Annotated in this window: 44 protein-coding genes, 1 tRNA gene and 1 riboswitch (2 of these 46 running past the window's edge); of the genes, 19 read left to right on the forward strand and 26 right to left on the reverse strand. The window is 73.0% G+C overall.

The features are described 5' to 3' along the window. The 6 genes from NQU55_RS23860 to NQU55_RS23885 form a co-directional block, all read left to right on the forward strand. On the forward strand, positions 1-153 hold the final stretch of the coding sequence (locus NQU55_RS23860; RefSeq protein ID WP_168095627.1) for an FAD/NAD(P)-dependent oxidoreductase. The gene continues 1,314 nt to the left of window position 1, outside the view; only the last 153 of its 1,467 coding nucleotides appear in the window; its start codon lies beyond the left edge, outside the window; its stop codon occupies positions 151-153. A gap of 62 nt (positions 154-215) precedes the next feature. Next, entirely contained in the window at positions 216-1,874 is a 1,659-nt protein-coding gene (gene hutU / locus NQU55_RS23865; RefSeq protein ID WP_168095628.1) for a urocanate hydratase, read from the forward strand. Positions 1,875-2,014: 140 nt separating this feature from the next. Further along, entirely contained in the window at positions 2,015-3,205 is a 1,191-nt protein-coding gene (locus tag NQU55_RS23870) for an allantoate amidohydrolase (protein ID WP_256791097.1), read from the forward strand. Then, positions 3,202-4,542, forward strand: coding sequence for a formimidoylglutamate deiminase (locus tag NQU55_RS23875; RefSeq protein WP_256791099.1), 1,341 nt, complete (start codon positions 3,202-3,204; stop codon positions 4,540-4,542). Before NQU55_RS23870 ends, NQU55_RS23875 begins: the two co-directional genes overlap by 4 nt. 34 nt (positions 4,543-4,576) lie before the next feature. Continuing rightward, positions 4,577-5,746, forward strand: coding sequence for an imidazolonepropionase (gene hutI / locus NQU55_RS23880; RefSeq protein ID WP_168095807.1), 1,170 nt, complete (start codon positions 4,577-4,579; stop codon positions 5,744-5,746). Positions 5,747-5,842: 96 nt separating this feature from the next. Further along, positions 5,843-7,711: an acyl-CoA dehydrogenase family protein gene (locus NQU55_RS23885; protein WP_256791087.1), complete on the forward strand. Its 1,869-nt coding sequence runs from the start codon at positions 5,843-5,845 to the stop codon at positions 7,709-7,711. 23 nt (positions 7,712-7,734) lie between these two features. Here NQU55_RS23885 and NQU55_RS23890 read toward each other — a convergent pair whose 3' ends face one another. Continuing rightward, on the reverse strand, positions 7,735-8,640 hold the full coding sequence (locus tag NQU55_RS23890; protein ID WP_168095809.1) for an aldo/keto reductase: 906 nt from the start codon (positions 8,638-8,640) through the stop codon (positions 7,735-7,737). A 59-nt stretch (positions 8,641-8,699) separates the two neighbouring features. On the opposite strand from NQU55_RS23890, the gene NQU55_RS23895 reads away from it, so the two are divergent. Both NQU55_RS23895 and NQU55_RS23900 read left to right on the forward strand, forming a co-directional pair. Next, positions 8,700-9,071 (forward strand): MerR family transcriptional regulator, encoded by a 372-nt coding sequence (locus NQU55_RS23895; protein ID WP_168095810.1) that lies wholly within the window; start codon positions 8,700-8,702, stop codon positions 9,069-9,071. A 230-nt stretch (positions 9,072-9,301) separates the two neighbouring features. Further along, the gene (locus NQU55_RS23900) at positions 9,302-10,648 is read left to right on the forward strand and encodes a type III PLP-dependent enzyme domain-containing protein (RefSeq protein WP_168091113.1); all 1,347 of its coding nucleotides are present in this window, start codon (positions 9,302-9,304) and stop codon (positions 10,646-10,648) included. Positions 10,649-10,678: 30 nt separating this feature from the next. Here the strand turns inward: NQU55_RS23900 and NQU55_RS23905 are convergent, their stop codons facing one another. Continuing rightward, the gene (locus NQU55_RS23905; RefSeq protein WP_168091114.1) at positions 10,679-11,281 is read right to left on the reverse strand and encodes a hypothetical protein; all 603 of its coding nucleotides are present in this window, start codon (positions 11,279-11,281) and stop codon (positions 10,679-10,681) included. 219 nt (positions 11,282-11,500) lie between these two features. On the opposite strand from NQU55_RS23905, the gene NQU55_RS23910 reads away from it, so the two are divergent. After that, entirely contained in the window at positions 11,501-12,898 is a 1,398-nt protein-coding gene (locus NQU55_RS23910; protein ID WP_168091115.1) for an alpha/beta hydrolase family protein, read from the forward strand. 7 nt (positions 12,899-12,905) lie between these two features. Here the strand turns inward: NQU55_RS23910 and NQU55_RS23915 are convergent, their stop codons facing one another. Both NQU55_RS23915 and NQU55_RS23920 read right to left on the reverse strand, forming a co-directional pair. Beyond that, complete coding sequence (locus NQU55_RS23915) at positions 12,906-13,763, reverse strand: MurR/RpiR family transcriptional regulator (protein WP_168091116.1); 858 nt, start codon at positions 13,761-13,763, stop codon at positions 12,906-12,908. Positions 13,764-13,934: 171 nt separating this feature from the next. Beyond that, positions 13,935-15,314: an acyl-CoA synthetase gene (locus NQU55_RS23920; protein WP_372504792.1), complete on the reverse strand. Its 1,380-nt coding sequence runs from the start codon at positions 15,312-15,314 to the stop codon at positions 13,935-13,937. Positions 15,315-15,423: 109 nt separating this feature from the next. On the opposite strand from NQU55_RS23920, the gene NQU55_RS23925 reads away from it, so the two are divergent. Next, positions 15,424-15,852, forward strand: coding sequence for a hypothetical protein (locus tag NQU55_RS23925; protein WP_168091117.1), 429 nt, complete (start codon positions 15,424-15,426; stop codon positions 15,850-15,852). Between the two features lie 394 nt (positions 15,853-16,246). On the opposite strand, the gene NQU55_RS23930 is transcribed toward NQU55_RS23925, so the two are convergent. Further along, a complete protein-coding gene (locus NQU55_RS23930; RefSeq protein ID WP_168091118.1) occupies positions 16,247-17,650 on the reverse strand; it encodes a cystathionine beta-synthase in 1,404 nt (467 codons plus the stop codon). A 220-nt stretch (positions 17,651-17,870) separates the two neighbouring features. Between NQU55_RS23930 and NQU55_RS23935 the strand changes: the two genes are divergently transcribed. The 3 genes from NQU55_RS23935 (at position 17,871) to NQU55_RS23945 (ending at position 21,454) form a co-directional block, all read left to right on the forward strand. Next, on the forward strand, positions 17,871-18,911 hold the full coding sequence (locus tag NQU55_RS23935; RefSeq protein ID WP_206328902.1) for an SGNH/GDSL hydrolase family protein: 1,041 nt from the start codon (positions 17,871-17,873) through the stop codon (positions 18,909-18,911). Between the two features lie 126 nt (positions 18,912-19,037). Then, positions 19,038-20,258 carry an acetyl-CoA C-acetyltransferase gene (locus NQU55_RS23940; RefSeq protein WP_168091119.1) on the forward strand — a complete coding sequence of 407 codons (1,221 nt, stop codon included), beginning with the start codon at positions 19,038-19,040 and terminating at the stop codon, positions 20,256-20,258. A gap of 335 nt (positions 20,259-20,593) precedes the next feature. Further along, complete coding sequence (locus tag NQU55_RS23945) at positions 20,594-21,454, forward strand: hypothetical protein (RefSeq protein ID WP_206328904.1); 861 nt, start codon at positions 20,594-20,596, stop codon at positions 21,452-21,454. Between the two features lie 16 nt (positions 21,455-21,470). Here NQU55_RS23945 and NQU55_RS23950 read toward each other — a convergent pair whose 3' ends face one another. Beyond that, on the reverse strand, positions 21,471-21,809 hold the full coding sequence (locus NQU55_RS23950) for a hypothetical protein (RefSeq protein ID WP_168091121.1): 339 nt from the start codon (positions 21,807-21,809) through the stop codon (positions 21,471-21,473). Between the two features lie 98 nt (positions 21,810-21,907). On the opposite strand from NQU55_RS23950, the gene NQU55_RS23955 reads away from it, so the two are divergent. Continuing rightward, positions 21,908-22,138, forward strand: coding sequence for a DUF4287 domain-containing protein (locus NQU55_RS23955; protein WP_030365184.1), 231 nt, complete (start codon positions 21,908-21,910; stop codon positions 22,136-22,138). 153 nt (positions 22,139-22,291) lie between these two features. On the opposite strand, the gene NQU55_RS23960 is transcribed toward NQU55_RS23955, so the two are convergent. Beyond that, positions 22,292-23,164, reverse strand: a complete 873-nt coding sequence (locus tag NQU55_RS23960; protein WP_168091122.1) for a Bax inhibitor-1/YccA family protein — start codon at positions 23,162-23,164, stop codon at positions 22,292-22,294. 180 nt (positions 23,165-23,344) lie between these two features. Then, positions 23,345-23,427, reverse strand: a tRNA-Leu gene (locus NQU55_RS23965). A gap of 429 nt (positions 23,428-23,856) precedes the next feature. On the opposite strand from NQU55_RS23965, the gene NQU55_RS23970 reads away from it, so the two are divergent. Together NQU55_RS23970 and NQU55_RS23975 are read left to right on the forward strand one after the other, a co-directional pair. Beyond that, positions 23,857-24,639, forward strand: coding sequence for an ABC transporter ATP-binding protein (locus tag NQU55_RS23970; RefSeq protein ID WP_168091123.1), 783 nt, complete (start codon positions 23,857-23,859; stop codon positions 24,637-24,639). 72 nt (positions 24,640-24,711) lie between these two features. Then, entirely contained in the window at positions 24,712-27,228 is a 2,517-nt protein-coding gene (locus NQU55_RS23975) for an ABC transporter permease (RefSeq protein ID WP_168091124.1), read from the forward strand. A gap of 69 nt (positions 27,229-27,297) precedes the next feature. Here NQU55_RS23975 and NQU55_RS23980 read toward each other — a convergent pair whose 3' ends face one another. The 12 genes from NQU55_RS23980 to NQU55_RS24035 all read right to left on the reverse strand — a co-directional run bounded on the left by NQU55_RS23980 (position 27,298) and on the right by NQU55_RS24035 (position 40,368). Continuing rightward, a complete protein-coding gene (locus NQU55_RS23980) occupies positions 27,298-28,623 on the reverse strand; it encodes an SAM-dependent methyltransferase (RefSeq protein WP_168091125.1) in 1,326 nt (441 codons plus the stop codon). A 194-nt stretch (positions 28,624-28,817) separates the two neighbouring features. Next, entirely contained in the window at positions 28,818-30,209 is a 1,392-nt protein-coding gene (locus NQU55_RS23985) for an NAD(P)/FAD-dependent oxidoreductase (RefSeq protein WP_058046611.1), read from the reverse strand. Positions 30,210-30,589: 380 nt separating this feature from the next. Next, entirely contained in the window at positions 30,590-31,531 is a 942-nt protein-coding gene (locus NQU55_RS23990) for a Ppx/GppA phosphatase family protein (protein WP_168091126.1), read from the reverse strand. Continuing rightward, complete coding sequence (locus tag NQU55_RS23995; protein WP_168091127.1) at positions 31,528-32,058, reverse strand: DUF501 domain-containing protein; 531 nt, start codon at positions 32,056-32,058, stop codon at positions 31,528-31,530. The genes NQU55_RS23990 and NQU55_RS23995 overlap by 4 nt, the downstream gene beginning before the upstream one ends. 92 nt (positions 32,059-32,150) lie before the next feature. After that, positions 32,151-32,615 (reverse strand): FtsB family cell division protein, encoded by a 465-nt coding sequence (locus tag NQU55_RS24000; RefSeq protein ID WP_058046614.1) that lies wholly within the window; start codon positions 32,613-32,615, stop codon positions 32,151-32,153. 157 nt (positions 32,616-32,772) lie between these two features. After that, a complete protein-coding gene (gene eno, locus NQU55_RS24005; RefSeq protein ID WP_058046615.1) occupies positions 32,773-34,053 on the reverse strand; it encodes a phosphopyruvate hydratase in 1,281 nt (426 codons plus the stop codon). A gap of 276 nt (positions 34,054-34,329) precedes the next feature. Continuing rightward, entirely contained in the window at positions 34,330-35,085 is a 756-nt protein-coding gene (locus tag NQU55_RS24010; protein WP_168091128.1) for a LysM peptidoglycan-binding domain-containing protein, read from the reverse strand. Between the two features lie 3 nt (positions 35,086-35,088). Further along, positions 35,089-35,269: riboswitch (cyclic di-AMP (ydaO/yuaA leader) on the reverse strand. Positions 35,270-35,529: 260 nt separating this feature from the next. Continuing rightward, positions 35,530-36,654 carry a transglycosylase family protein gene (locus NQU55_RS24015; protein ID WP_168091129.1) on the reverse strand — a complete coding sequence of 375 codons (1,125 nt, stop codon included), beginning with the start codon at positions 36,652-36,654 and terminating at the stop codon, positions 35,530-35,532. Positions 36,655-36,767: 113 nt separating this feature from the next. Then, the gene (locus tag NQU55_RS24020; RefSeq protein ID WP_168091130.1) at positions 36,768-38,060 is read right to left on the reverse strand and encodes a cytochrome P450 family protein; all 1,293 of its coding nucleotides are present in this window, start codon (positions 38,058-38,060) and stop codon (positions 36,768-36,770) included. 126 nt (positions 38,061-38,186) lie between these two features. After that, the gene (locus tag NQU55_RS24025) at positions 38,187-38,630 is read right to left on the reverse strand and encodes a DUF6479 family protein (RefSeq protein ID WP_168091131.1); all 444 of its coding nucleotides are present in this window, start codon (positions 38,628-38,630) and stop codon (positions 38,187-38,189) included. 82 nt (positions 38,631-38,712) lie between these two features. Beyond that, positions 38,713-39,675, reverse strand: coding sequence for a nucleoside triphosphate pyrophosphohydrolase (locus NQU55_RS24030; protein ID WP_168091132.1), 963 nt, complete (start codon positions 39,673-39,675; stop codon positions 38,713-38,715). Between the two features lie 72 nt (positions 39,676-39,747). After that, positions 39,748-40,368, reverse strand: coding sequence for a SurA N-terminal domain-containing protein (locus NQU55_RS24035; protein WP_168091133.1), 621 nt, complete (start codon positions 40,366-40,368; stop codon positions 39,748-39,750). 421 nt (positions 40,369-40,789) lie between these two features. On the opposite strand from NQU55_RS24035, the gene NQU55_RS24040 reads away from it, so the two are divergent. Next, positions 40,790-42,268, forward strand: coding sequence for a DUF2079 domain-containing protein (locus NQU55_RS24040; RefSeq protein WP_168091134.1), 1,479 nt, complete (start codon positions 40,790-40,792; stop codon positions 42,266-42,268). Positions 42,269-42,295: 27 nt separating this feature from the next. On the opposite strand, the gene mfd is transcribed toward NQU55_RS24040, so the two are convergent. The 3 genes from mfd to NQU55_RS24055 all read right to left on the reverse strand — a co-directional run bounded on the left by mfd (position 42,296) and on the right by NQU55_RS24055 (position 49,452). Then, on the reverse strand, positions 42,296-45,829 hold the full coding sequence (gene mfd, locus NQU55_RS24045) for a transcription-repair coupling factor (protein WP_168091135.1): 3,534 nt from the start codon (positions 45,827-45,829) through the stop codon (positions 42,296-42,298). A gap of 264 nt (positions 45,830-46,093) precedes the next feature. Further along, positions 46,094-48,667: an ABC transporter permease gene (locus NQU55_RS24050; protein WP_256791088.1), complete on the reverse strand. Its 2,574-nt coding sequence runs from the start codon at positions 48,665-48,667 to the stop codon at positions 46,094-46,096. Then, on the reverse strand, positions 48,664-49,452 hold the full coding sequence (locus NQU55_RS24055; protein ID WP_168096330.1) for an ABC transporter ATP-binding protein: 789 nt from the start codon (positions 49,450-49,452) through the stop codon (positions 48,664-48,666). Before NQU55_RS24055 ends, NQU55_RS24050 begins: the two co-directional genes overlap by 4 nt. A 357-nt stretch (positions 49,453-49,809) precedes the next feature. On the opposite strand from NQU55_RS24055, the gene NQU55_RS24060 reads away from it, so the two are divergent. Next, entirely contained in the window at positions 49,810-51,540 is a 1,731-nt protein-coding gene (locus tag NQU55_RS24060) for an MFS transporter (RefSeq protein WP_372504793.1), read from the forward strand. A gap of 118 nt (positions 51,541-51,658) precedes the next feature. After that, positions 51,659-53,467, forward strand: coding sequence for a lytic transglycosylase domain-containing protein (locus NQU55_RS24065; RefSeq protein ID WP_256791089.1), 1,809 nt, complete (start codon positions 51,659-51,661; stop codon positions 53,465-53,467). A gap of 302 nt (positions 53,468-53,769) precedes the next feature. Here NQU55_RS24065 and NQU55_RS24070 read toward each other — a convergent pair whose 3' ends face one another. From NQU55_RS24070 to NQU55_RS24080, 3 genes are all read right to left on the reverse strand, one after another. Beyond that, positions 53,770-54,663: a coiled-coil domain-containing protein gene (locus NQU55_RS24070; protein WP_308402268.1), complete on the reverse strand. Its 894-nt coding sequence runs from the start codon at positions 54,661-54,663 to the stop codon at positions 53,770-53,772. Positions 54,664-54,870: 207 nt separating this feature from the next. Continuing rightward, positions 54,871-57,576: an SUKH-4 family immunity protein gene (locus NQU55_RS24075; RefSeq protein ID WP_256791090.1), complete on the reverse strand. Its 2,706-nt coding sequence runs from the start codon at positions 57,574-57,576 to the stop codon at positions 54,871-54,873. A 7-nt stretch (positions 57,577-57,583) separates the two neighbouring features. Continuing rightward, positions 57,584-57,671: the end of an HNH endonuclease gene (locus NQU55_RS24080; protein ID WP_168093194.1), read on the reverse strand. The gene runs 890 nt beyond the window's last position; only the last 88 of its 978 coding nucleotides appear in the window; its start codon lies off the right edge, out of view — the gene reads right to left on this strand; it ends in the stop codon at positions 57,584-57,586.

The following is a 57,671-nucleotide window of genomic DNA, read 5'->3' on the forward strand; positions in this document are numbered from 1 at the left end:
GCCTGCCAGGGGCGCTTCTGCGGGCGCAACACGGCCGAGCTCGCCGCGGCGCTCCTGGGCTCCCCCGTCGCCGATCCGCACGCCATGGACAGGCGGCCGCTGGCCCATCCGGTACGGCTTGAGGATCTCGCCGGGCCGCCAGCCATTGACTAGAGCTATTCAGCCACCCAAGATGTGCAGTGTTCTATTCAGAGCCGCCAGGGAGGCAGGGCCCCATGTCCGGACCGCGACCCGTACGATCTGCGCGAGGCAGCCGGCTGAGCACGCTGGGGTGGCAGCAGGAAGCCGCCCTGCGCATGCTGCAGAACAACCTCGACCCCGAGGTCGCCGAGCACCCCGACAAGCTCGTCGTCTACGGCGGCACGGGCAAGGCCGCCCGCGACTGGCGCTCGTTCGACGCCATGGTCCGCACGCTGCAGACCCTCAAGCAGGACGAGACCATGCTCGTCCAGTCCGGCCGCCCGGTCGGCGTCATGCAGACCCACGAGTGGGCGCCCCGCGTCCTCCTCGCCAACTCCAACCTCGTCGGCGACTGGGCCAACTGGGAGGAGTTCCGCCGCCTGGAGCACCTCGGCCTGACCATGTACGGCCAGATGACCGCCGGCTCGTGGATCTACATCGGCACGCAGGGCATCCTGCAGGGCACGTACGAGACCTTCGCCGCCGTCGCCGCGAAGAAGTTCGGCGGCACGCTGGCCGGCACGATCACCCTGACCGCCGGGCTCGGCGGCATGGGCGGCGCCCAGCCGCTCGCCGTCACCATGAACGACGGCGTCGCCCTCTGCATCGACTGCGACCCGCGCGCGATCGAGCGCCGCATCGAGCACCGCTACCTGGACGTGAAGGCCGACTCGCTCGACCACGCCCTGCAGCTGGCCGTCGAGGCGCGCGACGCCCGCCGCCCGCTGTCCATCGGCGTCCTCGGCAACGCCGCGGAGCTCGTCCCGCAGCTGCTCGCGATGAACGCGCCCATCGACATCGTGACGGACCAGACCTCCGCCCACGACCCGCTGTCCTACCTGCCGGTCGGCGTCTCCTTCGACGAGATGGCCACGTACGCGGCCGAGAAGCCCGCCGACTTCACGACGCGGGCCCGCGAGTCCATGGCCCGGCACGTCGAGGCCATGGTCGGCTTCCAGGACGCCGGCGCCGAGGTCTTCGACTACGGCAACTCCATCCGCGGCGAGGCGCAGCTCGCGGGCTACACCCGCGCCTTCGACTTCCCCGGCTTCGTCCCCGCCTACATCCGCCCCCTCTTCTGCGAGGGCAAGGGCCCCTTCCGCTGGGCGGCCCTCTCCGGCGACCCGGCCGACATCCACAAGACCGACAAGGCGATGCTCGAACTCTTCCCCGAGAACGAGTCCCTCGCCCGCTGGATCAAGATGGCCGGCGAACGGGTGCACTTCCAGGGCCTGCCCGCGCGCATCTGCTGGCTCGGCTACGGCGAGCGCGACAAGGCCGGCGAGCGCTTCAACGACATGGTCGCCGACGGCACGCTCGCCGCGCCGCTGGCGATCGGCCGCGACCACCTCGACTGCGGCTCGGTGGCCTCGCCGTACCGCGAGACCGAGGCCATGCTCGACGGCTCCGACGCGATCGCCGACTGGCCGCTGCTCAACGCGATGGTCAACGTCGCCTCGGGCGCCTCGTGGGTCTCCATCCACCACGGCGGCGGCGTCGGCATGGGCCGCTCCATCCACGCGGGCCAGGTCACGGTCGCCGACGGCACGCCGCTGGCCGGCGAGAAGATCCGCCGCGTCCTGACGAACGACCCCGGCATGGGCGTCATCCGTCACGTGGACGCGGGGTACGACATCGCGGAGTCGGTCGCCTCCGAGCGGGGCGTCCGCGTCCCGATGCGGGAAGAGTCATGACCGGGCCCGACCCCGTTGTGGGCAATCGTTCCGCAGGGCGGAACGGGTGGGCACCACGCGACCAGCGGCCTGCAGCCGGAACGGGCACCCCCGGTGGGGGCGAGGCGCCGCCGCCGGGCGCAACCAGCGGCTTCCACGAGATGTGGCGCGACCTCGCGTCCATCGGCCGCGACAAGGACACCCGCGGCTACCACCGCTTCGCCTGGAGCGGCGCCGACGCCGACTGCCGTGCCTGGTTCCGCGCCCAGGCGGAGTCCCGCGGGCTCGCCTACGAGCTCGACCGCAACGGCAACCAGTGGGCCTGGCTCGGCGACCCGGCCGCCGGGGACGCCGTCGTCACCGGCTCCCACCTGGACTCCGTGCCCAACGGGGGCGCCTTCGACGGCCCCCTCGGCGTGGTCTCCTCCTTCGCCGCGCTGGACGAGCTGCGCGCCCGCGGGGCGCGGCCGTCCCGCCCCCTCGCCATCGTCAACTTCGGCGACGAGGAGGGCGCCCGGTTCGGCCTGGCCTGCGTGGGCTCGCGTCTGACCGCAGGTCAGCTGTCCCTCGACAAGGCGCACGCGCTCCGGGACGCCGAGGGCGTCTCCCTGCCCCTGGCCATGGAGCGCGCCGGCTACGACCCGGAGGCCATCGGCCCGGACCCCGAGCGCCTCGCCCGGATCGGCGCCTTCGTGGAGCTCCACGTCGAGCAGGGGCGCGCCCTGGACCTGTCGGACCGCGCCGTCGGCATCGCCTCCGCCATCTGGCCGCACGGCCGCTGGCGGTTCGACTTCCACGGCGAGGCCAACCACGCCGGCACCACCCGCATCGAGGACCGCCGCGACCCGATGCTCACCTACGCCAACACCGTCCTGGCCGCCCGCAAGAAGGCCCGGCTGGCCGGTGCCCTGGCGACCTTCGGGAAGGTCGGCGTCGAGCCGAACGGCGTCAACGCCATCCCCTCGCTCGTGCGCGGCTGGCTGGACTCGCGGGCCGCCGACCAGGAGACCCTCGACCTCGTGGTCGCGGAGATCGAGAAGGCGGCCGTGGAGCGCGGCGAGCGCGACGGCGTCGACGTGCGGGTGACCCGGGAGTCCTTCACACCCGTGGTGGAATTCGAGCACGCCCTGCGCGACGAGCTGGGCCGCATCCTGGGCGGGGACGTCCCCGTCCTCGGTACGGGCGCGGGACACGACGCCGGAATCCTCTCCGGAGCCGTCCCCACCGCCATGCTGTTCGTACGCAACCCCACAGGCGTCTCGCACTCACCCGCCGAAACGGCCTCCGAGGACGACTGCCTGGCCGGGGTGACCGCACTCGCCGACGTACTGGAGGGCCTGGCGTGTCGCTGACGGCACAGACCTACTGGGCGGAGCACGCCCTTCTCGACACCGGCGTCGAGCCGGGCGTGGTCATCGAGACCGGGGCGGACGGCCGCATCAAGACCGTCCGCCGGGGCGCCGCGGCACCGCCCCAGGGCGCGGTGACCCTGCGGGGCCTGACCGTGCCCGGGCTCGCGAACGCGCACAGCCACGCCTTCCACCGGGCCCTGCGCGGCGCGACGCAGGCGGGCGAGGGGACCTTCTGGACCTGGCGCGACGTCATGTACCGCGTCGCCGACAACCTCACGCCCGACAACTACTTCGCGCTCGCCCGTGCGGCGTACGCGGAGATGGCGCTCGCCGGCATCACCTCCGTCGGCGAGTTCCACTACGTGCACCACCTCGCCGGGGGCGCCCGCTACGACAACCCCAACGCCATGGGCGAGGCCCTGATCGCGGCCGCCGCCGAGGCGGGCATCCGCATCACGCTCCTCGACACCTGCTACCTCTCCTCCGGCTTCGGCGCCGAGCCGAACAAGCACCAGCGGCGCTTCAGCGACGGCACCGCCGAGCGCTGGGCCGAGCGCGTCTCCGCCCTCAAGGGCGACGACAACACCCGCATCGGCGCGGCGATCCACTCGGTGCGGGCCGTGCCCGCCGAGCAGCTGGCGACCGTGGCCGCGTGGGCGCAGGAGCGCGACGCCCCGCTGCACCTGCACCTCTCCGAGCAGACCGCCGAGAACGACGCGTGCGTGGAGGCCCACGGCTTCACGCCCACCGCCCTCCTCTCGCACCACGGCGTGCTGGGCCCGCGCACGACCGCCGTCCACGCCACGCACCTCACCCCCGGCGACATCCGCCTCCTCGGCCACTCGGGCACCGGCGTGTGCATGTGCCCGACCACCGAGCGGGACCTGGCCGACGGGATCGGCCCGGCCCGGGCGGTGCAGGAGGCGGGCTCCCCGCTCTCCCTCGGCAGCGACAGCCACGCCGTCATCGACCTGCTCGAAGAGGCCCGCGCCATGGAGCTGGACGAGCGGCTGCACAGCCGCACCCGTGGCCACTGGACCGCGGTCCAGCTGCTGCGCGCGGCCACGGCCGACGGCCACGCGGCCCTCGGCTGGGACGAGGCGGGCCGCATCGAGCCGGGCGCGCTCGCGGACTTCACGGCCGTCGCGCTCGACTCCGTGCGCACCGCGGGCCAGCCGTACTCCCTCGCCGCCGAGACGGTCGTCTTCGCGGCGGGCGCCGCGGACGTCCGGGACACCGTGGTGGGCGGCCGGCACGTCGTGCGCGAGGGGACGCACCAGCTCGTGGCCCACGTGCCGGAGGCGCTGGCGGAGTCCATCGCGGCCGTACGGGGCTGAACCACCGAACCGACCAAAGGAGTGCCGCACGCCCATGGCGACGACGGTCATCACCAACATCAGCAGTCTCGTCACGAACGACCCCTCCCTCGGCGAAGGCCCCCTCGGCACGATCCGGGACGCGGCGGTCGTCATCGACGGCGACCGCGTCGCCTGGGTCGGCACGTCCAGCAAAGCACCGGCCACTGACAACCGGGTCGACGCGGAGGGCCGGGCCGCCCTGCCGGGCTTCGTCGACTCCCACTCCCACCTGGTCTTCGCGGGCGACCGCACCGCCGAGTTCAACGCCCGCATGTCCGGCCGGAGCTACAGCGCCGGCGGCATCCGCACCACCGTCGCCGCCACGCGCGCCGCGACCGACGAGGCGCTGGACGCCAACGTCCGCCGCTACGTGCACGAGGCCCTGCGCCAGGGCACCACGGTCCTGGAGACCAAGTCGGGCTACGGCCTCACCGTCGAGGACGAGGCCCGTGCCCTGCGCATCGCCGCGGCGCACACCGACGAGGTCACCTACCTCGGCGCCCACATCGTCTCCCCCGACTACGCCGACGACCCGGCCGCGTACGTGGACCTCGTGACCGGGCCGATGCTCGACGCCTGCGCGCCGCACGCCCGCTGGGTCGACGTGTTCTGCGAGCAGGGCGCGTTCGACGGCGACCAGGCCCGGACGATCCTCACGGCCGGCGCCGCACGCGGGCTGACCCCGCGCGTCCACGCCAACCAGCTCTCCTACGGGCCGGGCGTCCAGCTGGCCGTCGAGCTCGGCGCCGCCTCGGCCGACCACTGCACCCACCTGACCGACGCGGACGTCGACGCCCTGGCGAACGGCACGACGGTGGCCACCCTCCTGCCCGGCGCGGAGTTCTCGACGCGCGCCCAGTGGCCGGACGCGCGCCGCCTGCTGGACGCGGGGGCGACCGTCGCCCTGTCCACGGACTGCAACCCCGGCTCGTCCTTCACCAGCTCCATGCCGTTCTGCATCGCGCTGGCCGTGCGGGACATGGGGATGACCCCGGACGAGGCCGTCTGGTCCGCGACGGCGGGCGGTGCGGCCGCCCTGCGCCGTACGGACGTGGGCCGCATAACCCCCGGCGCCCGCGCCGACCTCGCCCTCCTCGACGCCCCCTCGCACGTCCACCTCGCCTACCGGCCGGGCGTCCCGCTGGTCTCGGCGGTGTGGCGCGCGGGCGCGCGGGAGGCCTGAGCGGGCATACAGCTGTAACGAGATCAGCACGGAGGGTGACGAGGGTCACAGCCGCCGGAGGTGGAATCACCCTCCGTGGTTGGTATCTCTCCAGCCGTGATCAACACCCCCTCCGTCCCGGCCCCCCGCTCGTCCACCGCCGGGGCCCTCACGCACGCCCTCTTCGGCCCCGATGCCGCACGCGTCCACGAGCCCTGGCGGCGCCTCGTCGCCGGCGACGCGTTCCGCCGGACGCCCGGCCTCTCCCCCGCCCGGAGGGCCGGGCAGGCCTACGAGCGGCTGCACCTCGTCAACGCCGTTGCGGGCGACCCGCTGGCGCTGGCCGCGGATCCGCACCGGCTGGCGAGCCTGCACGAGTGGGCGGCCGTGGTCGACGGTTCGCTGGCCACCGTGGCCGGCATCCACTACAACCTCTTCCTCGGCAGCCTCCTCGACCACGGCGCCGCCGGCCGCTCGGACACAGCCGATTTCACCGCCCTGCGCCGCATCGGAACGTTCCTCTGCACCGAGCTGGAGCACGGCAACGACGCCGCCGCCCTGCGCACGACCGCGACGTACGACCGGGCCACCGGCGGCTTCGTCCTGCACACGCCCGCCGCGGGCGCGCAGAAGTTCATGCCCAACACCAGCCCCCTCGGCGGGCCCAAGAGCGCCGTGGTGGCGGCGCGGCTGGTCGCCGACGGCGAGGACCACGGCGTCTTCCTGTTCCTCACGCCGCTGACCGACGCGAACGGCACCCTGCCGGGCGTCCGCGTCCGCCCGCTGCCCGAGCGCACCGGAGGACCCGTCGACCACTGCCTGACGTCGTTCGACCGGGTCCGCCTGCCCTGGGAGGCGCTGCTCGCCGACGGCACCGGCGGCGCGGCCCCCGAGGACGTCCTCGCCGGGCGCCCGGGCAACAAGCGCAAGCGCTTCCTGCACGCCATCGGCCGCGTCACCGTGGGCAAGCTGTGCATGTCCGCCTGCGGCGTCGGCGGCTCCCGCGCGGCCCTGGCCATCGCCGTCCGCTACGCCCACCACCGGCACATCTCCGGGTCCCGCGAGGGGCAGCGGGTGCCGCTGGCCGCGCACCGCAGTCACCACGCGCGGCTGCTGGACGCCCTCGCCACCACGTACGCGATGACCTTCCTTCACCGTGACGCGGTGCGGCGCTGGGCGGAGCACCAGCCGCACGAGCGGGAGGCCGCGGAGCGGCACGTCGCGATCGTGAAGGGCTGGATCACCTGGCAGACGCGCGAGGTGACCCTGGAGGCGCGTGAACGCTGCGGGGCCCAGGGCCTGTTCCCGGACAACGGGCTGGCGGAGTACCCGCTGAACATCGAGGGCGCGATCACCGCCGAGGGCGACAACCTCGCCGTCTGGGTGAAGGCCGCAGCCGAGATGATCTTCGACGCCCCCGTGCCCGCGCCGCGCGCCGAGGCCGCCGCGGCGCCCTCCCCGGACGACTCCGCCCACCTGCGGGCCCTGCTGGCGGCCGTGGCGACCGGCCGGTTCGCGCGGGCGCGCGCCCGGCTGCGCGAGGGGAAGCACCCCGACCAGCTCAGCCGGTGGAACGCCGCGGTCACCCCCGCCCTGGAGGCGGTCGCCGCGCACGCCGCCCTGCAGGCCGCCGACGCCTTCCTCACGGCCGTCGAGCAGGTGACGGATCCGGCGGCCCGCGCCCTGCTGGGCGACCTGTGCAGGCTGTTCCTGCTCGGCCGGGTCCGGCAGTGCAGCGGGGAGCTCCTGGCCGCGGGCGCGACGAGCGCGGAGCTCGTACGGGCCCTGCCGGACGCCGCCGAAGCGCTCACGGCCTCCCTCGCGCCGCACATGACCACGCTCGTGGACGCGTTCGCCCTCCCCGAGGAGTTCCTGTCGGCCGTGGCCATCGCCAACCCCGGCTACGCGCACGTCTACGACGACCCGGAGGGGCCGTGGCACCGGGCCGCGGACGAGGCCGAGGCGCCCGTGCCGGCCCGGGCCTGAACACCCCACGGCCGCGGCAGGCCTCAGGCCTGCCCGCCGATCGCGTCCAGCCGGTCGTACTGGGCGTCCGTCAGCCGGACGTCCAGTGCTCCGGCGTTCTCCTCCAGGTGCGCGAGCGACCGCGTGCCCGGGAGGGGGATGAGCGTCGGCGAACGGCGCAGCAGCCAGGCGAGCGCCGTCTGCGCGGGCGTCGCGCCCACCTCGCGCGCCACGTCCGCGACGGGCCCGCCCGGGGCGGCGTGCGCGCCCACGGCGACCGGGAAGTAGGCGAAGAAGGCGATGCCGTGCTCGGCGGCGTAGTCGACGACGTCGTCGTGGCCGCGCGCCGAGAGGTTGTACAGGTTCTGGACGGAGGCGATGGGGGCGATCTCCTGCGCCGCGCGCAGTTCGGCGACGCTCACCTCGGACAGGCCGATGTGCCGCACCTTGCCCTCGTCCTGCAGCTGCCGGAGGGCGCCGAGCTGGTCCGCGAGGGGGTACTCCGGGTCGATGCGGTGCAGCTGGAGCAGGTCCAGGCGGTCCACGCGCAGCCGCCGCAGGGCGAGCTCGGCCTGCTGGCGGAGGTAGGCCGGGTGACCGTGCGTCACCCATTCGGCGGGGCTGGGCCGTACGACGCCGACCTTGGTGGCGACGGTCACGCGGCCGGCGTACGGGTGCAGGGCCTCCGCGATGAGCGCCTCGCTCTCGCCGAGGGAGTAGGCGTCCGCGGTGTCGATGAGGTCGATGCCGAGCTCGGCCGCGCGCCGCAGCAGCGCGACCGCGCCGCGGCGGTCCTCCGGCGCGCGCCAGATGGGCGCCTGCATGAGGTCGGCGAGCCCGTCGGGGGTCTCGGCCAGCCGCATGGCGCCGTAGCCGATGCGGGAGACGGGCAGGTCGCCGCCGATGCGGTGGACGGGGGAAGAAGCGGGAGCGGTGGTGGTGTTCGTCATGATCGGAACGCTAAATTCTCACACCCGTGTGAGATTCAACCCCGTGTGAGGCAGCTCATATGAAGATCGGTGACCTGGCGCGCGAGACCGGAGTGAGCGTGCGGCTCCTGCGCTACTACGAGGAGCAGGGCCTCCTCGGCTCCCACCGGCTGCCCAGCGGTCACCGGCGCTACGAGCAGGACGCGCCGGAGACCGTCCGCCGCATCCGCGTGCTGCTGACGGCGGGCCTGCCGACGCGCGTCATCCGGGACGTCCTGCCGTGCGTGCGGGGCGCGGGGGAGGCGGAGTTCGACCCGTGTGTGGCCCTGCACCTGCGCGAACAGCTGCAGGGGCTCGACGCGCGCATCGGGGAGCTGCAGGAGACGCGAGCGGCGCTGGCCGGCCTGCTCACGGCGACGGAGGCCGCGGCACCCGCTGCGACCGCGGCGTGAACCACGGGAGGCGAGCGGCGCGCCCCGCCGCCGGGGCGGCGCCCGTCGACCGGCACCGATGAGCCGGTCGAAGGCGTCCCGCGGCCCCGGGCCGGTCCGGCTCGCACCCCGCCCCGGCCCGCGGCGGCTCCGCGCACGCAAGGGCGTGCCGTCGCACTTGGGGCTCATCGTGTGCGGAAACCGCCTGCAGCGCATGCCATTTTTACGGCCCGGTGTGGTGGAGTGGCTTCATGTCCTCCCGCGACGTCTCCCCAGGCACCGTGGTGCGGGCCGCGCTCCGGCAGGGGCTGCTGCCCGACTGGTCCCCCGTGGCCGGGCTGCTGGACGTACGGGGCATCCGCGCGGCCGCCGCGGAGCTGCGCGGGGCCTTCGAGGAGGCCGGGGCGGCGCCCGGCACGACCCTGCACGCGTTCGCCGTGAAGGCCGCCTCCCTCGTGCCCGTGCTGCGGCTGCTCGCCGAGGAGGGGCTGGGCGCCGAAGTGGCGAGCCCCGGGGAGCTGGCGCTGGCCCGGACGGCGCGGATCGCCCCGGAGCGGATCGTGCTGGACTCCCCCGCCAAGACCACGGCGGAGCTCCGCGAGGCCCTCGCGCTGGGGGTGGCGGTCAACGCCGACAGCCGCGAGGAGCTCGCCCGGCTGGACGGGTTGCTGCGGGAGGCCTCCGGCCCGCCCCGCTCCGCGCTCGGCGTCCGCGTCAACCCCCAGGTGGGCGGCGGCAGCATCGACGCGCTGAGCACGGCGACGGACACGTCGAAGTTCGGGGTGGCGCTGCGCGACGAAGGGGCGCGCGCCTGGCTCGTGCGCGCCTACGCCGAGCGGCCCTGGCTGTCCCGGCTGCACGCCCACGTGGGCTCCCAGGGCTGCCCCCTGGAGCTGATGGCGGCCGGGGTGCGGGCCGCGTACGAGCTGGCGGAGGAGATCAACCGGACGGCGGGGCGCCGGCAGGTCACCACGCTGGACATCGGCGGCGGACTGCCCGTGAACTTCGCGTCGGACGACGTGACCCCGACCTTCCGCGCGTACGCCCGCCTGCTCGCGGACGCCGCCCCGGGCCTGTTCGACGGGCGCTACGGGCTGGTGACGGAGTTCGGGCGCTCCCTGCTGGCCAAGAGCGGCATGGTGCTGGCCCGCGTCGAGTACACCAAGACCGCGGGCGGCCGGCGGATCGCCGTGACGCACGCGGGCGCCCAGGTGGCCACGCGCACGGTGTTCGCGCCCGCGTCCTGGCCGCTGCGGGTCGCGGTCTTCGACGCGCAGGGGCGGCCGAAGACGGGACCGCCGGCCGACCAGGACGTCGCGGGGCCGTGCTGCTTCGCGGGCGACCTGATCGCCGTCGGCAGACCGCTGCCCCTGCTGGAGGCGGGCGACCACGTGGCCCTGCTCGACACCGGCGCGTACTACTTCTCGAACCACTTCGCGTACAACTCTCTGCCCCGTCCCGGTGTTTACGGCTACGCGCCCGCAGAAGAGGAGAGTGACGGCGTGCGGTTCGCGACCGTACGGGCCCCGCAGACCCTCGGCGAGCTCGTCACCGAAAGCGGCGGCGCCTACGCGGCGGAGCTCAGCGCGCTGCGCTGACCCGGCCCCGGCGCGCGCCCCGAACGGGCGTCAGCGCGCTTCGCCGACCGCCGCCCCGGCCTGCACCCGTCCGGCGCGGCGCCGGCCGCCACCGGGCGCGGCGTCGCCCGCGGCGAGCCCGGTGGACAGATAGCCGCGCACGGGCCCGGCGGCCGGGGACGCCTGCGCCCACTCCGTACGGACCCACAGCAGGGAGCCGCTGCGGCGCTCCAGGCCGCCCAGCCACAGGGCCTTCGCCCACAGGCCCGCGCCCGCACCGGCGAGCGCCATGCCCGCGGCGGCCGGGATCAGGAAGCCGGAGCCCACGGCGGCGAGGAAGGCGAGGAGCAGCCACCACCTGCGGGCGCGCCGCCAGTTCCGCAGGGTCACGGCGCGGTCCTGGAGGAAGACCGACCGGCCCGCCCGCGAGGCCCCGCGCGCCAGGGCCGCGTAGCGCGGGCGGCGCACCGCGAAGACCACGCCCGCGACGACGAGGAACAGCGCCGCTCCGGCGAGCACGCCGATCCGCCGCCCGGTGAGCCCGGGCACCAGGACCCCGGTGCCCGCGCTCAGCAGCCCCGGCCACCACAGCCAGCCGGCCGGGGCTCTGACGACCACCGCCACTCTCGCCAGCGCATACGAACCGCGCCCCACGTCGAAACCCGCCTTTCCCTCTGAAATCCCCTCGATCCCGACTCGTCACGCGGCAGGCTAACCAACGAATCTGAGTGCGAGCTGAGAATCCGCCGCATGTACCTCACAGGGGTCATACCCCGGTATCACCCCGGACTTGGCTCCGCCGTATGACGTGTGCGCAGTCGTGTGGTCCCTATGGTCGTCCTGGCGGGGCGGGACGAGCGGGAGGAGACGGGGATGGCTGTCCACGAACGAGGGGGCGAGCGGCGGGACCGTGCGCGGCGGGACAGCGGGCTGCGGCGGCGGGCGGCCCTCGCGGCGGGGGCACTGGCCGCGACGGGTCTGCTGAGCGCGCTCGTACCCGCGCCGGACGCCCACGCGGCCCAGGCCCAGGCCCCGGCCCCGGCTCGGGCCGCGGCGAAGTCCCCGGCCACAGCCACGGCCGCGAAGAGCACCCCGGGCGCGCTGCCCGCGCCCACCGGCCCCCACGCCGTCGGCACGGTCACCCGCCACCTGGCGGACAGCGCCCGCAAGGACCCCTGGAAGCCGGAGCGCGGCGACCGCCAGATCGCGATCAGCCTCTTCTACCCCGCGGACCGGGACCGGCCCGCCGGCGGGAAGGGCCGCGCGCCCGCGCCCCACATGGACCCCTCCTCCGCCGCCCACTTCGGCTCCGCCCGGGGCGCGGGCAGCTTCAACCACCACGTGCGCCCGGACGCCGCCGACTGGGCGTCCACACGGACGCACGCACGCGTGGACGCTCCCGTGGCGCGCGGCAGCAAGGCCCTGCCGGTCGTGCTCTACTCCGCCGGGCTGGGCGATCCGCGCACCTGGAACACCGGCCTGGCCGAGGAGCTGGCCTCCCGCGGCTACGTCGTCGTCACCGTCGACCACACCTACGACTCCTCCGAAGTGCGCCTGGCGAACGGGGAGCTTGCGGAGTCGGCGCTGCCGGCGCTCGCCGGCGCACCCGTGACCGAGGTCGACGCCGCGCTCCGCAGGGCGGTGCGGGCCCGGGTGGACGACACGCGGTTCGTCCTGGACGCCCTCGGCTCGGCTCAGTGGCGGCGGGGCCTGCCGCACGGCCTGGGGGACGCGCTGGACCTGCGGCGCGTGGGCATGGCCGGGCACTCCGCGGGCGGCTTCGCGGCGGCGCAGGCCCTGCACGACGACCGCCGCCTCAAGGCGGGCGTCAACATGGACGGCCAGATGGACTTCCCCCTCCCCGACGGCACGGGCAGCAAGCTGAGCACCGTGGCGCGCGAGGGCGTGGACCGGCCGTTCCTCCTGCTGGGCTCCGACGGGCCGGGCGCGGCCGGCAACCGGGCGTCGTGGGCGTCCTTCCGGCAGCACAACCGCGCCTGGCAGGCCGAGCTGACGATGGCGGGCGCGGCGCACGGCACGTACACCGACGCGGTCTCGCTGCTGCCCGCGCTCGCCCGGCAGGGCGCCCTGCCGGAGGAGGACCTCCGCCAGGGCGTCGGGACCGTCCGCCCGGAGCGGGCGGTGGCGGCCACGCGCGCGTACGTGGTGGCGTTCTTCGACCGCTTCCTCAAGGGGCGGGACGGACGGCTGCTGGACGGCCCGTCGCCGCGCTTCCCGGAGATGCGCTTCCAGGGCTCCCCGGCCTCCTGAGCCCCGGCTACTCCACGAACAGCCCCCGCGCCACCGCCTTGGCGTCGAACTCCTCCAGGCGCGCCTGGGCGTCCGGCAGGGCGTCGCACATCGCCTCCAGCAGCATGCGCCCCAGCAGCATCGGGGCGCATGCGGTGTCGAAGGCGAGCCCGGTGCCGACGGCGGCGGGGAGCAGCAGGTCGCTGTGGCGGGCGACGGGGGCGAAGGTGGAGTCGGCGACGGTGACGACGGTCAGGCCCTGGCCCTGCGCGTACTCCAGGGCCTCCACCACCTCGCGCGGGTGGCGGGGCAGGGCGAAGCACAGCAGCGTGCTCGCCCCGGCCCGTACGGCCGCGTCTATGCGGTCCGTCAGGAGCGTGCCGCCCTCGTCCAGGAGCCGCACGTCCGGGTGGACCTTGCGGGCGAAGTAGGCGAAGCCGGCGGCCTGGGCGCCGGCGGCGCGCAGACCGAGCACGAGCAGCGGCCGCGACTGTGCGAGCAGCCGTCCCGCACGGACGACCGGGGCGGGGTCGGCGAGGACCGAGGCGAGGTGGCGCAGGTTGTCGATCTCGACATGAACGGCCTGCTGGTACTCGTTGTACGCGGTCTCGCCGTCGCCCGTGTCGGCCGCCGCGGGGACGACGTCGCGCAGGTGCCGGCGCAGCGCCGGGTAGCCGTCGAAGCCGAGGGCGACGGCGAAGCGGGTGACCGAGGGCTGGCTGACGCCGGCCAGCTCGGCGAGCTCGACGCTGGAGAGGAAGGGCGCGTCGGCCGCGCGGCGCACCATGCAGTGGGCGATGCGGCGCTGAGTCGGCGTCAGCCGGTGCCCTTCGAAGAGCTTCTGCAGCCGTGCGGTGGCTTCCGGTTCGCCCCCGGTGTCGCTCATCGGGCCCTCCATGGTCGTCGGCGGTCTTCGGCAGCGGTCATTCATCGACCACCACCCCTGCATGAAATTATGCAGGGGTGGGCGGGCCTCCGTGGTCACCTCCGCCGGGACCCCGGCCGGATCCACGGGCCCCCCGGCCGGATCCACAGGCCCCCTGAGGCCCCCTCCGGGTCACAGCGGAGGCAGGAGCTTCTTCTGGGGCTTGCCCATGGCGTTGCGCGGCAGCGCGTCGAGGAAGCGGACGCGGCGGGGCCGCTTGTGTACGGACAGGTGGCCGGCCACGAAATCGATCAGCGCCTTCTCGCTCACGCCGTCCGCCACCACGTAGGCGACGATCTCCTGCCCGAGGTCCTCGTGCTCCACCCCGACCACGGCGGCCTCGCGGACCGCGGGGTGGTCGAGGAGGGCGTTCTCGACCTCGCCCGCCCCGACCCGGTAGCCGCCGGACTTGATCAGGTCGGTGGAGGCGCGGCCCACGATGCGGTGCGTGCCGTCCTCCTCGACGGCGGCGATGTCGCCCGTACGGAACCAGCCGTCGGCCGTGTGCGCGGCCGCCGTGGCCTCCGGGCGGCCCAGGTAGCCGCTGAAGAGCGTCGGCCCGCAGACCTCCAGCTCGCCGATGCCGCCCTCGGTGGCCGCCAGGCGCGTGCGGACGCCCCGCAGCGGGGTGCCCACCGCGCCCGGCCGGCGCTCGCCGTCGGCCCGGGCGGAGACGGTGATCAGGGTCTCGGTCATGCCGTAGCGCTCGACGGGCCGCTGCCCGGTGAGGGCCTCCAGGTCCCGGAAGACGGGCGCGGGCAGGGCCGCGCTGCCCGACACCAGCAAGCGGGCCCCGGCCAGCTCCCGGGCCGCGGACGGCTCGCGCACCACCCGGGACCACACCGTCGGCACCCCGAAGTACAGGCTGCCGCCCGCCGCCGCGTACGCCTCCGGCGTCGGCCGGCCGGTGTGCACGAGCCGGCAGCCGGTCCGCAGCGCCCCCAGGACGCCCAGGACGAGGCCGTGGACGTGGAAGAGCGGCAGCCCGTGCACGAGGGTGTCCTCGGCGGTCCACTGCCACGCCTCGGCGAGCCCGTCCAGGCCCGCGGCCACGGCGCCGCGCGGGATCAGCGCGCCCTTGGGGGCGCCGGTGGTGCCGGAGGTGTAGAGGATCAGCGCGGTGCTGTCGGGGGCGGGCTCGGCGCCGGACCAGTCGCGCTGCTCCCCCAGGTCGACGGGGAGCCCCTCGGCGCCGCCGAGCACCAGGGCGGCGCCGGAGTCGCGCAGGATGTGGCCGCGCTCGGCCGGGCCCGCGTCCGGCGGCAGCGGCACGACCGGCACCCCGGCGAGCAGCCCGCCCACCACGGCCGCCGCGGTCTCCGGCGAGGCGTCGGCGTGCACGGCGACGGCAGGGGCGCCCTCGATGCGGTGCGCCACCGCGGCGGCGGCGCCGAGCAGTTGCTCCCGGGAGAAGGCCCGCCCCGCAACGCTGAGGGCGTCCGGGAGGTCCTCGCCCTTTCCTGCGGCGAGCGCGGCGAGGGAGGTCAGCAGGGGGTCGGTCGGTCCGGGCACGGAACTGCTCCTTCCAGCGGCGGCCCCGGCGGTCACGGAGCTGCCCCTACGGCGGATACGGGTGCTAGCCCCACCGACGCGGGGCACCGCCGACCGTATCGTCGTACACATGACGGCCCGCGACCATGAGCTGAAGAAGGACCTCGCCGCCACTCTGGAGACCCGCAAGGAGCTGGGCCCGGAGTACGAGGAGGAGCTGGTGGAATCCTTCCTGGAGAAGGTCGACCGGAAACTCGACGCCGAGATCGACCGGCGGGTGCGCCGGCAGTCGGCGGAGATGCAGATGGCCCTGGCCCGCGGGGCCCGGCCGCACCTCGACGGGCACGGCCCCGGCGGCTTCGGCGAGCGCTTCGGCTTCGCCGCGGTGTCGCTGGTGCTGGCCATCCCGCTGTCCGCGATAGCCGTGGTCAACGCGGAGCTGCCGGGGCTGCTGGTGTCCTGGGCGGGCATCGTGGGCGTCAACGCCCTGAACGTGGCGGGGTTGTTCCCGTGGCAGCAGCGGTGCAGGAAGCGGGACGGCGCCTCCGACCGGGAGTGACGGCGCGTCCGGCGAGGGATGACGGCGCACCGCACCCGGAGGGCGTGCCCGGGGAAGATGCGCGAGGGACCGCCGCACCCCGGCCGGAGCCGGAGTCGGGACGACGGCGGTCCCCCACGGGGACACGGGCCGGAGTCAGGGCCGGTGACCGCGTCCGGACGGCTGTGGAGTCCGGGAGCCGCTCCGGAGTTTCCTGCCGCCGTTCGGGTGCCGGCCGGGGAATGCCCCGGGCCGACACCCCCAATATGCCGGACGGTTGTTAAGCCGGTGCTGCGGGCGCGTGACGCATACGTACCTTTTACGGGCCGTCCGTCCGCGCCCCGTTCACGCGGCGGCCGGAAAACCGGAGGAAACCGCCGCGACCGCGCCCGCAGCGCGCCCCGGAAGGGCGGTGCTACTTGGCGCCGTTGGCCTTCCCGGCGCTCTCCGCGAGGAACGCCAGCAGGTCCTGACGGCTCACCACACCGGTGGGCTTGCCCTCGACCAGGACGATCGCCGCGTCCGCCTCGCCCAGCACGGCCATCAGGTCGCCGACGGGCTCGCCGGAGCCGACCTGCGGCAGCGGCGCGCACATGTGCTTCTCCAGCGGGTCGGAGAGCGAGGCGCGCTGGGTGAACAGGGCGTCCAGCAGCTCGCGCTCCACGACCGAGCCGATGACCTCGGCGGCCATCACATCGGGGTGCCCCGCGCCCGGCTTGACGATGGGCATCTGCGAGACGCCGTACTCGCGGAGCACCTCGATGGCCTCGCCGACCGTCTCCTCCGGGTGCATGTGCACCAGGGAGGGCAGGCCGCCGTCCTTGCGGCGCAGCACGTCGCCCACGCGGGCGGCGTCGCCGGCCTCCTCCAGGAAGCCGTAGTCCGCCATCCACTCGTCGTTGAAGATCTTGCTCAGGTAGCCGCGGCCGCTGTCCGGCAGGAGGACGACCACGACGTCGTCCGGGCCGAGGTTCTCGGCGGCGCGCAGGGCGGAGACGACCGCCATGCCGCAGGAGCCGCCGACGAGCAGGCCCTCCTCCTTGGCGAGGCGGCGCGTCATCTGGAAGGCGTCCTTGTCGGAGACCGCGATGATCTCGTCGGTCACCGTGCCGTCGTAGGCGCTCGGCCAGAAGTCCTCGCCGACGCCCTCGATCAGGTACGGACGGCCGGAGCCGCCGCTGTAGACCGAGCCCTCGGGGTCCGAGCCGATGACCTTGACGCGGCCGTCGCTGACCTCCTTCAGGTAACGCCCGGTGCCGCTGATGGTGCCGCCGGTGCCCACGCCCGCCACGAAGTGGGTGATCTTCCCCTCCGTCTGCTCCCACAGCTCGGGGCCGGTGGAGTAGTAGTGCGAGAGGGGGTTGTTGGGGTTGCTGTACTGGTCGGGCTTCCAGGCGTTGGGCGTCTCGCGCACGAGCTTGTCGGAGACGTTGTAGTACGAGTCCGGGTGCTCCGGGTCGACCGCCGTCGGGCAGACCACGACCTCCGCGCCGTAGGCCCGCAGCACGTTGATCTTGTCAGTGGAGACCTTGTCCGGGCAGACGAAGATGCACTTGTAACCCTTCTGCTGGGCCACGATCGCCAGACCGACACCCGTGTTGCCGGAGGTCGGCTCGACGATGGTGCCGCCCGGCTTGAGCTCGCCGGACTTCTCCGCGGCCTCGATCATGCGCAGGGCGATCCGGTCCTTCACGGAACCGCCCGGGTTGAAGTACTCGACCTTGGCGAGCACGGTGGCCTGGATGCCTTCGGTCACGCTGTTGAGCTTCACGAGCGGGGTGTTGCCAACGAGCTCAATCATCGAATCGTGATACTGCACGGTGATCTCCGCGGTCGGGGGCACTAGCGGTCTCGCGTGCCCATACGGCCAGCCTAGAACGCATCCGGCCGCTCCAACGGCGCGTTGCAGATGCGGGCGCTCGGGGCAACCTGCTCATAGCGCGCTCTGCCAAGGGTGCGGGGCATTCATGAATGCTTTATGAAGCGTTTGTAAAACCGTGCACGCGGCTCGGAACCCGGCTGCAGAGGAGGTCCGGCCCATGTCACCCATCTCCACGTCGCGGGCGAGGGTCGCCCGGCGCATCGCCGCCGCGGCGGCCTACGGAGGCGGCGGCATCGGCCTGCTCGGAGCCACCGCGGCCGGGGTCCTGCTGACCGAGGCGCGGCTGGCCCGGCGGGTCGTGGGCGGCTCCAACGACGCCCCGCCCCACGCGGACGGCCGCTACGGCTCCGCCTTCGTCCACCGGCTCGGGCGCGAGCCGCTGCTGCTCGGCCTGCTCGGCGACTCCACGGCCGCCGGCCAGGGCGTGCACCGGCCCCGGCAGACGCCGGGCGCCCTGCTCGCCTCCGGGCTCGCCGCGGTCGCCGAGCGCCCCGTGGAGCTGCGCAACGTGGCCCTGTCCGGAGCCCGCTCGCACGACCTGGACCGGCAGGTCACCCTGCTGCTCGACGACGTGGAGCGCGCCCCCGACGTCTGCGTGATCATGATCGGGGCGAACGACGTCACGCACGGGATGCCGGCCGCGCGGTCCGTACGGCTGCTGTCGGACGCGGTGCGGCGGCTGCGGGAGGCGGGCAGCGAGGTCGTCGTGGGCACCTGCCCCGACCTCGGCACGATCGAGCCGGTCTACCAGCCGCTGCGGTGGGTGGCGCGGCGCCAGAGCCGCCAGCTGGCCGCGGCGCAGACCATAGGGGTGATCGAGGCGGGCGGCCGCACGGTGTCGCTGGGCGACCTCCTGGGCCCGGAGTTCGCCGCGAACCCGCGGGAGCTGTTCGGCCCCGACAACTTCCACCCCTCCGCCGAGGGCTACGCCACCGCGGCGATGGCCGTCCTGCCGACCCTGTGCGCGGCGCTGGGGCTGTGGCCGGAGGACGAGGAGCGGCCGGACGCGGCCCGCCGCGAGGGCATCCTGCCGGTCGCCCGCGCGGCCGCGGAGGCGGCGGCCGAGGGCGGCACGGAGGTCACCGGCGCCCGGGGCCGCTGGGCCCTCCTCAAGCACCGCAAGCGCCGCCGTCTCCCGGCCCACACGGAGCCGGTGCCGCACCACGTGTGGTCCCGGGCGGCACGGGGCGGGCAGTGACGCGCGGGGCGCCGCCGGCCCGCGCGACGGCAAGAGTGCGAGGGGTCACAGTGACCAAGCCGTGACCCGGGCCCTACGGGCGGGTAACTTCCACCCAGTCCTGCTTTCACACGCCCTGGAGCCGTGATGCCCGAAGCCGTGATCGTCTCAACCGCCCGCTCGCCCATCGGTCGCGCCTTCAAGGGCTCGCTGAAGGGCATGCGCGCCGACGACCTGACCGCGACGATCATCAAGGCCGCGCTCGACAAGGTCCCGGGTCTCGACCCGCGCGACATCGACGACCTGATGCTCGGCTGCGGCCTGCCCGGCGGCGAGCAGGGCCACAACCTCGGCCGCATCGTGGCCGTGCAGATGGGCATGGACCACCTGCCCGGCTGCACGATCACCCGCTACTGCTCCTCGTCCCTGCAGACGTCCCGCATGGCGCTGCACGCCATCAAGGCCGGCGAGGGCGACGTCTTCATCTCCGCGGGCGTGGAGACGGTCTCGCGGACCGTCAACGGCTCCTCGGACGGCATGCCCGGCAGCCACAACCCGTTCTTCGCCGAGGCCGAGGCCCGCACCGCCGCCCGCGCCGAGCAGGGCGGCGACGAGTGGCACGACCCGCGCGAGGACGGCCTCGTGCCCGACGCGTACATCGCGATGGGCCAGACCGCCGAGAACCTGGCCCGCCTGAAGGGCATCTCGCGCGAGGAGATGGACGAGTTCGGCGTCCGCTCGCAGAACCTCGCCGAGGAAGCCATCAAGAGCGGCTTCTGGGAGCGCGAGATCACCCCGGTCACCACCCCGGACGGCACCGTGGTCTCCAAGGACGACGGCCCGCGCGCGGGCGTGACGATGGAGGGCGTGGCCGGTCTCAAGCCCTCGTTCCGCGCGGACGGCCGCATCACCCCGGGCAACTGCTGCCCGCTCAACGACGGCGCCGCCGCCCTGGTGATCATGTCCGACACCAAGGCGCGCGAGCTGGGCCTGACCCCGCTGGCCCGGATCGTCTCCACCGGCGTCTCCGCCCTCTCCCCCGAGATCATGGGCTACGGCCCGGTCGAGGCCAGCAAGCAGGCGCTGGCGCGGGCCGGCATGAGCATCGGCGACATCGACCTGGTCGAGATCAACGAGGCCTTCGCCGCCCAGGTCATCCCGGCCTACCAGGCGCTCGGCATCGACATCGACCGCCTGAACGTCAACGGCGGCGCCATCGCCGTCGGCCACCCCTTCGGCATGACGGGCGCCCGGATCACCGGCACGCTCATCAACTCGCTGCAGTGGCACGACAAGCAGTTCGGCCTGGAGACCATGTGCGTCGGCGGCGGCCAGGGCATGGCGATGGTCATCGAGCGGCTGAGCTGAGGTGCGGCGGAGGGCAGGTGGCGTCCGAGGAACGAGGACGGCACCTGCCCTCCGCGGCGCCGAAGCTCAGCGCGACCATGAACGCGAGCGGCTGAGCTGAGGACGGACGGCCTCACGGGCCGCTTGCGCAACCGTGACCGAATCGCCCCCAGGATGTGACCAACGTCCCGGGGGCGATTCGTTTCCGCAGGTCAGAGATGTTGAAGGGACAACGTCCGGGACGTAAGTCCCGCCCGCTTCATGACGTTTTGCACTGGGGTCTCCTGGGAGCACGCCTCAAGCTGAGGTAGGAATCTGGGGGATCCATAGCAACCGGGAGTACGTCAGTGAGCGCCATGTCCCTTGCCCTGCTGCTGGCCGCGGCCACCGCCACGGCCGCGGGCGCCGCCGCCCTGCACGCCACTCGCGGCCTGCGCCGCCAGATCACCGCCCTGCGCGCCGACCTCGCCGCCGCCACGGCCGAGCGCCACGCGCAGCAGCCCACCGTGCCCGCCGCCCGCCCCGCCCCCGGTGCGGAGCTCGCGGAAATACGGGCGGCCGTCGCCGACGCCCTCGCCGAGGAGCGCGAGCGGGAGCTCGCCGAGGCCCGTGCGTTCTGGGCCGCCCAGGAGGCCCGCGAGCTCGGCGGAGCCGGCGACGTCCCGTCCCTGCCCGGCCTGACCGGCCTCGGCGACGACCTCGCCGAGGGCCCCTACGGCGGCCTCTACCTGCCCCGCCAGGCCGACCTCGTCGGCCTGGAGCCGCTGGCCGAGCTCGCGGGGCTGGCCGAGCTCGCCGAGTTCGCGGAGTTCTCCGAGGCCGCGGCCGCCGAGGCCGAGGCCGCGGACTCCCCCGAGCTGGCCGCCGCCCGCCGCCGCCACCCCTCCCACCCCGACTTCTCGCCCGTGGCGGCCGGCGGCGACCACGAGAGCACGGTGGAGCGGCTCGGCGAGCTCGCGGAGGCCCGCATCCCGCTGACCGACGTGCGCCCCGGCCCGCTCGGCACGCTCGACGTCTACGTCTTCGCCGACGGCACCACCGTCTGCATGACCCCCGGCCACCGCGAGACCGCCGAGCGCCTCTCGGACGCCCTGGACGCCGGCGACGCCCCCGTCCTGCTGGGCGGCTCCGGGGTCTCCGGCGCGTACGCCCTGACCTTCGGCTGCGGGACGGAGAAGGTCTACGTCCTCGCGGACCGGGTGATCGCGTCGCTGTGACGGGGTGACGGGTCCGCTACAAGCCGCACCGCTTCGCCGCCGCCTCGATCAGCGCCACGGCCTCCGCCGCGCCGACCCCCTCCGGCGCCCGCCCGGCGCCGTCGGCCGCGAGGGCCTCGGCCAAATCGTGACCGGCCACCGCCACTTGGTCGGCGACCGCGAACATCCCCGCTTCGGGCATTTCCCTCGGCACCACGGTCCCGGGTTCCTCGATCCGCTGCGCCCACACCGCCAGCTCCCGGGCGAGGGACAGCGCTTCCGCGGCCGCTCCCCTGCTCAGGCGGGACTGCGGCAGGGCACGCAGCCGGTCGGCGAAAGCGTCCACGGCGGCCAGAAGAGACGTCACATCATCCACAGCGCGAGCCTATGCGCCGTTGCGGGAGTGTTGCCAACGTCTGCACAGTCGGGCACGGTGACATGAAGGACCATCATTCGACGCGTCCGGAGGCGCCGATGTCCCACGTCTTCTCCGACGAGACCCACCGGAACCTGCTCTCCCGAATCCCCCATTGCACCGGCCGCGAAGTGGCCGACTGGCTGCGCACGGTCGAGGAAGGACCTTCTCTCTTCCGCTTCGAGGAGAAGGTCAGCTGGCTGCGCGGAGAGCACGACCTCGCATATGGCCACGCCAAGGCGATCGTCCACGAGTACGACCTCCGGCGGGCCGCCCGGAAGCTTCTGTAGCGCGGCGCCCACCGCACTCCGCACGGGGCGGACGACACCCCCGTTCGTCCGCCCGATGCGGATCCGAAGGCGCATACGGCGAAGGGCCCGGGAAATCTTCCCGGGCCCTTCGCTCACGGAGATCGCTCTCCGACTTCATTCACTGCCGACCGGCTAGTCCTCGTTGAGGACGCCGATCAGCTGCAGCATCTGAATGTAGATCCACACCAGGGAGACCGTGAGGCCGAAGGCCGAGAACCACGACTCCTCGCGGGGCGCACCGTACTGAATGCCGTCCTCGACCTGCTTGAAGTCGAGCGCGAGAACCGCCGCGCCGATCAGCACGCCGACGACGCCGACGAGGATGCCCAGCCAGCCCGTGCGCAGGCCGAGGCCGTCGCCGCCGCCGATCACGGCGAACAGCATGTTCACCATCATCAGCAGGACGAAGCCGATCACGGCCGCCGTCACGAAGCGGGTGAAGCGCCGGTTGACGCGGATCAGGCGGGTCTTGTACGCGATGAGCACGCCGACCGAGACGAGCATCGTGCCGAGCACGGCCTGGACCGGGGCGCCCTGCGCGTAGTGGTTGAAGGCCTTGCTGACCACGCCGAGGAAGAGGCCCTCGAACGCGGCGTACGCGAGGATCACCGCGGGGACCGGCTTGCGCAGGAAGATCGACTGGGCGAAGCCCAGGAGCATCGCGACGAAGCCGGCGCCGTAGCCGAGCGCGACCGGGACGTTCAGCCCCCAGCCGACGGCCGCGGCCAGGATGACCGTGCCGAGCGTCATGCCGGTGCGCATGACGACGTCGTCCATCGTCATGCGGCCCGTGGTGGCGGGGGCCTGCGGATAGCCCTGCTGGAGATCCGGGCCGCCCTGGGCGTAAGGGTTGGTGGCGTACGGGTTGGCGGGCTGCTGCGCGTACGGATTGTTCGCGTACGGGTTGCCCTGGGCCGCGGTCCCGGCCTGCGGCGCCGCGTTGAAGCCCGCGTAGCCGTTGTTGCCGCGGAACCGCCGCGAGAAGACCGGGTTGCTGCTCCTCATCCTCACTCCATCCATGGCCGCCCTGCGCGGCCTTGCGACCAAGAGTAATAGGTAGGCAAAAGAATGCGCTCGTGCTTGGGAAGGATCTTTTCCGGCGCACCCTCCCCCACCACTAGGGGGAGAACGCAAACGGGCGGCACCCGGTTCCCTACGGAGAGTGGGGGACACAGAGCAGGTGAGTGCCCGGAGCCGGACTTGAACCGGCACGGCCCGAAGGGCCAGCGAGGTTTAAGCTCGCCGTGTCTGCATTCCACCATCCGGGCAGCGCTCTCGGGCGTACAGGCAGGGAAAGGCGCGCGAGCCTCCCTGGTAAGAGGAGAGCAGGACGAGCCTAGCCGGGGAGCGCCCCCCAAACAGCGGAACGATGACCCGAGGTTGTCTTATTTTATTGGCAACTGAGGGTGCATCAGTGCAGGAACGACGCCAAAGGCACATGCCACGGGCCGATACCGCCCGTTCACCGGGGGACCCCGGGCGGCCTGCGGAATTGTCGCAATCTCGCCGCCCCGTCCCCCGGGCCCCCGGGCGGCCTCCGGGGCGGTGCCCGGCGTCATACCCAAGGAGGAGAAGCGCCCTCCCGGGTCAGACCGAGGTCTGCCCCGCGAACGGGAACAGGGTCTGATCCCGGGAGGCCGCGCGGCACGGACGATGGAGAAGTACCCGCAGCCGTCGTCCCGACAGGAGCCCGCCCCGTGACCACCTCCCCCTACGGCGTCCAGACCGCCGCCCGCCCCACGGCAGTGGCGGCCCGCGCCACGGGCCTCTCCAAGGTCTACGGACAGGGCGAGACCCAGGTGGTCGCCCTGGACGCGGTCTCCGTCGAATTCCGGCAGGCCGAGTTCACCGCGATCATGGGCCCCTCGGGCTCCGGCAAGTCCACCCTGATGCACTGCATGGCGGGCCTGGACTCGGTCTCCGGCGGCTCGGCCACGATCGGCGACACCGAGCTGACCACGCTCAACGACAAGAAGCTCACGCGACTGCGGCGCGACAAGATCGGCTTCATCTTCCAGGCGTTCAACCTCCTCCCGACGCTGACCGCCCTGGAGAACATCACCCTGCCGATGGACATCGCCGGCCGGAAGCCCGACCGCCAGTGGCTGGACATGGTCGTCGACACCGTCGGCCTCTCCGGGCGCCTCAAGCACCGCCCGAACCAGCTCTCCGGCGGTCAGCAGCAGCGCGTGGCCGTCGCCCGCGCCCTGGCCGGCAAGCCCGAGATCATGTTCGCGGACGAGCCCACCGGAAACCTCGACTCGCGCTCCGGCGCCGAGGTCCTGGGCTTCCTGCGCAACTCGGTGCGCGAGCTCGGCCAGACCGTCGTCATGGTCACCCACGACCCCGTGGCCGCGTCCTACGCCGACCGTGTGGTCTTCCTCGCCGACGGCCGCATCGTCGACGAGATGCGCGAGCCCACGGCGGACGCGGTCCTCGACCGCATGAAGCGCTTCGACGCCAAGGGCCGCACGAGCTGAGAGACGGCTCCGCCGCTCCCAGCCTCCCGACGACGGCCCGGCACGGGCCCACTCCCCCAGGACACACAGACCATGTTCCGTACCGCCTTGCGCAACGTGCTCGCGCACAAGGCCCGGCTGCTGATGACCGTACTCGCCGTGATGCTCGGCGTGGCCTTCGTCTCCGGCACCCTGGTCTTCACCTCGACCATCTCCGACGCCTACCAGAAGAGCTCCCAGAAGGGCTACGACAAGGTCGACGTCGCCGTCCAGCCCCGTCACCAGGACGGCGAGGACGGCAAGCCCGGCGAGACCCCCCGGCTCAGCCAGGGCCTGCTGGACCGGACCGCCAAGGTGCCCGGCGCCGCCTCCGCCACCGGCTCCGTCAACGGCTTCGCGGCCATCGCCGACAAGCACGGCAAGCTGATAGGCGAGGGCTTCTCCTCCTCCGGCGCCAACTACTACCCGGGCCCCGGCGGCAAGGACGCCCGCTACCCCATGAAGAGCGGCCGCGCGCCGCAGGGCTCCGGCGAGATCGCCCTCGACGCCAAGACCGCCGAGCGCGCCGGCTACAAGGTCGGCGACACCGTCCGGATCTCCGTCGACGGCCCCGTGCTCTCGCAGAAGCTCACCGGCATCTTCACCACGGACGACGGCGCCGTCTCCGCCGGTGGCAGCCTGGCCCTCTTCGACACCCCGACCGCGCAGAAGCACTACGGCAAGCCCGGCGAGTTCAGCCAGATCGACGTGAAGGCCGCCGCCGGCACCTCGCAGGCCGCGCTGAAGTCCGCCGTCGACAAGGTCCTGCCGAAGGACGCGAAGTCGATCACGGGCAAGGAGCTCGCCGACGACGAGGCGAAGATCATCGCCCAGAGCATGGACGGCATGCGGACCAGCCTCCTGGTCTTCGCCGGCATCTCGCTCTTCGTCGGCATCTTCATCATCGCCAACACCTTCACCATGCTGGTCGCCCAGCGCACCAAGGAGCTGGCCCTGATGCGCGCGGTCGGCGCGAGCCGCCGCCAGATCACCCGCTCCGTGCTGATCGAGGCGTTCGTCGTCGGCGCGGTCGCCGGCATCGCCGGACTGATCGCGGGCATCGGCATCGGCGCCGGCCTGCGCACGCTCATCAGCAGCACGGGCAACAGCATCCCCGACGGCCCGCTGGTGATCGCCCCGGACACGGTCCTGGTCTCGCTGGTCGTCGGCATCGTCGTCACGATGCTGGCCGCATGGCTGCCCGGCCGCCGCGCCGCCAAGATCCCGCCGGTCGCCGCGATGAACAGCATCCACGCCGTGGCCACCACCAAGTCCCTGGTCGTCCGCAACAGCATCGGCGGCGCCATCACCGCCATCGGCGCGGCCGTCGTGCTGACGGCGAGCAGCTCCACCGTGCTGGGCCTGGGCGCGGCCGTCGTCCTCATCGGCATCTTCGTCCTGACCCCGCTGCTGTCCCGCCCGGTGATCGCCGCCTGGGCCCCGCTGCTGCGCCTGTTCGGCATGCCCGGCAAGCTCGCCCGGCAGAACGCCGTGCGCAACCCGCGCCGCACCGCCGCGACCGCCTCCGCGCTGATGATCGGCCTCACCCTGATCACCGGCCTGACCGTGATCGCGGGCAGCGTCCAGAAGGCCATCGACAAGATGGCCACGGAGTCCCTCAAGGCCGACTACGTCGTCTCCATGGCGACCATGACCCCGCTCTCCCCGGACGTGGAGAAGAAGCTCGCCGCGCACCCCGACGTCACGGCCACCAGCCCGATGCGCCAGTCCCCGGCCCGCATCGACGGCGACCACCAGCTGCTCAGGGGCGTCAACGGCGAGGCCGTCGGGAAGCTGACGAAGCTGGACTTCACCTCGGGCAGGTTCACCGTCGCCGGTGACAAGGTCGTCATCGACGACGCCCTGTCCCGCATCAACCACTGGAAGACCGGCTCGTCCTTCGACGTGACCTTCGAGGACGGCAAGAAGGGCCGTCTGACGGTCGCCGGCGTCTACAAGGGCAACGAGCTGATGCGCGGCATCATGGTCGACAACAGGACGCTGACCCCGCACCTGAGCGAGATCAACGACCACCAGGTGATGGTCAAGACCAAGAACGGCGCCGGCGAGGCCGTCGAGGACTCGCTGCGCAAGGCCCTCGGCGACAACCCCGCCATTCAGATCCAGACCAAGCAGGACATCTCGGACGGCATCTCCAGGATGATCAACCTCCTGCTGAACATGCTCTACGGCCTGCTGGCCATGGCCGTGATCGTCGCCGTCCTCGGCGTCATCAACACCCTGGCCATGTCCGTCTTCGAGCGCCAGCAGGAGATCGGCATGCTGCGCGCCATCGGCCTGGACCGCAAGGGCATCAAGCGGATGGTCCGTCTGGAGTCGCTGGTCATCTCGCTCTTCGGCGGCGTGATGGGCGTGGCCCTGGGCGTCTTCTTCGGCTGGGCCGCGGGCGACCTCATCCGCAAGGGCCTGAGCACCTACGAGCTGGTGCTCCCGTGGGGCCGGATGGGCCTGTTCCTGCTGCTGGCCGCGGTGGTCGGCGTACTGGCCGCGCTGTGGCCGGCCCGCCGGGCGGCGAAGCTGAACATGCTGTCCGCCATCAAGGCGGAGTAGCCGGCACGGACGGACCGGCACGCACGGAAGAGGGGCCCCGCGGCAGTGCACCGCGGGGCCTCCGCGCGTCTAGCGCCAGTTACGCGCCCGCAGCGGCATCCCCGCCGCCCCCGTTTCGGGCGTACGGACGGCCAGCACCTGGTTGACGCCGATCCTGTTGCGCTCGAAGGACAGCGCCGAGGCGGCCATGTACAGCCGCCAGACCCGGGCGCGGCCGGGCGAGGTCAGTCGCACGGCCTCCTGCCAGTTCTGCTGGAGGTTGACCACCCACTGACGCAGCGTCAGGGCGTAGTGCTCGCGCAGCGACTCCACGTCGCGCACCTCGAACCCGGCCTCCTCCAGCTGGGCGACGGTCCGCCCCACGGGGGCGAGCTCGCCGTCGGGGAAGACGTAGCGGTCGATGAACTCGTCGACCTCGTACGCCTCCTCGTCCCGCAGGGGCCGGCGGGCGATCTGGTGGTTGAGCAGCCGGCCGCCGGGCTTCAGCAGCGCGTGCAGGTCGGCGGCGTACTCGGCGTAGAGCGCCGAGCCGACGTGCTCGGCCATGCCGATGGAGGAGACGGCGTCGAAGGGGCCGTCGGAGATCTCGCGGTAGTCCTGGACGCGGATCTCGATGCGCTCGGTCAGACCGGCCTCGGCGACGCGCTTGCGGGCGTACGCGGCCTGCTCCTCGGAGAGGGTGATGCCGACGGCGCTCACCCCGTACTCGCGGGCCGCGTGGAGCACCATCGAGCCCCAGCCGCAGCCGACGTCGAGGAGGCGCTGCCCGGGGCGGAGGTCGAGCTTGCGGCAGACGAGGTCGAGCTTGGCGCTCTGGGCCTCCTCAAGGGTGGAGGCCCCGTCCCCGTCGCTCCCCCAGTAGGCGCAGGAGTAGACCATGGAGGGGCCGAGGACGCGCTCGTAGAAGGTGTTGCCGACGTCGTAGTGGTGGCTGATGGACTGCTTGTCGCGGCGCAGGGTGTGCAGGGGGCCGCCGGTCCTGCGGGCCTCCTCGCGGGGCGGCCGGGGCGGCAGCCCGGGGCCGGCCAGTTTGACGAGCTCACCGCCCGCGGCGCGCAGGCGCGGGTCGCGCACGGCCGACAGCAGGGCGGCGAGGCCGGAGCGGCGCGTTTCCTCGCCGCGCTCCCAGAGCGAGCCGGCCAGGAGCTCGAGCGCCTCGTAGAGATCGCCCTCGACGTCGATGTCGCCCGCGACCCAGGCGCGGGCGAGGCCCAGCTCGCCCGGCTTCCACAGCAGCCGGCGCAGGGCACGGCGGCGGCGGATGACCAGGACGGGGGCACCGGATGTGCCCGGGGGGCCGTACTCGCTGCGGTCCCAGGCGCGGATCCGGACCGGGAGCGGGGCTCCCAGGACCTCTTCCGCGAGCGCGGTGAGCCGTCGAGCGGCGTCGGCCATGTCGCACACACCTCCATGATGCAAGGTCAGGAGAAACGTTCAACTGACACCTAAACACCAAGAGTCGGCACGGTAGTCCCGTTCAGTCAGATTAGATCAACTGTGGGTGGCCGGACATACGACAAAGGCGCCCACCCCACGGATTGGTGGACGCCGTTGCCGACTGGTTGACCGCGGCCGAGCCGCGACCGCCGTTAGGAGGCCTTCGCCTTCTCCGAGGGGACGGAGTCGGCCTTGGGCTGCGGGGCCGGCTTCGCGGCCTCGTAGAACTCCTCGCGGGGGTTCTCCATGGCGCGCAGCGAGACGACCTCGCGCTTGAGGAACATGCCGAGGGTCCAGTCCGCGAAGACGCGGATCTTCCGGTTCCAGGTCGGCATGGCCAGACCGTGGTAGCCACGGTGCATGTACCAGGCGAGACGGCCCTTGAGCTTGATCTTCATCTTGCCCATGACGATCATCGCGACGCCCTTGTGGAGGCCGAGGCCCGCCACCGCACCCTTGTTGGCGTGCTTGTACTCGGTCTGCGCGGCCGAGAAGCCCCGCATGGCCGAGATGACGTTGTCGCCGAGGACCTTGGCCTGGCGCAGCGCGTGCTGGGCGTTCGGCGGGCACCAGGCGTTCTCGTTGCCCGCGGCGCGGCCGACGAGGTCCGGGACCTGGGCGTTGTCGCCCGCGGCCCAGATGTAGTCGGTGCCGTTGACCTGGAGGGTCGGCAGGGTGTCGACGTGACCGCGCGGGCCGAGCGGCAGGCCGAAGCGGGCCAGCGCCGGGTTGGGCTTGACGCCCGCGGTCCACACGATGGTGTTGGAGTCGACCTCGAGGCCGTTCTTCAGCACGACGTGGCCGTCGACGCAGGAGTCCATCGACGTCGAGAGGTGGATCTCGATGCCGCGGCTCTCCAGGTGGGCCTTGCCGTACGCGCCGAGCTTGGGGCCGACCTCGGGGAGGATCTTGTCGGCGGCGTCGACGAGGACGAACCGCATGTCCTCGCGCTTGACGTTGGGGTAGTACTTGGCGGCGTCGCGCGCCATGTCCTCGACCTCGCCGATGGTCTCCGCACCCGCGAAGCCGCCGCCGATGAAGACGAAGGTCAGCGCCTTGCGGCGGATCTCCTCGTCGGTCGTCGAGTCAGCCTTGTCGAGCTGCTCGAGGACGTGGTTGCGCAGGCCGATGGCCTCCTCGACGCCCTTCATGCCGATGCCGTTCTCGGCGAGGCCGGGGATCGGGAAGGTGCGGGAGACGGCGCCGAGCGTGACGATCAGGTAGTCGAAGGGCAGCTCGTACGCCTCGCCGACGAGCGGCGCGACGGTGGCGACCTTGCGGTCCTGGTCGATGGTGGTGACGCGGCCGGTGAGGACCTCCGCCTTGGGGAGCACGCGTCGCAGCGGCACCACGACGTGGCGGGGGGAGATGCTGCCGGCAGCTGCTTCGGGCAGGAAGGGCTGGTAGGTCATGTACGAACGCGGGTCGACGACCGTGACGGTCGCCTCGCCGTACCGCATCTTCTTGAGGATGCGGCGCGCCGCGTACAGGCCGACGTACCCACCGCCTACTACGAGGATCCGTGGACGCTCCGTGGTGCTCATGATTCGAGTATCCAGCACTCTCCACGGGCATGCTCGTGAGCCCCTTCACAAGGGGTCGAGGGGTATCTGCTACACTCCGCCGCCACCGTGACCCATGCCATACGCCCGTAAGGGAACCAGTTGGCCGGCGGGCACGTTGTGAACCCCTGTTGAACTGGCCTTGCGGGTCTCAAGTTGACTAGACCACTGCCACGTCGGCGATCACATAAGCGGCCCTTTAACCCGCCCGAAACCGGACGGCATCCCGCCGCAGAGGGCTCCGGGGGCCCCGGAAGGGCCCAACAGGCCCCTTCGCGCCGCCAACGCTCCCTTTTTTCATGTGAAGGATTTCACGAACTTTTTCCCGGAGGCCCCCGAAGGGGCCTCCTCGGGGCGCCTTCTCAGGCGATGCTCCAGGCGATTCCATCCAGAATGTCGTGTTCGCTGACGACGACCTCGTGGGCGCCCACGCGCTCCATGACGGCCTGCAGGACGAGCGCCCCGGCGCAGATCACGTCGACCCGGCCCGGGTGGATCACGGGGATCGCCGCACGCTGCTCGTGCGTCGAGGCGAGCAGCTTCCCGGTGATCTCCCGGACCTGCTCCAGAGAGATCCGCGCGTGGTGGATGCGCGTCCAGTCGTACTCGGTCAGGCCCAGCGCGATCGCCGCGACCGTGGTCACCGAGCCGGCGAGGCCGACGAGCGTACGGGCCTCCTCCAGCGGGACGGTCTCCTCGGCGAGGTCCAGCGCGGCCTCGATGTCCGCGCGTATCGCCGCGATGCGCTCGGGCGTCGCGGGGTCCACCACGGCGCCCTCCGCGACGAGGTGGCGCTCCGTCATGCGCACGCAGCCCACGTCGACGCTGCGCGCCGCCCGGACGTGCTCCTCGCCCACGACGAACTCCGTGGAGCCGCCGCCGATGTCCACGACGAGGAACGGCCTGGCCAGGTCGTCCCGGCCGGAGAGCTCCTTGGTGGCGCCGGTGAAGGAGAACTCGGCCTCCTGGTCACCGCTGATCACCTCGGGCTCCACGCCCAGGATGCCGACGACGCCGCGCACGAAGTCCTCGCGGTTCTCGGCGTCCCGCGAGGCGGAGGTGGCGACGAACCGCACGCGCTCGGCCTTCAGGTCGCGGATGACCTCCGCGAACTCCCGGCAGGCCGCGAAGGTCCGCTCCAGGGCCTCCTCCGCCAGCCGGCCCGTGCGGTCCACGCCCTGCCCCAGGCGGACGATCGTCATCCGGCGGTCGAGCTCGGTGAACGCGCCGGTCGCCGGGTCGAGATCGGCGACGAGGAGACGGATGGAGTTGGTGCCGCAGTCGACGGCGGCGACGCGGGTCACTTCTCGTCACCCCCGCACGGCGTGACGCACGGGCCCTTGGCCCACCACTCCGGCAGCAGCGCCAGCGCCTCGTCGCCGAAGGGGTTCACGCCCGGGCCCGCCACCAGCGAGTGACCCACCAGGACGTGCAGGCACTTGACGCGGTCGGGCATGCCGCCCGCGCTCGGGAAGCCCTCCAGGACCTCGATCGCGTCGCGGCGGCGGAGGTAGTCCTCGTGCGCGGCGCGGTAGGCGGCGGCCAGCTCCGGGTCGGTCGCCAGCCGGTCCTGCATCTCCTTCATCAGGCCCGAGCCCTCCAGCGTGCCGATCGCGGAGGCGGCGCGCGGGCAGGTCAGGTAGTACGTCGTCGGGAACGGCGTGCCGTCCGGCAGCCGGGGCGCGGTCTCGACCACGTCCGGCTGACCGCAGGGGCAGCGGTGGGCGATGGCGCGCAGTCCGCGCGGCGGACGGCCCAGCTGCTGCTTGAACGCCTCGATGTCGGCGTCGGTGGGCTCGGTGGACTCGGTCTGGGGCGGAGGGGTGTCCATGTGCTCGCTCGTGTCGTCTTCGCTCGGTGGTGTCGGCAGGTCGTGCGGGAGGCGGGTCGTGAAGAAGGGGGGGAGAGGGCCGGCGGGCACGGTCAGCGCGGGGTGTCCGCGGCGTCCACACCGTCCCACAGATTGCTGTACCAGGGGCGGTCGGCGGCGCCCTGGTCGCGCGGGCGCCGGGCGGTGCCGCTGCCGTCGACCACGCTGTAGCCGGTCTCCCCGGGGCGCAGGTAGTGCAGGTGCTCGCGCGCCTGCTGCTCGACGTACGCCGGGTCCTCCAGCCGCGCCTTCTCGTCCTCCAGGCGCTTCACCTGCTCGCGGGCGCGCTCGGACTGGCGGCGCTGGTCGGCGATGTCGGAGCGCTGGGTGACCCACTGGCGCATGGGATAGGCGAGGGCGACCACCAGCGAGCACACGACGAGCGCCAGCAGCGCCGCACGGCCGGTGAGCCGGCTGCGGCGCGGGCCCCGCGCGCGGTAGACGCGGGCCGTGGGGCCCTGGACGAGCACCGAGCCGAGTGCCCTGAGTCTGGTCGCGGTGGAGCGTTCCGCCGCCACTTCGCCTCCCCGAGGTCCTGGTCGCCCGCAGCCTCGCTACGAACGTACGTCCCCGGCCACGGTACGGGACCGTGGCCGGGGACGTGGTGAGGCTGCTCCCCTGAGGCCGTGTCAGCCCCGGGAGCTTCCGCCCCCGGGGATTCCGGCCCCCGGAACGTCAGCCCTTGAAGCGCGGGAAGGCGCTGCGGCCGGCGTAGACCGCGGCGTCGTCCAGGATCTCCTCGATGCGCAGGAGCTGGTTGTACTTGGCGACGCGCTCGGAGCGGGCCGGGGCGCCGGTCTTGATCTGGCCGCAGTTGGTGGCGACGGCCAGGTCGGCGATGGTGACGTCCTCGGTCTCGCCGGAGCGGTGGGACATCATGCACTTGAAGCCGTTGCGCTGGGCCAGCTCGACGGCGTCCAGGGTCTCGGTCAGCGAGCCGATCTGGTTGACCTTGACCAGCAGGGCGTTGGCGGCGCCCTCCTCGATGCCGCGGCCGAGGCGCTCGGGGTTGGTGACGAACAGGTCGTCACCGACGAGCTGGACCTTGTCGCCGAGCTTCTCGGTGATGGTCTTCCAGCCGTCCCAGTCGTCCTCGAACAGCGGGTCCTCGATGGAGACGAGCGGGTACGCCGCGACGAGCTCGGCGTAGTAGTCCGTCATCTCGGCGGCCGTGCGGTCCTGGCCCTCGAACTTGTAGACGCCGTCCTTGTAGAACTCGGAGGCGGCCACGTCGAGCGCGAGCGCGATGTCCTGGCCGGGGGTGTAGCCGGCCTGCTTGATGGCCTCGAGGATGAGGTCGAGGGCCTCGCGGTTGGAGCCGAGGTTCGGCGCGAAGCCGCCCTCGTCGCCCAGACCGGTGGACAGGCCCTTGGTCTTCAGGACCGACTTGAGGGTGTGGTAGACCTCGGTGCCCCAGCGCAGGGCCTCGGAGAAGGACTCCGCGCCGATCGGCGCGATCATGAACTCCTGGATGTCCACGTTGGAGTCGGCGTGCGACCCACCGTTGAGGATGTTCATCATCGGAACGGGCAGCAGGTGCGCGTTCGGGCCGCCCAGGTAGCGGAAGAGCGGCAGGTCGGACGCCTCGGAGGCGGCGTGCGCGACGGCCAGGGAGACGCCCAGGATGGCGTTGGCGCCGAGCGAGCCCTTGTTGTCGGTGGCGTCCAGGTCGAACATGGCCTGGTCGATCAGGCGCTGCTCGGTGGCGTCGTAGCCGACGAGCTCCGGGCCGATCTGCTCGATGACGGCGAGGACGGCCTTCTCGACGCCCTTGCCCAGGTAACGGTTCTTGTCACCGTCACGGAGCTCGATGGCCTCGAAGGCACCGGTGGAAGCACCGGACGGCACGGCGGCACGGCCCGTGGAGCCGTCGTCGAGGCCGACCTCGACCTCGACCGTGGGGTTGCCTCGCGAGTCGAGGATCTCGCGAGCTACGACGACGTCGATAGACGGCACGTGCGTCTCCTTCGTGTGTGTCTGTGGTTCTGCAGCACGAGCCTAACGGGCCCCGGAGGCTCGCCTCGCCGTTGGATCGCCTTCCCGGGCCGAAAAAGCCTAAAAAACAGCACAAAAGCCCAGAACACCGTATGTATGGCGGATCCGGAATCCGAACGGCGATCCGGAAACGGCTGAGCCCCGCTCCGGTGCGCGCTCGGGGCGGCGCATCGGAGCGGGGCGGTCCCGCCGGGAGCGGAGAAGGGCGGCCCACCGGAGTGGACCGCCCTGCCCGGATCAGCTGAGGTGCAGCTTCTGGCCGACGTAGATCACGTCCGCGTCCTGGACGATGTCCTTGTTGCGGTCGTACAGCTTCTGCCAGCCGCCCTTGACGTGCTGGGCCTCGGCGATCTTGGAGAGGGTGTCGCCCTCCTTGACCTCGTACTCGCCGTTGCCGACCTTGTAGGACTGCGCCGAGTGGCCCGGGGCGGTCCGCTTCTGGGCCGGGGCCTCGTCGCGCTCGGTGGCCTGCGGGGCGGTGCGCTGCGGCGCGGCCTTCTTGGGCGCGGCCTGGCGCTCGCTGCGGTCCGCGTGGGACTTGCCCGAGACGGTGCCGCCCGTGCGGGAGGACTTGGTGGACTTGCTGACCGAGCCCGAACCGGACGGGTCGACGTTCGCCTTCGGGCCGCCGGCCGTCAGGCCGCCGGGACCGGCGCAGCCCCAGGCGCCCGGGCCCTGCATGGCGAGCAGCCGCTCGGCCACGGCGATCTGGGCGCTCTTGGAGGCGTGGTCGGCGCGGTCGGCGTACTTCTGGCCGCCGGCGGCGTTCCAGGAGGACTGCGAGAACTGCAGACCGCCGTAGTAGCCGTTGCCGGTGTTGATGGACCAGTTGCCACCGGACTCGCACTGGGCGACCTTGTCCCACGTCGAGACGGAGGCGGCGTTGGCGGAGGTGGCGACCATCAGCGGGGCGGCGACAGCTGCACCGGTGACACCGGCGAGCGTGAAGATGCGGACGGCCTTGGACGGACGACGGTGCTTGCCCTTGGACATAAGTCGTTTCCTCACCGACGCCTGCGAGGTGAGCTGTCGGGTTCGGGCTGTGAGTTCGCCCGGCTTCGTGTGCGAGCACACTCGGCTTCACCCCTAGCCGGTCCCGGACCCGCGGCTTTCGCCGAGGAGCCGTTTCCGGCGCCTACCTTGGTTCCCCCGCTCCTGCCTACGGCGCTTGCGCGACGACTCCCCCGATCGCCGGCAGGATTCGGCGTGGCGACCGTGGTGCCCGCGGTGGCGAGCGGACACGACGGTAAACACAGTCGCGGCAAGGGTTCAAACCCCTCTTTCCAGCCACAGTTGCCCCTGGTTACCCAGGGGAACATCGCGTTTCCGCAGGTGAGAGACGGTTTGCCAGTTTCGGGAAGACCGCATTCCGCCACCAGGCAAAGAGACCCATGTCTCACTTTCGACTGGAACGGACATTCGCCGCGAACTACCGGTCTATTTACCGACCTCAAGCCTCTGACCAGGACGGATCAGGTCGGGATCGGTTCCGACCGCTTTCTCATTGCGCTGATACAGAGACTGCCAACCTCCCTTGACCGCATGCTGTTCGGCGATGACTGACAGGTTGTCACCGGGGCGCACGGTGTAGTCGGTGGGCGTGGGGCTGCCGGTGCGTGCATCGCCGCCGCCCCGCGACGTACGGCCCTCGTCCTCCGAACGCGACGGGTCGGCACGGTGCTTGCCCGTACCCGCGCCGCCCTCGCCGGGCGTCTGCCCCGCGGGCGAACCGGAATCGCCGGCAGCGGGCGTGGCCGAACCGTCCGGGATCCGGGCCGGGTCGTCCGTGGGGGACGTCGAAGGCTTGCGGTGCCGGCCTTCCTGCGGCTCACCGGACTTCCCGTCGCCCGGCGTGCCCGAGGGGTCGGGTGACGGCGCGTCGGACGACGGGCTGCCGGAGGGCCGGCCGGACGGCTGACCGGAGGACTGACCCGGCGACGGCTGACCGGTCGACGGCTGCCCCGAAGGCTGCTTGGAGGGGTCGGCCGAGGGGCTCGTCGAGGAGCCCGGCGACGGCTTTCCGGACGGCGAGGGAGACGTGGAAGCGTCGGAAGGCTTGCCGTGCCCGGAGGGCTCGGACGGCTCGGACGGCGTGGAGTGCGAAGTGGTGCGCTCCGGGGCGCGTGAAGGCGTCGAGTCGCTCGCGGGGGCGTGTGTGCCGCCCGGGTTGACCTCCGCCGGGGTCCCGCCCGAGGTGAGGCCCGCGCTCGCCGCGCAGCTCGACCAGGGGCTGGTGCCACGGCTCTCGAGGATCTGCTCGGCGACGGTGATCTGCTGCGCACGGCTGGCGAGGTCGGGCCGGGGGGCGTACTCGCGGCCGCCGTGGCGCTCCCAGAGGTCCTGGGTCAGCTGCAGTCCCCCGTAGGTCCCATTGCCGGAGTTGGCGCTCCACATGCCGTCGCTCTCGCACTGGGCCACCCGGTCCCAGGTGCCGGCGTCGGCTGCCGACGCGCCGGTGGCCGCCAGCAGCGGCATGGCGATTCCGGAGGCGGTCACCCCCGCGGCGACCACGATGGCGGGTATCTGACGGGGGCGGCGATGTCGGCCGTTTCCGGGTCTCATGGGCGGTTGCCTCTCGTTCGGCGGCGAATGGTGGTTGAAGATAGCGACGGCCCACCGGAGTCACAAGCCGATGTAGCGGAGGTCACGCCGAGATCACGCCGACTGACGCGAGGTCAGGCGGGCGACCCCTCCTGGGTGGTTGTGCCCGGAATGTCTTCAGGTGTAAAGGCCACGGGCAGGGTGCGCAGACCGCGCATGATGAGCCCGCCGCGCCACCGCAGCTCCTCCGGATCGGCCCCCAGCCGCAGGTCGGGAAGGCGCCGCAGCAGGGTCGCCAGAGCCGCCTGGCCCTCCAGGCGGGCGAGGGGCGCACCCAGGCAGTAGTGGATGCCGTGGCCGTAGCCGAGGTGCTGGTTGTCGCGCCGGGAGAGGTCCAGCGCATCGGGGTCGGCGAACCGCTCGGGGTCGCGGTCGGCGGCCGCGAGGACGACGAGGACGGGGTCGCCCTCGGCGATGCGCTGCCCGCCGATCGTCAGGTCCCGCGTGGCGAACCGCCAGGTCGCGAGCTCCACCGGTCCGTCGTAGCGGAGCAGTTCCTCGACCCCGGTCGCGAGCAGGCCCTCGTCGCCCTCGGCGAGGGCGCGCTGGAGGCGCTCGCGCTGCTCCGGATTGCGCAGCAGGGCGTAGGTTCCGTTACCGATCAGGTTCACAGTTGTTTCAAAACCCGCAAAGAGCAGGATGAAGGCCATGGCCGCGGCTTCGTCCTCGGTGAGGTGCTCGCCGTGGTCACTCGCCCTGATCAGACCGGAGATGAGGTCTTCACCGGGATCCTCCCGCTTGCGGTGGATCAGCTCGGTCAGGTAGCCCCGCATCTTCTTCACCGAGCGCGCCACTCCGCCGCGCGGCCCGCCACCGTGGCGGATCATCATTCCCGCCCAGTCCCGGAAGTCGTCCTGGTCCTCGCGGGGCACGCCGAGCATGTCGCAGATGGCGTAGATGGGGAGCGGGAAGGCGAACTCGTGGATGAGGTCGGCTTCCCCCCGGGTGGCGAAGCCGTCGATGAGCTGGTCCGTCAGCTCCTGCACCCGGGGCGCGAACTCGGCGACCCGGCGCGGGGTGAACGCCTTCGAGACCAGGCGGCGCAGCCGGGTGTGGTCCGGCGGGTCGATGTTGAGCAGGTGCGTCATCAGATTGGCGCTGCGCTCGCCCGGGATGCCGACCTTGCCCTTGCCGTGGGCGGACTCGGAGTGGTGCACGGGGTTCTTCGACAGGCGCTGGTCGGCGAGCGCCTGGCGGGCGTCGGCGTACCGGGTGACCAGCCACGCCTCCACGCCGCTGGGCAGGGCGGTGCGGTGCACCGGGGCGTGCTCGCGCAGCCACGCGTACGCGGGGTACGGGTCGGCGGCGAATTCCCAGGTGAAGAGGGGCGGGGCGGGCGGGACCGGCGAGGCGTTCTTGTCGTGCACCCCTTGACGCTACTAGGGGCGCGGCGGGGCGGCTCAGTGGCGGCGGGGGCCGCCGCTCAGTGGTGGGGCGAGCCGGTGCTCAGTGGTGATGGGGAGCCGGTGCTCAGTGGGGGGGGGAGCCGGTGCTCAGTGGTGGCCGGGGCCGCCGCTGCCGAAGCCGCCGCTGCCGCCCGGGTTCCACTTCTTGCGCTCCTCGCTGAGCTCCTCGGGGTGGCTGCCGGGGTTGCGCACCTCGTGCGGCAGCACCCGCTCCCCGTTCGCCTCGGGGTGCAGCTCGTCCGCTTCACGGTGCTCGGTGACGTAGCCGACCCGGTTCTCCTCGTCGTCGTTGTGCCCCGGCCCGTGGTCGGGCGAGGTGGGCCCGGTGTCGTGCTCCTGCCGCGTCTGCCAGGCGCCCTGCCTGCGCTGCGGCTGGGACGGCGGCGGCGGTTCCTCGTCGCGCTTCCGGAAGCCCTTGACCACGGCGACGATCAGCAGGGCGACGACGAAGAGGCCGACGATGAACTGGATGATCCCGCCGGCCCAGTGCGGGGCGGCGAGGTCGGCGAGGGGTACGTACTGAATGCGCATGCCATGCGGGTACCCGCCGACCGCCGGGACAAGTCGGTAAATAGGCTGAACGGGTTTCGGTGGCTCCCTCAGGGCGCAGCCGCTACACACCCTCCGCGGCGCGGATCGCGTCGCGGTACGTGCGGGCCGCGGCTCGCAGCGCCGTCTCCGGGTCCGTGCCCGCTGCCTCCGCCCGTACGGCCAGCGCCAGCAGCTCGTAGCCGATGCCGTCGCCGGCGGGCAGGGTGACGTCGAGGCCCTGCGAGCGCACCCGGGAGGCCAGCTTCGCGGCCAGGGCGAGCGCCGGCTGGCCGAGCGGCACGCCCTCGGTGACCGACTCGCGGCCCTTCTCCGCGTCCTTCGTGCGCATCCAGTGCGCGCGCACGTCCTCCGGCGTCTCCGCGGACTCCTCGCCGAAGACGTGCGGGTGCCGGTGGATGAGCTTGTCGACGATCACGCCGGCGACGTCGTCGACGGAGAACGGCTCGTCCGGGTCGTCCTGCGCGATCCGGGCGTGGAAGACGACCTGCAGCAGCACGTCGCCGAGCTCCTCGCGCAGCGCCTCGCGGTCACCGGTCTCGATGGCCTCCAGCAGCTCGTACGTCTCCTCCAGCGCGTACTTCGCGAGGTCCTCGTGGGTGCGGACGCCGCTCCACGGGCAGGCCACCCGGATCCGGTCCATGACCTGCACCAGGTCCAGCAGCCGGGCACCGGGCAGGTCGTACGAACCGGGCAGCAGCTCCAGCGCGGGCATCGTCTCCCGGCCGGAGCCGGCGAGCCGGGCCAGCCCGTCGGTGAGGGCGGACTCGCCCTCGGCGGAGGTGAGCACCACGGCGCTGCGCCGCCCGGTCGAGCAGAAGTCGACCAGCTCGCGCGCCGTGGCCGAGCCGTGCTCGACCTCGACGCCGGCCTCCCGCAGGTACGGCAGCTGCGGGTGGCCGGCGTCGGCGCACAGCACCCGGTCGGCGGCGCGGAGCGCCTGCCACGCGGGCCAGGACAGCAGCCCCGGGGCGACCCGGTGGCTGGTGGTGAGCAGGACGATGCGGCCAGGTGCGGAGTCGTTCACGCGATCGAGCCTAGGGGACCGGGCCGGGCGCGGCGCACGCCGGGCGCCGGCAGGGCACGAACCGGGCGCGCATCACGCCGGGCGGGCGGCCCCGGCCTCCGCGGCGGACCGCAGCCACGGCTCCAGCGCGGACTGCGCGGTGCCGCGCTTGCCGTCCCAGACCCCGTAGCGCGGATTGACGTCGACGTGGAGGGCGTCGGAGGTGCGCATCAGGATCTGGTTGGTGCGGGCGGCGCCGAACTTGCCGTCCAGCTTGGCGCGGACGAGGTCCACCGAGAGGGCCTGGTCGATCTGGTCGGGGGCGATGCCGAGGGCGAGGAACCGGGCGCGCACCGTCGAGGCCCCTCCGTTGGCGGCCTCGACGTCGGCGCGCTGGCGCTGCAGCTCCCGCCGGGTGACCGCGACGCCGTTGTCCTTGCCGGCCTTCTCCACGATCCGGTACTGGATGAGGCGGACCAGGGTGTCCTGGCCGAGCCGGGCGCTGTTCGCCGTCAGCTGCTCGCCCTGCGGGGAGGAGCGCTGCGCCTCGCGCACGTCCTCCACCTGGCGCTGCAGCTGCGAGACGGTGATCCGGTCGTCGCCCACGACGGCCGCGGCGCCCGGGTGGGCCGTCCGCGCGCAGGCGGTCAGGAGCGGGGCCGCTGCGAGCAGCGCGGCGGCAGTGACGGAGAGCGCGGTCCTTCGGCGGATCATGAAGCCTCCCGGCGGCGGTCGTGCGACGGTGATCGACCTGCGTTGATCGATGGTAGGGAGTCCGGGTGGCCCGGGCCACCGATTCGACCAACGATTCGCGCGGCGCCGGGATGTGCGGATGGCGCCGCGGAGCTCAGGCCCTGACCTGTCCGGGCCACTGCGCGGGGTCGACGGGGCGTCGGGCCGGCTCTCGAAGCGCGGCAGGAGCGCACGGTATTCACCGAGCGCCGCCACGGCCTCGCCGAGCTGGAAGACGACCGGCTCAACGGACGGGATCCGAGAGAAGAACGACACATTCCAGCCGAACCGCCCAAGGAGCCCGTTCGTCTCTCGGAAAGGGGGGCGGGCGCCGGTGAGGCTCCGCGTATCTTTTCCGACAGTCATCTTCTCGTCCCCCAGCCCCGGAACAAAGGACTCCCCCATGGACTCGGCCGCCGCCACCGTTCCAGCACCGGGCGGGCCCGCGGCCGAGGCAGCGCCCGGCGACCGGCCCCGCGCCACGGCCCTGCGGGCCCCACGCTGGGATCCCTTCTGGCTCGCCGGGATCCTCTTCGTCCTCTACGCCGCGCTGTCCGTGTGCCGGCACCGCCGCATGCTCACCATGTCGTGGGACCTCGGCATCTTCGAGCAGGCCATCCGCGGGTACGCCCACCTCCAGGCGCCCATAGCCGACCTCAAGGGCCCGGGCACCAACATCCTCGGCGACCACTTCAGCCCGGTCACCGCGCTCCTCGCCCCCTTCTACCGGCTCTTCCCCGGCCCGGTCACCCTCCTCGTCGCCCAGGCCGCGCTCTTCGCCCTGTCCGCGATACCGGTCGCCCGGCTCGCCGCCGGGCTCCTCGGCCGCAAGCGCGGGCTGGCCGTCGGCATCGCCTACGGGCTGTCGTGGGGCGTGCAGCGCGCGGTCGACTTCGACTTCCACGAGATCGCCTTCGCGATGCCGCTGCTCGCCTTCTCCCTCGAAGCGGTGGTGCGCGGGCGCTGGCGGGCCGCGGTCTGGTGGGCCGCACCCCTGGTCCTGGTCAAGGAGGACCTGGGCATCACCGCGGCGGCCATCGGCGTGGTCCTCCTGATCCGGCTGCGCGGCGCGAAGGCCCGCGGCGAGGGCGTCCCGCAGAGCGCGACCCCGCTGGCCGCCGGCCTGGTGGCCTTCGGCCTGGCGGCCGCCGCGATCACCTTCGGGCTGATCATCCCCGCCTTCAACACCAGCGGCGCCTACGACTACTGGAACAAGCTCGACGGCGGCGCCGGCCCCGCGCCCACGATCTCCGCCGACACCGCGATACGCACCCTGCTGTGGATCCTGCTGCCCACCACGGGGCTGCTGGCCCTGCGCTCCCCCGTCCTGATCGTCGCCCTGCCCACCCTGGCGTGGCGGTTCGCCTCCCACGACGACCACTACTGGGGCACCGACTGGCACTACAACGCGGTGCTGATGCCCATCGTCTTCATGGCGCTCACGGACGCCCTGGCCCGGGCCCGGGAGAGCCGCCGCCCGTGGCTGCGCTCCTCCGCGCAGCACATGCCCGGCGCGGTCCTGGCCGCCTCGCTCGCCCTGACCGCGTCCATGCCCCTCTACGCCCTGACCGAAGCCGGCACCTACCGCGTCCCGCAGAGCGTGCGCGCCGCCGAGCAGCTCCTGGACCGCATCCCGGACGACGCGACCGTCGAGGCGGACATAGCGCCGATAAGCCGCCTCGCCAGCCGGTGCAGGGTCTTCTGGATCGGCGACACCCGCGGCATCACGCCGGACTACCTGGCCCTGCGGCTCGCCGACGGCAAGACGCCGGAGGACCTCGTCACGGACGGCGAGCGGCTGCACCCCGGCGTGCGGTACGTCTTCCTCGGGGGCGAGGGGGGTTACGGGGTGCTCAAGAAGGCGGGGGCGGCCGCGTCCTAGCGCGGCCCGGCCCCCGGCTCCGGCCTCCTACGAGCCCAGGATCGTGGTCAGGAACTCGCCCGTCCACGCCAGAAGTTCCCGGCCCACCAGCGGCTTGCCGCCGATCTGGCGCGTCGCCGGGCGGGGGACGAGGATCTGCTTCGTGGCCGGCTTCATCACCGTGCGCGGGTAGAGGCGCTTCAGGCGCAGCTCCTGGGACTCGCGCAGCTCCACGGGGCCGAAGCGCACGTTGGAGCCCTGCAGGGTGATGTCGGAGACGCCGCAGGCGCGGGCGAGCATCCGCAGGCCCGCCACCAGTAGCAGGTTCTCCACGGGCTCGGGCAGCTTGCCGTAGCGGTCGGTGAGCTCCTCGCGGACGGCGCGGACGTCCTCCTCGCTGTTCGCGGAGGCGATCGCGCGGTATGCCTGCAGGCGCAGGCGCTCGCCGGGTGCGTAGTCGTGCGGGACGTGGGCGTCGACGGGCAGCTCGATCTTCACCTCCAGCGGTGCCTCCGGCTGCTCCTCGCCGCCCTCCAGGGAAGCCCGGTAGTCGGCGACGGCCTCGCCGACCATGCGGATGTAGAGGTCGAAGCCCACGCCCGCGATGTGGCCGGACTGCTCGCCGCCGAGCAGGTTGCCCGCGCCGCGGATCTCCAGGTCCTTCATCGCCACGTACATGCCGGCGCCCATCTCGGTGTGCTGGGCGATGGTGGCGAGCCGCTCGTGGGCGGTCTCCGTCAGGGGCTTCTCCGGCGGGTAGAGGAAGTAGGCGTAGCCGCGCTCGCGGCTGCGGCCGACGCGTCCGCGCAGCTGGTGCAGCTGCGACAGGCCGAAGTTGTCGCCGCGCTCGACGATCAGCGTGTTGGCGTTGGAGATGTCGATGCCGGATTCCACGATCGTCGTGGAGACCAGCACGTCGAACTTCTTCTCCCAGAAGTCGACGACGACCTGCTCCAGCCGGCTCTCGCCCATCTGGCCGTGCGCCGTCTGGATGCGCGCCTCGGGAACGATCTCGCGCAGCCGCGCGGCCGCCCGGTCGATGGACTCGACCCGGTTGTGGATGTAGAAGACCTGACCCTCGCGCAGCAGCTCGCGGCGGATCGCGGCGCCGATCTGCTTCTGGTCGTACGGCCCGACGAAGGTCAGCACCGGGTGGCGCTCCTCCGGCGGGGTCGTGATGGTCGACATCTCGCGGATGCCGGTGACCGCCATCTCCAGCGTGCGCGGAATGGGCGTGGCGGACATCGTCAGGACGTCGACGTTCGCCCGCAGCTTCTTCAGCTGCTCCTTGTGCTCGACGCCGAAGCGCTGCTCCTCGTCGACGATGACCAGGCCCAGGTCCTTGAACTTCGTCTCGGACGAGAAGAGGCGGTGCGTGCCGATGACGATGTCGACCGAGCCGTCGCGCAGGCCCTCCAGGACGGCCTTGGCCTCGCTGTCCGTCTGGAAGCGGGACAGGGCCTTCGTCACCACGGGGAACTGGGCGTAGCGCTCGGAGAACGTGCCGAAGTGCTGCTGCACCAGCAGCGTGGTCGGCACGAGCACCGCCACCTGCTTGCCGTCCTGAACCGCCTTGAAGGCGGCGCGGACCGCGATCTCCGTCTTGCCGTAGCCGACGTCGCCGCAGATCAGGCGGTCCATGGGGACGGACTTCTCCATGTCCTCCTTGACCTCGGCGATGGTGGTGAGCTGGTCGGGCGTCTCCGCGTAGGGGAAGGCGTCCTCCAGCTCCCGCTGCCAGGGGGTGTCGGCGCCGAAGGTGTGGCCGGGCGCGGCCATGCGCGCGGAGTAGAGCTTGATCAGGTCGGCGGCGATCTCCTTGACGGCCTTCTTGGCGCGCGCCTTGGTCTTCGTCCAGTCCGCGCCGCCGAGGCGGTGCAGCGTCGGGGCCTCGCCGCCCACGTACTTGGTGACCTGCTCCAGCTGGTCGGTGGGGATGTAGAGGCGGTCGCCGGGCTGGCCGCGCTTGGCGGGCGCGTACTCCACGAGGAGGTACTCGCGGGTGGCGCCCTGGACGGTGCGCTGCACCATCTCGATGTAGCGGCCGACGCCGTGCTGCTCGTGGACGATGTAGTCGCCGGCCTGCAGGGTCAGCGGGTCGATCGTCTTGCGGCGGCGGGCCGGCATGCGGCCCATGTCCTTGCTGGCGGACTTCTGGCCCGACAGGTCCGTCTCGGTGAGGACGGCGACCTTCAGGCCGGGGTCGACGAAGCCGTTGTCGATGCTGCCGCAGGAGACGTGGACGACCGACGGGGACAGCTCGGCGACATCGGCGTCCAGGCGGGCGGGGATGCCCTCGCCGCCCAGCACCTCGACCGTACGGGCCGCCGGGCCGTGGCCCTCCGTGACGAAGACGGTGCGCCAGCCGTCGGCCAGCCAGCCCTTGGTGTCGGCCAGGGCGCGGGCGGTGTCGCCGCGGTAGGTCTCCGGGGCGTGCATGCCGAGCTTGAGGGTGTCGCCGTCGAGCTCCTCGTCCGCCGCGAAGGGGCTCACCGACCACCACATCTGGCCCAGCTCGCGCGCGCGGTCGCGGACGTCCGCGATGCCCCACAGGGAGGCGGCGTTCACGTCGATCGGGGCCTCCCCGCCGCCGGCCGTGGCCGCCCAGGACGCCTGCAGGAATTCCTGGCTGGTGGCGACGAGGTCCGCGGCGCGGGTGCGCACGCGCTCCGGGTCGCACACGACCGTCATCGCACCGGCCGGGAGCACGTCCAGGAGCAGCTCCATCTCGTCCACCAGGACCGGGGCGAGGGACTCCATGCCCTCCACCGCGATGCCCTCGGCGATCTTGGAGAGGAGCTCGCCGAGCTCCGGGTGCTCCTCCGCCAGGGCGGCCGCCCGCTCCCGTACGCCCGCGGTCAGCAGCAGCTCGCGGCAGGGCGGCGCCCACAGGCCGTGCTCGGCGACCTCCAGCGAGCGCTGGTCGGCCACCTTGAAGTAGCGGATCTCCTCGACCTCGTCGCCCCAGAACTCGACGCGCAGCGGGTGCTCCTCCGTCGGCGGGAAGACGTCGAGGATGCCGCCGCGGACGGCGAACTCGCCGCGCTTCTCCACCAGTTCGACACGGGCGTACGCGGCGGCCGCGAGCGCGTCCACGACCTCCTCCAGGTCGGCGCTGCGCCCGCTGCGCAGACTGACCGGCTCCAGGTCGCCGAGCCCCTTCACCTGCGGCTGCAGCACGGACCGGACCGGCGCGACGACGACGCTGACCGGGCCCGCCGCGGGGTCGTCCTTGCTGGGGTGCGCGAGGCGGCGCAGCACGGCCAGGCGGCGGCCGACCGTGTCCGAGCGGGGCGAGAGGCGCTCGTGCGGCAGCGTCTCCCAGGCCGGGAACTCCACGACCCCGTCCGGCGGCAGCAGCGAGCGCAGCGCCGCCGCCAGGTCCTCGGCCTCGCGACCGGTGGCGGTCACCGCCAGGACGGGCCGCTTGGCGTCCCGGGCCAGCGCGGCGACGGCGAAGGGCCGGGCGGCGGGCGGGCCGACGAGGTCGACGTGCGGGCGGTTGCCGTCGGCCGCGGCCTTCACCGCTTCGGCGAGCGCCGGATCATTGACGACGGCGTCGAGCAGACCGTGCAGGCTCATGAAGGCTTTCCCGTCCCGGGGGTGGACAACGCGAACGGCCCGACGCGGGCCGTTCGGCCCGTGCCGGGGGTCTCCAGACTACGACGGCACACCGACACGGGCCCGTGGACGGCACCTCGGCACCACGCGCCGCGTCGCCTGACGTCCCGGGCCGGAAGAAGCCCGGCCCGGACACACACCCCCGTGGTGTGTCCGGGCCGGGCTTTTCAGGGGGCGCGGGCCTTGGCCCGCGCCCCGGCCGCCCCTCGTGGAGGCAGCAGCCGGCTAGTCCGTGGCGATCGCGTTCAGGACGTTCATCCGGCCCGCGCGGAACGCCGGGACGAGGGCGGCGAGCAGGCCCACCACCGCCGAGCCCAGGAAGACCGCGATGATCGTCGGCCAGGGGATGTCCAGGACGCCGAGGCCCTGGAGGGCCAGGAGCTTCTGGGACGTGGTGCCCCAGGCCATGCCGAGGCCGAGGCCGAGGAGGGCGCCGAAGAGGGCGATGACGACCGACTCCAGGCGGATCATGCGGCGCATCTGGCGGCGCGAGAGGCCGATCGCCCGCAGCAGGCCGATCTCGCGGGTGCGCTCGACCACCGACAGGGCCAGGGTGTTCACGACGCCCAGGACCGCGACGATGATCGCGAGGGCCAGCAGGCCGTAGATCATGTTGAGCAGCTGGCCGACCTGGTCCTTGATGAGCTTCTTGTAGTCGGACTGGTCACGGACCTTGACCTGCGGGTAGTCCTCGACCGACGCCTTGAGCGCGGCGGCGGCCTCCTTCGTCTGCCCGTCGGCGGCCTTGGCGAGGACCATGAAGTCCAGCGGCATCTTGTCGGCGGGCAGGTAGCTGCGCGCGGTGGCGATGTTGGTGTACATCGCGCCCTTGTCGATGCTGGTGTCGTCCGAGGTGACGGCCTTGACCGTGAGCTGAGCCGTCCGGCCGTCGACCATGGCGACCTTCAGCCGGTCGCCGAGCTTGATGCCGTGGTCCTTGGCGAAGCCCTCCGGCACGGACATGGCGTCCTTGGCGTAGGCGTCCTTGAGGTTGCCCTTGACCGTCTCGGCGCGCACGTCGTCGGCGTAGGTGGGGGTCACCGCGGAGAGCCGCTGGGTGGCGCTCCTGCCGTCCGGGGTGGTGATCTTCGCGTTGACGATCGTGTATTCCGTGACGTGCTCGACGTGCCCGGCGGACTTGATCGCCTTGACGACGGCCGGGTTCAGCGGCTGCTGGTTCTCGGTCTGGACGATGAAGTCCGCGCCGACCGACTTGTCGAGCTGGTCCGTGGCCGAGGCGACCATGGAGGAGCCCACCACCGACAGGGCGGCGACCAGCGCGAGGCCGATCATCAGCGCCGAGGCCGTGGCACCCGTGCGGCGCGGGTTGCGCAGCGCGTTGCGCTCGGCGAGGCGGCCGACGGGCCCGAAGGCCCGCAGCACGATCGCGCTGATCACGCGGACGACGAACCCGGCGAGGAGCGGGCCGACGACCACGAAGCCGACGAGGGTGAGGAAGACGCCGATGCCGAGCATCCCCGAGCCCGCCGCGGCGTCGTCGGACTTGGCGGCGGCGACCAGCGCCAGCCCGCCCACGGCGGTCAGCACCAGGCCGATGGCGGCCCGCACCTTGCCGGCCTTGCCGTCGGCCGGGGTGCCGGCGTCGCGCAGGGCGGCCATCGGGGAGATCTTGGTGGCCTTGAAGGCCGGCAGGCAGGCGGCGAGGACGGTGACGACCACGCCGATGGCCAGGCCCACGACCGGCGTCGCGGCCTTGATCGTGAGCTCGTTCATGTCGAGCTTCATGCCCATGGAGCCCATGAGCTCCATCAGCCCGACCGCGAGGGCGACACCACCGCCGATGCCCAGCACCGAGCCGACGACGCCGAGCAGCACGGCCTCCACCAGCACCGAGCGCAGGATCTGCCGGCGACTGGAGCCGATGGCCCGCATGAGGCCGATCTCCCGGGTGCGCTGGGCGACCAGCATGGAGAAGGTGTTGACGATGAGGAAGATGCCGACGAGGACGGCGATGCCGGCGAAGCCGAGCAGCGCGTACTTCATGACGTCCAGGAAGGAACCGACGTCCTTCTTGTTCTCCTCCTTGCTCTCGGCGGCGGTCCGCAGGGCGTAGTCGCCCGCGGAGGAGCCGAGGGCGGCGGAGACCCGCTCCTTGAGCTGCTCGTCGCTGACGCCGGAGGCGGCGGTCAGCCCGTAGCCGCTGAACTCGCCGGTGCTGCCGAGGAGCTTCTCCTGGGCGGTCGGGGTGTCGAAGTAGAAGAGGGCTGCGCCGGGGTTCGTGGTCTTGAACGTGGCGATGCCGACGACCTTGACGGAGAAGTCGCCCGGGGCGGCGATCACCCGCAGGGTGTCGCCCGTCTTCACGCCGTGCTTGTCGGCGGTGTCGGCGTCGACGACGGTCTCGGCCGGGCCGTGCGGCTCGTGGCCGCTGGTGATCTCGACGGACTTCTTCTGCCTCTCGTCCCAGTTGGTGCCCACGGTGGGGGCGCCGGAGGTGGGGCTGAGGCTCTTCTTCTTCCCGTCGACGACGGTCAGCTGCTGGCTGTCGGCCGACGGCTCGACCTTGGTGACGCCCTTGACCTCGGCGAGCTTCGCCCGCAGCGAGGCCGGGACGGTCGCCGGCTTGCCGGTCTGCTGCGCGTCGTCGTTCTTCTTCGGGCCGACCGAGACGTCGGCGGCGGTGTTGGCGAAGAGCTTGTCGAACGTGGCGTTCATGGTGTCGGTGAAGACGAGCGTGCCGCACACGAACGCCACCGAGAGCAGGACCGCGACGGCGGAGAGCGCCATGCGGCCCTTGTGCGCGAGGAAGTTGCGCAGGGAGGTCTTGAGGACGGTCACGACACCCGTCCCCGCGCGTCGAAGTTCTTCATGCGCTCGAGCACCGCGTCGGCGGTGGGGCTGTACATCTCGTCCACGATCCGGCCGTCGGCCAGGTAGAGCACGCGGTCGGCGTAGGAGGCGGCGACGGGGTCGTGGGTGACCATGACGATGGTCTGGCCCAGCTCGTCGACGGAGCGGCGCAGGAAGCCCAGCACCTCGGCGCCGGCGCGCGAATCGAGGTTTCCGGTCGGCTCGTCACCGAAGATGATCTCGGGGCGGGCGGCGAGGGCGCGGGCCACGGCGACGCGCTGCTGCTGACCGCCGGAGAGCTGGTTGGGGCGGTGCTTGAGGCGCCCGGCGAGGCCCACGGTCTCCACGACGCGGTCCAGCCACGCCTTGTCCGGCTTGCGGCCGGCGATGTCCATGGGAAGCGTGATGTTCTCGATCGCGTTGAGCGTCGGGAGCAGGTTGAACGCCTGGAAGATGAAGCCGATCCGGTCGCGGCGGAGCCGGGTGAGCTTCTTGTCCTTGAGGCCGGTTATCTCGGTCTCGTCGATGAAGATCTGCCCGGACGTGACCGTGTCGAGGCCCGCCAGGCAGTGCATCAGGGTCGACTTGCCGGAGCCGGACGGGCCCATGATGGCCGTGAACTGCCCGCGGGCGATGTCCACGTCCACGTGGTCGAGGGCGGTGACGCGGGTCTCGCCGGACCCGTACGCCTTGACGACCTCGCGGGCCCTCGCCGCGACGGCCGCATGTCCTCCACTGCCCCCGGTCTTGGGAATCGATACAGCCGTTGTCACGGTGGGTCTCCTATGCGTGCTCACTGAGGGGGTACGGTCCACAGCCTGCTGGAAGGCGGGGGCCCGCGGCGATGGTGCTCGTCCGTGTATCCGTGGTGGGGCTATCCCCACCACGGCTCTCCGACCACCCTCGAAAAGGCTAGGCAGCGGCGGCTCCCGGCTCCTCCCCCTGCGGTACGAACCGGGCGGCGGGACGAGCAGGAGAAAGCCGGGAACGTCCCCTAGGGGATCCGGGGTTGCCGGGGTCGTCCTTCTCGGGGTTGACGGACCGCCAGCATGCACCCTGCCGCTACGTAAGGCTCAAGTGAGACCCTGACCGACGAATGCGTGCAAGGGGAAACGACCTCGGGGGGCGGCATGGGCGGCGGCACAGGCGACAAGAACGGCAAGGGCGGCGGGCGCGGGGCAGCCGGGCACGGGGCAGCCGGGCGCAGTGAGGGCAGCAGCACGGCCGACGGCGGCATACCCGGGAAGGAGACGCCGGACGCGGCGCCGCCGGACGCCGGCTCCCGCCGCGGCCCCGTCGTCGCCGCGCTCATGCTCGCCATGGCGCTCGCCGCCCTCGACGGGACCGTCGTCTCCACGGCCGTCCCCCAGATCGTTGCGGATCTCGGCGGCTTCACCGTCTTCTCCTGGCTCTTCTCCGGCTACCTCCTCGCCGTCACCGTCACCCTCCCCGTCTACGGCAAGCTCTCGGACACCTTCGGCCGCAAGCCCGTGCTTCTCGCCGGGATCGTCCTCTTCCTCCTCGGCTCGGCCCTGTGCGCCGCCGCCTGGAGCATGCCCGCGCTCATCGCCTTCCGCGTCCTGCAGGGCCTCGGCGGCGGTGCCCTGCAGGGCACCGTGCAGACGATCGCCGCCGACCTCTACCCGCTCAAGGAGCGCCCCAGGATCCAGGCCAGGCTGTCGACGGTCTGGGCCACCGCCGCGGTGGCCGGGCCGGCGCTCGGCGGCCTGCTCGCCGGGTACGCCGACTGGCGCTGGATCTTCCTCATCAACCTGCCGGTCGGCGCGGTCGCCCTCTGGCTGGTCGAGCGCCACCTCCACGAGCCCGCTTCACGCACCCACGCGCGCCCGCGCGCGCGTGTCGACTGGCCCGGTGCGCTCGGCGTCTTCGCCTGCGGCGGCCTGCTGCTCTGCGCGCTCGTGCAGGGCGGCGTGGCCTGGCCCTGGCTCTCCCCGCCCTCCCTCGCGCTCTTCGCGGGCAGCGCGGTGTGCGCGGGCGTGACCGTCGCCGTCGAGCGGCGCGCGGCCGAGCCCGTCATTCCCGGCTGGGTCTGGCGCCGCCGCTCCATCTGCGCCGTCAACCTCTCCTTCGGGGCACTCGGACTCCTGATCATCGCGCCGACGGTCTTCCTGCCGACGTACGCCCAGGCCGTCCTCGGCCTGGGGCCGATCGCCGCCGGGCTCGTGCTGTCCGTGATGACGCTGAGCTGGCCGATCTCCGCCGCCCTGAGCAGTCACGTCTACAACCGCATCGGCTTCCGCAGCTGCGCGGCCCTGGGCATCGGCCTCGCCGCGCTGATCCTGCTGTCGTTCCCGCTCCTCCCGCACCCGGGCGCCGCCTGGCAGCCGGCGCTTGTGATGCTGGCGCTCGGCGCGGCCCTCGGCCTGTTCCAGCTCCCGCTGATCGTGGGCGTGCAGTCGTCGGTGGGCTGGGCGGAGCGCGGCACCGCCACCGCGTCCGTGCTCTTCTGCCGGCAGGTCGGGCAGAGCGTCGGGGCGGCGCTCTTCGGGGCGGTCGCCAACGGCACGCTCGCCGCGCGCCTGGAGGACGCCCCGGCCTCCGTACGGCCCGGGCTGCCCGCGGACCTCGACTCCGTCTCGCGCGCCCTGGAGCACGCGAGCACGTCCCTCACGACGGAAGCGGCCGGATATCTGCGGCAAGCCGTCTCCGCGGCGGTCGACCACGTCTATCTGGGGGCCGCCGGGGCGGCCGGACTGGCACTGCTCGCCCTTCTGACGCTGGCGCCACGGCACTTCCCCGTGCACGCAGGTGAAACCCCTGCGGAATCCGCCGCGGACAAATACCAGGAAACGGGCAAAGTGGGGGGAGTTGAGGGGGAACGAAGGGCGAATAATACGTGAAGGCGGCCATCGGGCAAGACAATTGGGGCCACAGGGAATTAGTGTTCGGGGTTATGGCCGAGGGGGGAAGTCGTGCACCCCTTCGCACGGGCCGCAGGTCTCCGAAGGAAGCAGCATCGTGAAGATTCTCCCTACGCGCGCTGCCAGCGTCTCCCGGCAGGGTCTGTGCACGGCCCTGCTCGTAGCCAGCCTCACGGCAGCGGTCGGCGTCAGTCCCGCGCACAACACCGCGGACTCGGACGACCCCGCCAAGGACCCCAAGAACCCGCAGGGCCTGCCGCACGGCAACCCCAACCTCACGCTGCCCGACCTCAGACCCAAGGGTCCCGGCGGCCTGCCCGGCGCGCGCGGAGACGGCAAGAACGACGCCAAGGACGCCACCACGGGCATCCCCGCGACCGCCCTGGACGCCTACCGCAAGGCCGCCCAGCGCGCCGCCGCCGACCTGCCGGGCTGCCACATGCCCTGGGAGCTCATAGCCGGCATCGGCAACGTGGAGACGCACCACGGGACCTACCAGGGCACCCGCATGACGTCCGACGGCACCACGGACAAGCCGATCCTCGGCCCGCAGCTCAACGGCAACGGCTTCGCCCTCATCAAGGACACCGACGGGGGCGCGCTCGACGGCGACACGGTCTACGACAAGGCCGTCGGTCCCACGCAGTTCCTGCCGTCCACCTGGGCGCTCTACGGCGCCGACGGCAACGGCGACGGCAAGAAGGACCCCAACAACATCTACGACGCCGCGCTCGGCACCGCCAAGTACTTGTGCGCGGGCGGCAAGGACATGAACAACGCCGCGGATCTCGACAAGGCGATCCTCAGCTACAACCCCTCGCGCGAGTACGTGAACGCCGTCACGTCCTGGATGCGCGCCTACAAGGAGGGCAATGTGCCCTCCCTGCCCGACCCCTCGGGCAAGCCGTCGGGCAACACGCCTGGAGGGAGCGGGACTCCGGCGGTTCCGTCGGGGCCGTCGGCGCCTCCGGCGTCCGGTGCGTCCCCCAAGCCGCCGAAGCAGACGCCCCCTTCGAAGCAGACACCGCCGTCGAACGGCGGGAACAACAAGCCTGGCGGCGGCAGCAAGCCGGGGGGCGGCACCGGCAAGCCCGGCGACGGCGGCACGCACAAGCCCGGTGGCGGCGGGGACAACAAGCCCGGAGGCGGGGACAACAAGCCCGTCCCGCCCGCCCCCGCGAGCCGTCTGGAGCGCATCGGCGACACCCGCGCCTGGGAGGCCTACGCCGGCGAGAAGTTCAAGGAGCAGGCCCGCGTCCTGGTCAAGGACAAGTCCGGCAAGGCCGTGGCGGACGCCCGCGTACGGTTCGAGGTCACCGGCGGGGCCGGGGCCGCGTTCGCGGACGGCTCGACGTCGATCACCGTCTCCACCGCGAAGGACGGCACGGCCACCGCACCGAGCCTCGTGGCGGGGCTCAAGAACGGCGACGTCACGCTGACGGCGACGGTCGTCGGCCGGGACATCCCGGCGGTCGAGTTCGCCGGCACGGTCAAGGTGCGGGCGGCGAAGCAGATCGACGTCGTCGGCAAGCCCGAACTGAAGGCCGCACCCAACGGCGCGTTCGCCGACCGCATCCAGATCAAGGTCCTGGGCGAGGGCGGCAAGGACGTGATCGGGGCGGGCGTCACCGTGTCGGTGACCAAGCCGGACGGAAAGGCCGTGCCGGAGGACGGCCCCTACTTCAAGGGCACCGACGGCAAGCCGGTGCGCATCCTGAAGGCGGGGACGACGGACAAGGACGGCGTCCTGACGCTCCCGAAGCTGCTGACGGACGACAAGACGGGCGCGTATGCGCTGCGCTTGGAGACGGCCGACGGAGCGGTGCTGATCATCCAGCTGACGGTGACGGCACCGGAGGCGTCGACGCCCCCGGCAACGTCCACGCCTCCGGCGCCGGCCAAGTAGCCTCCGCGCCGCACGGCACCGCCGGACTCCGCCGTCGCGGTTGCGCGCCGCGGCGGCGGATCCAAGGGTCCGGGCACCCTTGACCTGCCGACAGGACGAACTCGGCCTACGGCCGAGCCGGAGAATGCAGCCGCATCCTTCAATCCGCCGCACCGGCGCTCAGCCACAACGGCGGCACTCGGCGGTGCCGAACCCGCCTCGGCCCCGGCGGGCACCGCCGGACTCCGCCGTCGTGGTTGTCCGCCGCGGCGGCGGATTCGAGGGTGCGGGCACCCTTTGTGCGGGGCCTGCCGCGCAGGCGGTCAGGCGTCCCCCGCCCCCAGATCCTCCGCCACCGGCTTGCCCGTGAGGGCCGCCAGGCTGTGGCGGACGTGGGCCATGTGGGCGCGCAGTTCCTCGCGGCGTTCCTCGTGTTCGCGGAGGATGCGTTCCACGTCGCGCACGACGCGCTCCTCGCGGACCCGCGCCTGCGCGATCAGGGCGGCCCCCTGCGCGTCGGCGTCCTCCTGCCCGTGCCGCGCCGCCTCCTCCGCCTCCGCGTAGCGCCGCTGCGCTTCGGCGAGGGCGTTGCGCGCGTACTCCTCCATGGCCGCGATACGCGTGTCGAGCGCGGCCTCCCGCTCGGCGATCTCCCGCCCGGCGGTCTCCCAGCGCTCGGCGTGGTCCTTCTCCTGCTCGGCGAGCGCGGCGGCGGTGCGTTCCCGCATCTCGGTGAGCGCCGCCGCGGCGTCCTCGCGCCGCTGCTTGGCGTCGCGGCGGGCGACGGCGACGACGTCGTCGGCGACGGTCTCGGCGGCGACGAGGGCCTGCCGCGCCCATTCGTCGGCCTCGGCGCGCAGGGCGGTCGCCTGTTCGTGCGCGGCGTCCCGGACGGCCCGCCCGTGCGCCTCCGCCGCGTCCATCATCTCGGCGGCCGCGGCCTCGGCCCGCTCCCGCAGCCCGGTGGCTTCGGCCTGGGCGGTGACGAGCAGGCCCTGGGCCCGCTGGCCGAGCGTCTCGTACGTCTGGGGTGGGAGCTGCGCCACCACCTGCCCGAGGCGCTGGGCCTCCTCCTCCATCTCGCGCGCGAGTACGGTCAGCCGCGCCACCCGCTCCCAGGCCGCGTCCCGCTGCCGCGCGAACTCGGCGAGAGCGCGATCCACCTGCTCGGGCCGGTAACCCCGGCCCCGTACGACGGAGAATCCGTCGGGAGACACCGATGCACTCATCCTTGAAGCCCCTTATATCCCGGATGTCCGGTATGTGACGCAGTCTGGCGCACATCATCCCCGGACCACGGGAAGTGCCGATGACGCGACACTCCGCCCGCTTCCTGTGTCAAGGATGTGCCAACCTACGACACGGGGCGTCCGACCCTCATCCCGGATCGGACGCCCCGCGCCCTCAACGCCCCGCCGCCGCGGCTAGAACAGGCCGTCCCACATCTGCTCCACCAGGACCGACCACCAGTTCTCCGGCGAAGCCAACGCGGCCGTGTCCAGCGCCATCAGCTGTTCCTGGAAATCCACCGTCCAGCGGCCCGCCTGCTCCGGCGTCAATCCGTAGCGCCAGCGCCACATCTTCCCGAGCAGCGCCAAAGAGCGAACGAACTGAGGCAGGCTCGTGTTGACGAACTGCGGAGGAACGGACGAACCGCCCGGTCCCGCCTCCAGCGGCACCGCCACGATGTGCGCCGTGCCGTACTGCACGCACAGCTGCTTGCCGAAGTCCGTGCCCATCACCAGGTACGAGCCCGCGTCCGGCGCCGCCTGCACGCGCCGCTCCGCCGCCAGCTCCGCCAGCGTCGGCACCGGCCGGCCCGGCTGCGCCTGGCCCCAGAAGAACGGCCCGCAGTCCACGGGCACGCCCGCCCACACCAGCGTCTGCGCGACGACGTCCGGCACGCCCTGGCGCGACACCGCGCGCTGCTCGAACCGGAACACGCCCTGCGGGCCGAAGGACTCGGCCAGCTCCCGGGCCACCACGTCCGGGCCGACCGGCGGCGCCTGCTGCACCTGACCGGGCTGCGGCAGCGGCACCCGGTTCGGCGCCGGGCGGGCCGGGCCGTCCGCGACCTGGTGCAGCTCACCCTGATGCTCGATCAGGTGCCGGACGCCCTGCTGGCGCGTGGCGTGGTCGCGGCCGTAGGCGGCCGTGTGACTGATCGTCGCCTGCGGCCAGTTCTCCCGCACCATGCGGGCGCAGTAGCCGCCGGGGCCGTCGCACGACTCCAGCTCCGTGTGCAGCTCCAGCACTTGCTCGCGGGGCACGTTCAGCCCCATCAGCTCGTGCAGGATCTGCCACTCCGGGTGCGGCGTGCCCGGCGCGCTGCGCCGGATGAGCTGCTGCTCGGAACCGTCGTGCGCGCGGTAGCGCAGGACCGCCATGTAGCCCGGGCCGACGGTCGGGAGACCGGTGGGCGCCTGGGGGTAGCCGTACGCCGGGGCGGCGCCTTGCGGCGCGGCCGGGGCCTGCGGAGCGGCCGGCCCCTGCGGTACCGGAGGCATGCCGGGCCCGCCGGGGCTCGCGAGCATGGTGGCGGCGTGGTGCACCCCACCGGGGCCGGGGGGCGGCGTACCGGGGCCCTGCTGCGGGGTCCCCGGGCGGCCGGGGGCGGCCGGGGGCCGGCCCGGCGCGCCGGGAGCACCGGGGGCGCCGGGCGCGGCAGGGGCCGCCGGTCCGCCGGGCGCACTGGCGAGCATGGTCGCCGCGTGGTGCACCCCGCCGGGTCCGGCAGGAGGAGGCGTGGGCTGACCGGGCGCGGCAGGCGGTACGGGGGCGCCGGGCGCGGCAGGCGCGGCGCCGGGCATGCCCGGCGTGCCGGGACCGGCCAGCATCGTCGCGGCGTGGTGCACCCCGCCACCGGGCGCCGCGGGCGCACCGGGCGGCGTGGGAGCGTCGGCCCCCGGCTGCCCCGGAGCCCCGGGAGCAGCGGGCGCGGCAGGAGCGCCGGGAGGCGTCGCAGCGCCCGCACCGGGCTGCTGCTGACCGGGAATCCCGGGCGCAGCGGAAGCAGCGGCGGCACCCGGAGCGCCGGGAGGCGCGGGCGGCACGGGAGCCCCGGGCGCCTGCGGAGCACCGGCACCGGGCGGCACCGGAGCGCCGGGCTGCCCGGGGACGTAGGGCGCACCGGCACCCGGACCCGGAGGCGGCGGAACCGGAGCCCCGGGCGCACCGGGACCGAGGGGCGGCGGAACGGGCGCACCGCTCGCTCCCCCGCCCGCCGGCAGGCCGTCGATCGCGGGCGCGATGGCCGTCTTCGGCAGCGCGCTGCCGGACGCCATCAGGGCCGTCTTGGCCTCCGGGCCGACGCCCGGAGGCGGCGTGTCGTCCTCGTCCGTGCCCGACAGGGCAGGCGCCAGCACCGTGGCGGGCAGGCCGACCGAGCGGTCGTCGTCATCGGCGGTGTGCGTGGCGGCCGCCGCCCACGGCGTGGCGTGCTCCGGTTCCCCGGACGCCGCAGCGGGCACGGGAGCGGGCGCAGGCACCGCCGGAGCAGGGGCTGCCGGGCCGTCGGACGCAGCCGGCGGCGCCGCAGGAACAGCAGGCTCGCTCGGTGCGCCCGGCGCGCTCGGCGCAGGCACAGGCACAGGCGCCGGCGCAGGCGGCGGCACGGGCGCCGGTCCGCCCTGCGACGCATCCGAGGAAGCCCCCGAACGCGCCGCCGCGGCCGAGCCCCCGGACGTGTCGGACGTACGGGACGCACCGCCGGACGTGCCGCCCGAGGTCCCCCCGTCCGTCCTGCGGTCCGGGATCCCCATCGCGTCCGCCGCGTCCTGCAGCCACTGCGGCGGGCTCAGCAGGAACGACGTCGCGTTCAGGTCCAGCCGCTTCGGCGGCGCGTCGGACGGTTCCGGTTCCTCCACGGGCACGGCCCCGTACTCCTCTTCGTAGCGCCGGATGACCTCGCCCACCGGCAGCGCCGGCCACAGCGTCGTCTCCCCGCTGTCCCGGGCGATCACCAGCCGGACCAGGCCGCCGTCCGACGTCGGACCGTCCTCGCGGTCCTCGGCCCACACCACGAAGCCCAGGTCGAACTCGCGGACCCGCACCTCCCGGTGCTGGTACGCCGGCACGTCACCGTTGGCCCAGCGCTCACCGCGCTCCTGCGCCTGCGCGAACGTCACCACCGCGCGCTCACCCCTCCACCGGGACGGCGTAGGCGAAGCCGCCGTCCACCATCAGGCCGGCGACCGTCTCCAGCTCCGGCGGACCACCCGCCAAG

This window comes from Streptomyces telluris (assembly GCF_024519335.1).
Lineage (GTDB): Bacteria > Actinomycetota > Actinomycetes > Streptomycetales > Streptomycetaceae > Streptomyces > Streptomyces telluris.

Coding starts and splice junctions, on each gene's coding strand:
- NQU55_RS23995 (WP_168091127.1), bottom strand. CDS start 32,058: ATGGACACCCCTCCGCCCCAGACCGAGTCCACCGAGCCCACCGACGCC.
- NQU55_RS24040 (WP_168091134.1), top strand. CDS start 40,790: ATGGACTCGGCCGCCGCCACCGTTCCAGCACCGGGCGGGCCCGCGGCC.
- NQU55_RS24035 (WP_168091133.1), bottom strand. CDS start 40,368: ATGATCCGCCGAAGGACCGCGCTCTCCGTCACTGCCGCCGCGCTGCTC.
- NQU55_RS23910 (WP_168091115.1), top strand. CDS start 11,501: ATGGCTGTCCACGAACGAGGGGGCGAGCGGCGGGACCGTGCGCGGCGG.
- NQU55_RS23915 (WP_168091116.1), bottom strand. CDS start 13,763: ATGAGCGACACCGGGGGCGAACCGGAAGCCACCGCACGGCTGCAGAAG.
- NQU55_RS24010 (WP_168091128.1), bottom strand. CDS start 35,085: ATGTCCAAGGGCAAGCACCGTCGTCCGTCCAAGGCCGTCCGCATCTTC.
- NQU55_RS23945 (WP_206328904.1), top strand. CDS start 20,594: ATGTCCCTTGCCCTGCTGCTGGCCGCGGCCACCGCCACGGCCGCGGGC.
- NQU55_RS23940 (WP_168091119.1), top strand. CDS start 19,038: ATGCCCGAAGCCGTGATCGTCTCAACCGCCCGCTCGCCCATCGGTCGC.
- NQU55_RS23935 (WP_206328902.1), top strand. CDS start 17,871: ATGTCACCCATCTCCACGTCGCGGGCGAGGGTCGCCCGGCGCATCGCC.
- NQU55_RS24025 (WP_168091131.1), bottom strand. CDS start 38,630: ATGCGCATTCAGTACGTACCCCTCGCCGACCTCGCCGCCCCGCACTGG.
- NQU55_RS23955 (WP_030365184.1), top strand. CDS start 21,908: ATGTCCCACGTCTTCTCCGACGAGACCCACCGGAACCTGCTCTCCCGA.
- NQU55_RS23900 (WP_168091113.1), top strand. CDS start 9,302: ATGTCCTCCCGCGACGTCTCCCCAGGCACCGTGGTGCGGGCCGCGCTC.
- mfd (WP_168091135.1), bottom strand. CDS start 45,829: ATGAGCCTGCACGGTCTGCTCGACGCCGTCGTCAATGATCCGGCGCTC.
- NQU55_RS23870 (WP_256791097.1), top strand. CDS start 2,015: ATGTGGCGCGACCTCGCGTCCATCGGCCGCGACAAGGACACCCGCGGC.
- NQU55_RS23895 (WP_168095810.1), top strand. CDS start 8,700: ATGAAGATCGGTGACCTGGCGCGCGAGACCGGAGTGAGCGTGCGGCTC.
- NQU55_RS23975 (WP_168091124.1), top strand. CDS start 24,712: ATGTTCCGTACCGCCTTGCGCAACGTGCTCGCGCACAAGGCCCGGCTG.
- NQU55_RS23960 (WP_168091122.1), bottom strand. CDS start 23,164: ATGAGGAGCAGCAACCCGGTCTTCTCGCGGCGGTTCCGCGGCAACAAC.
- NQU55_RS23890 (WP_168095809.1), bottom strand. CDS start 8,640: ATGACGAACACCACCACCGCTCCCGCTTCTTCCCCCGTCCACCGCATC.
- NQU55_RS23980 (WP_168091125.1), bottom strand. CDS start 28,623: ATGGCCGACGCCGCTCGACGGCTCACCGCGCTCGCGGAAGAGGTCCTG.
- NQU55_RS23985 (WP_058046611.1), bottom strand. CDS start 30,209: ATGAGCACCACGGAGCGTCCACGGATCCTCGTAGTAGGCGGTGGGTAC.
- hutU (WP_168095628.1), top strand. CDS start 216: ATGTCCGGACCGCGACCCGTACGATCTGCGCGAGGCAGCCGGCTGAGC.
- NQU55_RS24015 (WP_168091129.1), bottom strand. CDS start 36,654: ATGAGACCCGGAAACGGCCGACATCGCCGCCCCCGTCAGATACCCGCC.
- NQU55_RS23925 (WP_168091117.1), top strand. CDS start 15,424: ATGACGGCCCGCGACCATGAGCTGAAGAAGGACCTCGCCGCCACTCTG.
- hutI (WP_168095807.1), top strand. CDS start 4,577: ATGGCGACGACGGTCATCACCAACATCAGCAGTCTCGTCACGAACGAC.
- NQU55_RS24060 (WP_372504793.1), top strand. CDS start 49,810: ATGGGCGGCGGCACAGGCGACAAGAACGGCAAGGGCGGCGGGCGCGGG.